Genomic DNA, 57,671 nt, shown 5'->3' on the forward strand with positions numbered 1-57,671 from the left:
TAATGCATTTTCTGTGAAGCACAATAACCTCTATTTGGTGCACTATACTGATGTTCTTTGCAAATTTTCGAGCGATTAATTCTTGCTATTTTACACACCTCCAAGGGCATACTATCAACGATAAAACAATTTTCAAATTCATTAAATTCTTTCGCTAATTTAAGTCGAATACTATTAATTTACTCTGATAATCTTCGTTTTCTACGATTGTAAATACTTCGCTGAATTTTACAACTTAGCGCTTTAGGAAGATTTCGAAATAAATGATTTTCACTATCAATACCCATAAATTCAGCTGTTAAAACAAGACTTATGAGTTCTAAATCAAAAAATTTAGGTTTTCTACGTTGATAAATTAAAAGTGTATCTGTGGATATTTTTCGTAGAACTTCCAATATTCTTTCATAATTAGCAACTAAGTTGTTCATTGTAAATGTTTTGTGGTTAAAGCAATTTACTGATTTTCAATCAAATGAACAACTATATTATTTATTAATCAAAATGCACAACGGGTGTCTTATATCTTTTCTTACTACGGAAGTTTTGTTAGGATATCCAATTCTCCTCATAGTCTTATTTTTATAAAATAGGGGAACAAATCTGAACATTATTTTTTAGAGAAAAAAGAAAAATGATATATAATTAACATTTTATCTAAATAAGACATAATTTACTTTTTTTTATCAATTATCCATTTTTAATTACTTATTAAATAACTAATAAATCTTTTTTTAACTTTTTTTAATAAAATTAAAATTGATTTTATGTTAATATTTTTTCAATAACATAAAATCAATGTTATATAAAGGATAATTTTTATTTGAATTTTATACATTTCAGAATGTGAAATCACGTTAAAAAATGAAGAATATTTAGGAGTTTGTTAACCTAATAAAAACAAAAAAAGGCAACCTATTGGTTGCCTTAATTATTATAATATTTAAACTGATTAATTAGTCAATTTTGATATTATCGATAACTAAATCATAAGCTTCATCTTTTCCTACTTTTAGTGCAAAAATATTTTCACCAGCAGTTTTTTGAATATCTACTCCTTCAATATTTAGAGTAACAAGAACCCATTCGCCTTTAGTATCAATTTTACCTGTATATTGATTTGCATCAATTGGTGATAAAGATACATTTGCATTCGATAAATCTCCTACATTATATACTACGTATTTTTTATCAGATTTATACACATTTAGTGACAATGATTTCCCAGATGTTCCTTTTACATAAAATGTAATTTTCTTTGGAGTTGCAGGAATTGTATTATTTACAATAGTTGTAAATACGTAATCATTAGCTTTTGGTGTTCCTTTTAAAAGTAATGCATTTGTGTTATCTCTACCAACACCAACTCCGCTAGTTGCATAGGTATCTTTCACTAAGCCAAAAGAGTTAATTGAAGATAAAAAGTCAGCCCAAACATTGAAATCAGAACCTTTGAACAATAAATTAGTTGCTTCTGTATTATTTCCTCCACCTGGATTTTGGCCTCCACCTACATCAAAACGAGGCTGATCGAATTTTACATCTTTTGTATCGCGGATATAAACTTGGTAAGTTGAATTGTAAATACTAACAACTACAGTAATCTCTCCACTACCTTTAGGTAATTCTTCATTGTACCATTTAGCATATCCAGAATTACGTAAGTCAACTGTTTTACCTGTTTTATCTACTAATACACGATTAACAGTTGTAGCTTCCACTCCATAAGTTTTATCTGTATCTGGAGATTGAAACTGAATATTTTTTATTGTTACCAATGTATTCAAATTCCCAGCATTTAAAGCTTCCGACAAACTATTAAATACTTTTGGAGTAATTGTTTTTACAGGGTCACATGTTTTGATCATATATTTCTTCATATTTATAGAAGGTATACGACCAACTGCATATTGTGGGTCAACAGATCCTATTTTCATAATTCCTCTATCTTTCGCTACAACTAAACCTTTCAATCTAATTTGAATTCTAGCACCTAAAGGATAGCTTGTGTATAGATTAGATCCATCAATTTCAATCTGGATACCTGATGTTGGGTTTTCTACTTTATCTTGTAATGAAATTGTTTTATAAAAATTTCCTGTTTCGTCACTTGAAATTACATAAGCGTCCATTACAAGATCCTCTGCTATTGCTCCATTTGAATCAAGTTTTATCTGCCCAGAAGTTACTTTAGTTGTTAAATCAGCTATTGTAATATTTGCTGTTAATTTATCAGCACAATCGATTGGCGGAGTTGCATAATCATCATCTTGTACACAAGATTGAGTTATAAATAAGCCTAAGCTCAAAAGACTTGCTATTGTTAATTTTGATATTGTATTCATTTTAAATTGTATTCGTTGTTAATAAATTAAAATCTGAAATAAATGTTTGCGAAATAAGTTGTTCCCATTCCATAAAACATCTTTGGACCAAATAAAGTTCTATAATTTGTATCAATCGCTTTCTCGTAGTTACCAATTCTTAATTGCTCAAAACCTCCAGTAACGTAGTTTTTATTATTCAACACGTTATTAATAGTTCCTGAAATACCTGCAGAATATTTCCCTATACGAAATGTTTTTCCCATGTTAATATTTAACATGAATTCGTTACTCAACTTTTCTTGCTTTAAAGCAGCTTTTAAATCTTGATCATTAATATCATATAATTCTCCATATTCATTCGTAAAGAAATTTACAGTTCTTCTATATGCGGCTGGATCAATATAATTATTTGCTAATAAATTTCCAGATACACCAATCCACCAGAATTTAGGATCACGGTACTCTGCACTTAAAGAGAAACCAGATTGTGGTCCGCTTCCTACTTTATAATTATGAAGATAAGCAGTTCCGAAGTTTTGGTAAGGAACTCCAATGTTTCCAGGTTTCACATAATCATCAGAATATAAATTATAACTAGGGTTGTCTTTGTAAACATATTGACCAATAGAAGCTACTGCAGAAACTGTAAGTACTGGTAATACTTGTGCTTCTACCGCTAATTCTGTTCCCAAATATTCTTTTCCAACACCTGTCATAACTTCTGAAACGAATACTTGATCATTTGCTCCGTCGATATAACCAAAAGCTTTTTCAATTTCGTCTTTTGTTCTTGTATAAAATGCCGTTGCACGAGCTTTAATACGTGGAGCTCTTAAAATATATGATAAATCACTTGAGAATATTTTTGCACTTTCTACTCCATCTACCGTTACGTTAGTTACACGAGCATTTGGAAAAATCTCATCAGAAGTTGGCGCTTCTGTTTGGTACATAACATTTGCCTGAATAAAATTACGACCATCTAATTTTACTAAGAAATTAGATTTCACTCCAAAATCTAAGAAATCGTAAGTTTTACTTTTTCCATAAGAAGTAGTCTGATAAGATTCGTGCATCCATTTACCATCACGATAAAATTTCGTCAAAGCAGCTTTCATTCCAATTGTTACATCTAAAAATTTTCCTTTTATTTTAGATTGAGCGAATAAATCTGCATAATCACGATTAATTTCATAATTATACCCTTGACGCTGCCCTTTTGTTGGCTGATAGTCAGGGTCTAAAATGTTAAATCTAGCATGAGTAAAGTTATCTTTATTCTCAACATATTGTCCACCTAATAAATCTTGTATTTCACGATATAATTGAGATTTCGTATTTTGATAAGAAGCTGCAATTGTCAAATCTATATTAGGCGCTAACTCTGTCTGAAAATTCGTATAAGCAGTTGCTGTTTTATCTTCGTTAACATCTGCAGTCAACCAATAAACAGATCTCCCAGCATTGTTAATATTAGCTTCATATAAACTTGTCCAATCTATTTGAGAAATTTGGCCACTTCTCCATAATTCAGTTTGATTGTTTATAGCACTTTGACTTGCTCCACTATATGCAAAATAAGATGGTAAATTACGATAGTAAACTGGAGAAGGATTATTTCCTGCAAACCAATCTAAACGAGAACTACTTTCTTTACCAAATTGATAAGAAACTGTTGTTGTTAATTTTGATTTATTGTTAATATTCCAATGATGCGTCAACATATTAATAGGCTCGAATGTTTTCTTTACACGCTCATTACGTTTTTCACCATCTTGCCATCCCCAATAAGAATTGTAATAAATCCCCATCATATCCACAACTTCTTGTGTATTAGGTGAACCTGTAGAACGACGAGTTGGCGCACCAAAACTTGTGAAGTTTAAAGTATGTTTTTCATTAAACTTTTTCTCAACTCCTAAGTAGTAAGCGTATGCATCATAAAAAGTACCTTCTATAATACCTTCTTCTGCCCAACGTCTACTTCCAGAAACCATAAACGCCCAACCATTATCCATCAATCCCGTATTATATGTAGCCATTACACGGTTTCTGTATGAACGATTTGTACTAGAATAAGCCAAACTTACTCCCTTACGCATTGTTGAAGGACGAGTATCAAAATTTGTGACACCTCCTAAATCTCCAAAAGCATAATTAGAAGGTTCGATTCCATATGTTAACTCATCTGGACGACGAGTTACATCATTCAAACCTCCCCAGTTATTAAAAGTTGCACGACCATTATCCATTTTGTTCATACGAACTCCATTAAATAATACGTCATTATATTTGTTATCTAAACCTCTTGGTTTAAACCAATACGAACCTAATTCGTACGCAGAAACGCGAGCAAAAACATCGCGAGAAGATTGTAAAAGTCCTGAATTTGAAGCTGTCGAACTTTCATCATCAGATAATTCATCATCTGTTAATGTAATAATTCCAACTTCTGCTGTATTTGGATTAAATGTTAATTTAATATCACCTAAGTCAAGCTCTTTTTGCCCTGCTACAGTGATTTCTTTTTCATATGGGTCATAGCCCACGCCATAAACTTGTAATTTGTATGTTCCATCCGGAATATCTACAAACTGAAAATAACCTATACGATCGGTGATAGCAGCATCGCTTACTGCTCCTCCGTCCAAACGTACAGTGAGGTTATAAACCTCTTCACCTGTAGCAGCATTTTTTGCTACCCCAGTAACCTTTGTTTGCGCCTGCGCCATAGCGACAGTTGCAGCAAAGACTGAAAGACTTAACAATAATTTGTTCATTCAAACGAATTTTTATTTATAAATTAGCTCTCTATTTCCTTCATCAGAAAAAATAGGACAACAAATTTAATAAATTCATAATTTATAACATATGTTTAAAATTAACAAATCTTTAACTTTATTAATAATTTTTAATTTATTCTTAACGTTAAATGTTAAAGCTCAAAGCAAATATTCAAGTGCAACTGTAGCCTTTTACAATGTTGAAAATCTTTTTGACACCATAAAATCAGTTGGATATGTAAATGGAACTTTACCTTTTAATGACAAAAATTATCACATTCAGATTGCAGAATCTGACATATCGAAGTACGAAACAGAAGAATTCAAACAAAGTTATACGTACGAAAATATAAAAGGAAAGAAAATTATCCGTCCATTAATTCTTCAAGAAGAATTTTTACCAAACGGAAATAAAAGATGGAATACAGAAAAGTATTTCCAGAAAGTCAATAATATTTCAAAAGTTATTAGCGAATTAGGCGCAGATGTTACAGGTTCTGCTCCAGTAATCGTTGGTATTTGCGAGATTGAGACAAGAGAAACTTTAGAAGATTTAGCAAAAAGCTCTGCTTTGAAAAAATACGATTATGGTGTTGTTCATTTCAATTCGTTTGATGCTCGTGGAGTTGATACAGGTTTATTGTATCAAAAATCTCGTTTCAAAGTAATTGATGCAAGACCTCATCCAATTTTCAATTATGATGCTGAAGGTAAACGCAAATATACGCGTGATATTCTACAAGTTACAGGTTTATTAGACGGTGAAGAAATCACTTTTTTAGTAAATCACTGGCCTTCTCGTAGTGGAGGAGAAAAAGTTTCGATGCCAGCTCGTATGGAAGCAGCAAAGGTGATGAAAGGAATTTTTGATGAGTTAAAATCTAAAAATCCAAATGCAAAAGTAATTGCAATGGGTGATTTTAATGATGATCCTATTTCTCCAAGTATTAAAAACACATTTGATCCAGCTGGAGAAATTGCTAAAGTTTCGGATAACGGATATTATGATCCTATGTTACCTTTATACAAAAAAGGTGTTGGTACTTTAGCTTATCGTGATGCTTGGAATCTATTTGATCAATTTATCTCAACTTCATCATTGGTTACAAAAAACAAAGATTATTCAACGTATAAAATCTTCAAAACTGAAATTTACAACAAAGATTATTTGAAAGCGACAGAAGGTGCGTATAAAGGATTCCCTAACCGTATGTGGAGCGGCGATACTTATCGTGCAAACGGTTATTCTGACCACTTTCCAGTCTATACAATCTTATTAAAACAAGCAAAATAAAAATGAACAAATTAGAGCAATTATTTAGTCAAAAAAATAAAAACCTCATTACAATATACACAACAGCTGGGTATCCGAATTTATCGGATACCCCTGTTATTTTAAAAGAATTAGATCAAAACAATGTTGACATTATCGAAGTCGGTATTCCATATTCTGATCCTTTAGCTGATGGTCCAACAATACAAGCTACAAGTGAAAAAGCGTTAGCAAATGGAATGACATTAGATATTTTGTTTGAGCAATTAAAATCGGTTCAAAATGAAATTTCTGCACCAATTGTTTTGATGGGTTACTACAATCAAGTGATGACATTTGGATTAGAAAAATTCTTACAAAATTGTCAAGAAAGTGGAGTTTCAGGGTTGATATTACCTGATATGCCGTACGAAATTTACTTGGCACAACACAAAGAATTATTTGAGAAATACGATCAAAAAGTTACTTTTCTAATTACACCTTTAACAACAGAAAAACGCATCAAAGAGATTAATGATGCAACTTCTGGATTTGTTTATATTGTTTCTAGTTCTGCAACTACAGGTGCAACAGAATCTAATTATAATGAAGATTTTTTGTCAAATGTTAAAAATCTAGGCTTAACAAAACCACATCAAATTGGATTTGGGATTTCGACAAAGGCTGATGTAGAAAAAGCTTGGAATTACGCAAATGGAGCAATTATCGGAAGTGCTTTTTTACGTGTTTTAGAAAATTCGAATGGAAATCTTTCTGGAGCAATTAAAGATTATCTTTCAGAATTGAGATAAAAAAATAGTTTTCAAACCAAAAAAGCAAGCTCTTCTAGCTTGCTTTTTTGGTTTGACTATTTTGTTTTTATTCAAGCGAAATTTCATCAATAAACAACCAAGCCTTATTTCCTGCACCAGCTTGTCCATCTGGAATTATTCCTAAATTTTCAATCACAATCTTAAGATATTTCGCTTGTTGTTTTTGTAAATCAATCTTCATTATTCCATTTGATTTTTCGATTTCAGGAGATGAAATAGTTTTAATTTCTTTAAAATTTTTTCCATTATCTGAAATCAACACTTTAACAGATTTTGGGAGATAAATCCAACTTCCTTTGCGATCTAGCGTAGAAAATTGAATAGTAGAAAACTCCATTTTAGTTTCGAAATCTATTGTTGCAATCACATCTTTTCCAGAAAAACCTAACCACGATTTACCATGATTTTTAAGACTTCCTTTTATTCCATCCACCAAAGTAGACGCTCCACCAACCGAATATGCCTCAGCAGGTTGATACTCTAATGTGATTTTTTTGGCTGTTGATTTCGTAATTACAAAATCCTGAGAAGTTGTTGCACTTACTTTTTTGCCATCTTCAAAATAGGCTGATTTTACCGTTTGAGATTTCGTAATTTCTAATGGTTTTTGATACACATTCGAATTAATAATTGGCTCTGAACCATCTGTTGTAAAACGAATTCGTGAAGGTTCATTCGCCGAACTCAACTCATATTTTATCTTCCCATTTTGATCAACAGAAGCCTTTCCATCAACCTCATAAATCGCCGTACTATGTTTGATTCCTTTTTCATCTAAAATCGCAAAATGACGGCAAAAGAGTTTTCTTTCAAGCGTTTCTTTGACACCTCATCATCCCTAATATGTACATTTATATATGGAAAAAGCGCAATTACCTCATCCATGACATCTTGCAAAAATTGAAACGTTTCTTCTTTTGGACAAAAAATATCTTCCGAAACTCCCCACGTTTTCCACACTTCCAACTTCTCATTCGTACAACCAAAATTAGGATATGCCGCCAACGCAGCCTGCGCATGACCTGGCATTTCGATTTCTGGAATAACATCTATATGCAATTTCGCTGCATAAGCCACTACCTCTTTTATCTGTTCTTGCGTGTAAAATCCACCATATTTTTTATCATCAAATTTCATATCCGAATACGCACCAACCTGCGATCCATTTCGCCAAGCACCAACTTCTGTTAACTTTGGATATTTCTTAATCTCGATTATACAACCTTGATCATCAGTCAAATGCCAATGAAATTTATTATATTTGTAAGCCGCCAAATAATTCAAATAATTTTAGACCACATCTAACGTAAAAAAATGACGAAAAAAGATCTAAATGCATTCCACGATACGCAAATTTTGGTTCATCTTTTATTTTGAGATAAGGTAATTTGAGATCCTTTTTATGTTCTTCAATTAATTGTAAAAGTGTTTGTATTCCAAGAAAAATTCCTCGATTTGTAGGCGCAGCAATCGAAATTCCATTTTGATTGATATCCAACTCATAATATTCTTCATTACTATTTTCTGGAGCAGCCAAGTAAATTATATTAATTGTATTATCGAAATTGTTAGAAGTAGTTTTCGTTAGATTTTTTCCCGTAATTGATTTGAATTGTTTCATCAAATAATCTATTTCAGGAAAATTTGGATCTGGATTAATCGTGATTTTATTTCCTAAAACAAAAGTTCCTTTCTTCAATTCTAATTGTTGAGGTTGAGGAATAAAACTATTTTGAGCAAAAGTAAAAGAGGAAACCACAAACGCAGCCAATAGAGAGAAAAACGGAAGTTGTTTCATGTGTTAATTTTTGATAATGACTAAGATAAACTTGTTTTATCAAATAACAACGACGCAACGAGCAAAAAACATTCAAAATAAAAAAGCAAGCTGAATTCAGCTTGCTTTCTATTTTGGAAATGTTTTATCTAAAAAATTATTCAACAATTAAGATGAAATAATTCTTTTTACCTTTTTGTAATAAAACATATTTATCAGCAATTAAATTTTCTGTTGTTAATACAAATTCTTCCGCTACTTTTTCTTTGTTTACAGAAATTGCGTTTGCTTTTAATTCACGACGCGCTTCTGAATTTGATTTTAAGAAACCTGATTTTTCAGCTAAAGCAGTTACAATATCCAAACCAGCTTCGATATCAGCTTTTGCAATAGTTGCTTGAGGCACACCTTCGAAAACTGATAAGAAAGTATCTCCATCTAATTCTTTCAAATCTTCTGAAGTTGATTTTCCGAATAAAACTTGAGATGCTTTTTCTGCTTTTCGTAATTCTTCAACACCATGAACTAAAATCGTAATTTCAGTTGCTAATTTACGTTGTAATTCGCGTAAATGTGGCTCTTGACGATGACGCTCGATTAAATCATCAATCGCTTCTTTTTCTAAGAATGTATAAATTTTGATGTAACGTTCAGCATCCGCATCCGCTTGATTTAACCAAAATTGATAGAATTTATAAGGAGATGTACGGTTTTTATCTAACCATATATTTTCTCCACCTTCTGATTTTCCAAATTTAGTTCCGTCCGCTTTAGTTGTTAATGGACATGTAAAAGCAAAAGCTTCACCTTGTACTGTACGACGAATTAATTCTGTTCCTGTTGTGATATTTCCCCATTGATCAGAACCTCCCATTTGCAATTTTGCACCTAATTCTTTGTACAAATGCAAATAATCGTATCCTTGAATCAATTGATATGTAAATTCTGTGAAAGACATTCCGACATTCGATTCAGAAGATAGTCTAGATTTTACAGAATCTTTTGCCATCATATAATTTACAGTAATGTGTTTTCCGACATTACGAGCAAAATCGATGAACGAAAAATCTTTCATCCAATCATAGTTATTCACCAATAAAGCTGAATTTCCATTATTCGTATCAAAATCTAAGAAACGAGACAATTGTGCTTTAATTCCAGCAACATATTTATTCAATGTTTCTTCGTCTAATAAACTTCTCTCTGCCGCTTTACCAGTAGGATCACCGATAAAACCAGTTGCACCACCAACCAAGGCGATTGGACGATGACCGTGACGTTGCAAATGAACCAATAAGAAAATAGGAACCAAACTTCCCACGTGAAGAGAATCTGCCGTAGGATCGAAACCTACATAACCAGAAGTCATTTCTTTATTTAGTTGTTCTTCTGTCCCTGGCATAATATTGTGAACCAGTCCTCTCCAAGTCAATTCTTCAATTAATGGATTCATAGTATTTTAATATATTTTTTATCTAATTTTTACAAGATACAAAGTTATGATTTTTCAGTAGATTATAAATGATCTGTCAAAATAAAACTTATTTGATATATTTATTTAAAATTTGAATAAAAGGAATACATGCAAACACTTTTCGAGAACGAAAAATTTAAATGGATAAACTTACAAAATCCTACAAAAATTGAGTTGAATGAAATTGCTACAAAATATTGTTTTCAGAAATTAACGATTGAAGATAGTTTGGAGCCTGGGCATTTACCTAAATATGAATCAGATGATTCAAAAGTTTCGTTTTTGTTAATTCGCTTTTTTGATAAAGAACACCGTATGTTGAAAAACACTGTTCGAGAATTTAGTCACAAAATCAGTATTTACATCGGAGTAGATTTTATTGTGACTGTTCATCAAAAGGAAACGGATATTTTTGAAAAAATTCAGAAAAAATATTTAGCGAATACTGATCCTTCTAAAATCATTATCAAAGGAATTTTGTATCGTATTATTTCCGAAACCATCAAAACTTACGAAGAGCCTGCATATCAAATGGACGAAGAAGTCAATCAACTCGAGCATTTGATTTTTACGGATGATTTTAGAAAAATTAAACTTCCTACCTTATATAAAATCAAACGAGAAGCTACAGCTTGCAAAAAAATATTAGATTATACGCTTGAAGCACTGAAAGAATATCGCGCAGATAACAAAAAGACAAGTTCATCACAGGATTTGTACGAAGAAAACGTAAAAATGTTACACTTGCATTCGCAAATTGTAGATGATGTACAAAGTTTGTTAACAATTTACCTTTCGTTAAATGGACAGAAATCGAACGAAATCATGCAAACGCTTACCGTTTTTTCTGCATTTTTCTTACCCTTAACTTTTATCGCTGGAATTTATGGAATGAATTTCGATTTCATGCCCGAGTTAAATTACAAATTAGGCTATCCAATTTGTTTACTTGTCATGTTATTAGTGGTAATTTTTATTTACTTTTGGTTCAAGAAAAAAAAATATTTATAATTCAGTATGATTTTCGTAACGGGAGGAACAGGTTTGGTTGGCGCGCATTTGTTGGTAGAATTGGCAAAAAAGCAACAACCTATTCGTGCCTTAAAACGAAAAACATCGAACACAGCAATCATCAAAAATTTCTTTGCGGAACAAAATGCTTCGCAATTTTATCAATTTATTCATTGGATTGATGGTGATTTGTTGGATGTTACTGAACTTCCAAATTTATTAGACGGGATCGAAACAATTTATCACGCTGCGGCTTTTGTTTCATTTGATGAACGTCAAGAAGAAGAAATTTTCAATACGAATATTTTAGGAACTGAGACTTTGGTAAATGAAGCGATTGATTCTGGCGTGAAAGAATTTTTCTTCATCAGTTCTATTGCTTCGATGGATGATTTGAATCCAGCAACTAAAATGATTGACGAACGTTCTGGTTGGAATAATGGCTTGACGCATTCTTCTTATTCTATCTCAAAATTTAGAGCAGAAATGGAAGTTTGGCGTGCTTCACAAGAAGGTATTAAAGTTATTATTATAAATCCTGGTGTAATCATCGGAACTTTGGATACTAAACGTGCAAGCGAAAGTTTGTTTCAACAAAATTCATCAAAAAGCGATTATGCTCCTTCGGGCGGAACAGGATTTGTTGATGTACGCGATGTGGTGAAGATTTTTTTAGAGTTAATTAATCAACAAGTTTACAATCAAAAATTTGTGGTAATTTCTGAAAATAAAAGTTACCGAGAAGTATTTGATCTTGTTTCGATCAATAGCAAACGTTCAGTCAAAAATGTTTCGAATTCAACCTTGAAAATCATTAAAAATCTATCTATTTTTAGTCGAATCTTTGGTGGAAAATATATGACAAAAGCGAATTATTATTCGTTGACAACTTATACCAAATACGACAATTCTAAAGTTAAAAATTTGCTTCAATACGAATTTATTCCAATCAAAGAAGCAATTGATTATCATTATAAACGCTTTCAAAAGCTGAATTCTACAAAATAGTTTACTTTTGTTTTATGGAACAACAATTCATTTCAACACTTTCAACAACTGCTTCGGAATTAAAATCAGGAAGCGTTTCTGCTAAAAGTCCATCAAATATTGCGTTGGTAAAATATTGGGGAAAAAAGAAAAATCAAATTCCAACCAATAGTTCAATTAGTTATACGTTAACCAATAGCTATACAGAAACTGAATTAAAATTTTCGCCAAAAACATCGGATGCTTTCGAAGTTGAAGTTTATTTAGAAGGCGAATTGAAAGAAAGTTTTGCTCCAAAAATCATTACTTTTTTCGAAAGAATTACAGTATATATTCCATTTTTGAATCAATTCAAATTTGAAGTTCACACACATAATTCGTTTCCACATAGTTCTGGAATTGCTTCTTCAGCTTCTGGAATGTCGGCAATGGCTTTGTGTTTAGTTCAAATTGAGAATATTTTGGGCGCAAATTTATCAGAAGAAGATGCCTTGAAAAAAGCTTCTTTTTTGGCGCGTTTAGGTTCTGGAAGTGCTTGTCGTTCGGTTTACAAAGGTTTGGTTGAATGGGGAGAAAATGACTTTACCGAAGGAAGCTCAGATTTATTTGGAACAAAATATCCTGATACTGAAATTGATGATGTTTTTAAAACTTTTCACGATACCATTTTATTGATTCACGAAGGTCAAAAATCAGTTTCTTCTACTGTTGGTCACAATTTGATGAACGGACATCCGTATGCAGAACGTCGTTTTGTGGAAGCAAATGAAAACTTAAAAGCTTTATTACCAATTTTAAAATCTGGCGATATCAAAGCGTTTGGAGAATTGGTAGAACATGAAGCTTTGACATTGCACGCCATGATGATGATGTCGAATCCTGCATTTATTTTGATGAAACCAAATACAGTTGCTGCTTTAGAAAAATTGTGGGAGTTCCGTCGTGAAACAGGAAATCATTTGTATTTCACATTAGATGCTGGCGCAAATGTACATTTATTATATCCAGCGCAAGATGCGGAAGCTATTGAAATTTTCATCGAAAATGAATTGAAACAATTCTGTCAAAACGGAAATTATATAAAAGATAAAGTGAGTTTTTAATCACTTCTAAAATAAAAGGTTGTCAATTATTTGATAACCTTTTATTTTTTTATTAATAGTTTCTCCATTAACCCAAAAATAACCAAACTCAAAAAACCACTCATTCCTATAACAACGATAAGATTTCCTAAAGAAATTTCGATAGGAAAAAATACAAATCGTATTGCGGAAATAATTGTTGTAAATAGAACTACTTTTAACCAAAAAATGTAATCAAGTTTAGTTTTAGGAAGGGTTTGTTTTGGTATTTTATAAATCCAAAAAGCAATAAAAACTGCACCTAAAAATGTGCTAAAATGTTGTAGAAATTTATACACTTTTACTTCGAAATTATTGAAAGGAATTTGAAACCAAGTTTCCTCTAAAGTTGTAATTAATTTCGCAAAATATCCCCATTCGTGAGTAAAAGCATCCCAAGAAAGATGTGAATATGCACCTATTATAATTGAGAGAATTACAATTATCCAATGTTTTTTGAAATAATCAATCCAATCAAAAATTAGGAATTGAGCAAATCGTTCTTTTAAAAAATAAGGTAAATGATGAATTAAAACATTTCGGACAAATAAGTGAAAAACGAAACAATAAATCAACGCAATTGGTAAGTCAAAATACAAAACACCCCAGAACAAATGACTGTGCGTCGCTACAATCTCCATTCGAGAGAAATATTCTAAATCTGGCGACATCGAACCAATGATTAATCCCGTCATCGAAAACCAATTCGATTTTAGCTTTTTTAACGGAAGAACAATTGCTGGATGACAAAAAGTTAGTGGCATTTAGAGTTTATTTTGATACAAAGTAAATCAAAATATCCATTAACTCCCAAAACGTTTGATGTTAACTTTTCGCTCCTTAATTTTCAGGATAAGCGGTTCATATTCTGTATTTTGTTCCTTTTCTACCGTTATTTTATTCAAATATGTTTTTGCATAAACATGTTCTGGCAAACTATTTTCTAAAAGGTGAAACGTATAATTTCCGACAGGTAAAAAAGCTGTATATTCACCTCTATCATTTGTTTTAACTGTAAAAATCTGTCCATTTTCGTGATTAAAAATCAACGTAAAACCGAATAAATTTGCCGAAACCTGATACTCCAAATTTGAAGATAATTCATACTCAACTTTTCCTCTCACAACACCAGTTTGTTGCATTGGAATAGAAATAGAAGTCGTTTTAGAATTAATATTAACCGCATAATCTTGTGCAAACCATTTTTGTCCAGGAAGTTTGATTAAATAATTACCATAAGGCACTTTTTTATACTTGATATTTCCTTCTAAATCTGTAATAAAGTTAGTTTCATTTATCTTTACATTACGACTATCAGCCACTTTATCACCTTCATCAAAAATACCATTTGCATTGTAATCATAAAACACAAACAAATTTAATGTTCCGTCTTTTACATCTGTCACAGTACGTTTCGCAGGCAAATTATATTGTACACCAACTTGCAAATAAGTTTGTTTGCTATTCAATGTTTTCGAATCGTAATGGCTAAAATTCGCTTGTGTACTCACAATAAAATTATCAATTGGTTGATAATCTAAAGAAGCTCCAAAAGTTAAGGTATTTCCAAAATTTTTGTCAATATTATAATAAGTAGAAACTGCTGTATTCAATTTTTTCTGAAAAAAGCTTTGACGAAAACTCGCCGAAGTTGTAAAACGTTCTAATTGATGATTTAGATTATTCGTCGAATATACTTCTGCAATCATCATACTTCCTCGTTGATAAATTGAGTTTAACTGAAAGTTTTTCACATTCCACGTTAATTGCCCATAAACAATTGGATCAACTTTACTCAATTCGTTTAGCTCAGAAAACCCTCCCAAAGCATTCAACACCAACTGATGCACACGTGAATTAGACAACCAAGTAAATGTTCCGTTTAAATAAGTCGATTTAAAATCCATCGGCATGTACGTAAACGTCTCATAATTCAGAATATTTGATTTTTCTATATTGAATTTTGGAGAAATCGAAAGATTAAAATGATTTGCTAATTTGAACGAAATTCCCGTCTCAAAACGCAACGTTTTCGACTCATTTGCTTGCATATAATTAATCAAATACGGATCGATAGATTTCGGATTGTTATTGGTAACCGTTAACGAAGACCACAACGAAAATTTAGAAAACGTGCGTTGTAAACGCTGATTTAGATACAAAGCTCCACGTCGAGTCCCAGGATAATACCCCGAACTGTAATAATTGGAACTATAGAAATCAAATTTGCCTATTGTTCCAGAAACATTTGCAGAAATCGACATCGAGTTTTCGACATCATTTGTCTCTTTAAATTTTGATAAACCATACCCAAATTTCACTGAATGATTCCACTTATTTGGTGTAACCCATTTGTAACCATTTGTCAAAATAAAGTTCGTTGTAGAATAAGTTCTATCAAACAAAGCTGTTGTTTCTAATTCGTTTTTATCTTTTATTAAAAATCGTCCATTCGCAAAAGTTGTGTTGCTATTCTTGAAAACATCGTTCGTCAAATCATCTAATAAATTATAATTTTTTTCGACCGTTCCGACTACAATTCGGTTATCATTCTTATCATAATTATTAAACAACATCACTCCTCGTCCGTTAACTGGAATATCAAAATCGTTGTTATTGATTGATCCGATTAAAATTCCTTTGTCTTTGCGTTGATATTTCACCCAAGAATCTGTCAAAACCATGTCTTGATTCTTATTCCAAGTTGTTCCATTAATATTATATGCAAATTCATTCAACCCAACCGAAAATTCTTGATGAGCCATTAAGTTATAATTCGCATTAGCAGAATTAATATCGCGAGCAGTTAATCGAACATAATTTGAAGAAAAATTGGTCCAATTCTGATTTAGCATTGTTGGATCTATATACACACGATTGGAACTTGCATTCTGTATCGTAAAAAACACATTTCCTGCAAAATCTTTGGTCGTTGTATAACCCGAAACATTTGCCTGAAAACTTTCAATTTTAATCATATCTCGGTCTACATATTTAGAAAATCGAACAATTTTTTCTTGAAAAGCTTCAACTATAAGTCGTTTGTTATTATAAGTATAACTTCCTCTGAAATCAGGAAGTACATTGGTTAACAAAATTTCTTCGGCTTGATTTCCCATATTCATTACTTTTAATTCATAATGAATAGAATCTCCTTCTTGACGGTAAAAAATATTACTCTGGACAGGAAAAATTTTGATGTTTCTCTTTTGCAAAACAACAACTGAAGTAACAGATTTTCCTATTTCTTTTTTACTTAAAAAATCAATAATATTGAATTCTAAATCTAATTTCCCAGCCATTTGCGATTTACTCACCGTAAATTGCATAGGAATAAAAGCCTTCTTGTTTGGATTGATTTTTATTTGAAGATTATCTTGCGAATACGATTTTATAGCCGAAGGGATTTTAAGTGCCAGACGAGCATTTATCGTATCATTGGTTGTATTTTCTAATTGAAGAATAACAGAAAAGTTGTTGCTATCTTCTAATTTAACTTCTTTTATTGTACTAAATTTCAATCCGTTATTTATTGTTTGAGCACGCAAATTTTGTCCGCTAACAAGCATAAGCAGAATAAAAAATACGCTTCGAAAATAACTGATTGAAAAGAACATATTGTTTTACAAAGGTGTAATCGTGTACAGCAAAGAAGTTGAATAATTCCCTGGTTTACTATTCAAAATTTTATTATCCGACGGAGTTGTAGAATAAATAATATTGTATTTTTTTGAAGCTGTTTTAGAACTATTCGTCATCAATGATTGATTGTAATTCGAAAGTTTTATAACTTTAGAAAGATTATTTGTTTCGATGTCTTTTATCTGAACATTGATTGAATTTAATTCCAAATTCTGTGCATCACTCGATTGTAAATATTGATTAAGCGACGAAACTTGAATATCGTAAGCAGTATCAGAAGAAACTATTAAGCCGTTTTGATATTCTTTCTTTACACCATTTCTATAATCTTGTATTGTATTGAAAACCAATTCTGCATTTACAGCAGAACCATCGACCGCAATAGAAAACGCCGGAGCTGATTCGTAATTTCCGTTTGGACTAATTTGCATTTCAATCGAAAAAAGACTTTTACCAATCAGGGTTCCAAATTCATTCAATAAAGAAAACTCGAATTGAATTGGATAATTGTTCCATGATTTTAGAGGATTTAGATATGCTCCTGCATCAATCACAATATCATAATTCAGTACAATTGCACCATATTTTCCTGCTGGTGTTGCAATTGTTAAAGGAGAATTTCGGATAAAATAATTTGGAGAAAAACTCATCGCGATGTTATTCTGAATAACTCCTAATTGATTTATTGTAGGATAATTCTCTGAATAATATTGAGAAGTTGTATAATTATTAAATTTTAGCTTCAGTTTTTCGACAGGAAATTCTTTTTTCTGAGAATTTACAATAGGCGAAACAACACGCGCAACTAAAGACCAATTTTTATAATTTAAAGGACCAGACATGTGCATTTCTACAGCCACAACATTAGCCGCCGTAACTCCACTACTTCCATTTACTTGCACCCAACCATTATTATGAGCATTTAACGTAAACTGAGCAGAAACTGCCATTGTCAACAATAATGTTATGGTTGAAACTATCTTCTGAAACAAATTATTATTTATCATTTGAGAACGTCAATTCAGCAATTTTCAATTGATCATCTTTCTCAAAACTTAAAGTTGAGGTAACAATATACGAGCCTTTTGGCAAATCCTTTGGCAATGGTATATATACAATTCTTTTATCATTTGGTAAACTATAAAAAACTGCATCTTGCAATTTTATTTGTTGACCATTTTCTTGATTAATGATTTCATTTCTAATCGTTCCTTCGCTCCAAACATTTCCTTCATTCGAAATATTTAACACCAAACGATTTTCAGTTTTATCGTAAACAAAATTTGTAAACTCTACATTTGTATCACGTGCAATATTTAATCGTTGATAAATTTTGATACCTGTACGAATCGAGAATATAATATTTTCTCCACTTTTATTTTGTCCAGCAATCGGATTTGTTTGCGTGATGTACATCATTGCTGTATGCACACTCTCTGCATTTATCTTTTCTGGAACTTGCATCAGAACTTCTATTTCTTTCGATTCTTTTGGCAAAAGTGTAAATGTATTACTTGGTAAAACTGTGATCCAGTTTGCATTACTTGTTGGTAAAGTATTAGGTTCAGAGACTACATTACCTCCAAACTCATCATACTTCCAATCATTAAAAGAAACAGACAACTCTAATGTATGTGCATCACTTACATTGGTTACCATAATCTTTTTACGCTCAGACTCACCAGGATTTAACGCAAAATAAGTCCTTGGTGGACTTACAGTAATACCTGATTGTGCACTAATCTTAGTTGAAATGATTAATGCTAAAAAAGAAACGATTGTTAAAAAACGAAGAACTTTCATAAGCAAAAACAGAAGTGATATTTTTCAATACCACTTCCTATTTTTTATATTATTGTGCTTCTATTGTATAAGTTACAGTAGTTGTATACACGGTAGGTTTCTCAACATTGTAATATTTGTTTACATAATCGTTGTTTCCTATTCCACTATACGCAACGTTAAATTTTAAATCTGTACCACCAACATCACTAGAAATCAAGTTTTTGTCTGATTTATCTAATGTAACTTCTTTGAAAGTTGATCCTGATTCATTCCCTGAACCTAAAGTTGCTACTAAGTTAATTGTTTTTACATCGATTTTACTATCACCTTCTTTTCTAACTAAGTTTTCATTTTCAGATTTTACTTTAACAGCAAAACCACCAGTACTATATACAATTAAGTGGTCGTTCATAGTTTTTGTAACACCGTTAGAATAATCTTCTTTTGTTTGATATTCTAAGTTAACTGTATTATCAGTACCAATAAGAATTGTTTGAATTGGGTATAATTTTACATTCAATGTTGCTGAAGCTGTTTTTTGAGCTAAAGCCATTCCAGAAACTAATGCACAGAAAATCGTTAAAATAAATGCTAATTTTTTCATCATTTTATAATTTGTTAAAAATTTATTAAAAAATATTTGTTAAATAATCTGGTAGTTTATATATTTATAATTGGTTATTCTCAAATACGATTGCAAATGTAGAAGTTGTTTTTTATTTTTAAAAGATTAAATCATACCAAAAGATGATGAAAAACGACATTTCTAACTATTTAATTCCGAGTGCCTTGTCTGAATTTAGTCGGAGAAATCCCCGTGTTTTTCTTGAAAAACGCAGTAAAATTGGTTTCTTGAAGGAAATTGAGTTCCAGCGCAATCTCTTTTATTGACATTTTTGAGTTGACTAATAAAATCTTTGCATTTTTCATCAATTCTTCAACAATCATTCCTTTTGCTGTTTTTCCAAAAACGATTTGAGTTGCTTTATCTAACCTTCTTTTTGTAATAAAAAGTTTATCACTGTAAAAAGATACTTGTTTATTTTCCTTGACATTTTCTTGCAAAAGTTTTTTGAATTTTGTCGCAAGTTCTACATCAAAATCATCTTGTATAAATTGGCTTTGCATATCAAATGTTTCCATTTGACCATTGATAATAATACGTTCCAAAAGATTATGAGCAAGCTTCATATCTAATTCATTTTCGAATGCAGTAAAGAAATATTGCAAATAATTAGCCTCAAAAATTGGAGCAGAACAAATTGTATTCTCAACAATATTTATAATATCTCGCGAAAAAAGTGTAGAATTTTCTAACTTCAAGTTCTCTTCGATTGATTTTGAATAAAATTCTTGTTTAAAAACAATATAATAAGCATCAGTACGAGTAGTTTGTTTCACAAATTCTTGAGAGATATTGGGAGCTATAAAAAGAAAATGGTTTTTAGGAATCGAATATTCTTTTCCATTTATTTTATGAACAAATTTTTTAGAACCAGACCAGATTATTCCAAAATACTCATCAACAGATAACTCTTTTCTCAATTTTTCTGTATGTAGGATATCATTCAATTCAAATGCAGTTATACCTACATCAAAAACCAAATTATTATAAACTTTACGATTATTCAACAACATACGTCTATACTATTTTATCAATGTTATCTATGCAAAATTACGACCATTTTTAACCAAATTACTTGATATAAATCAAGTTATAATTTTAGGGATCCAAAAATAATAAAATACAATATGCTATTTAAGTATTTTAAAAAATTAACTAAAAAAGAAAGCTTATTTTTAATGAATAAAAAAGTCTCAATAAATATTGAGACTTTTAAAACGTATTTTAATGTAGAAACTTTCTAATATCCTTCTGCTCCTTGCTCTCCTTTTACAATCGCTAAAGCAGATGATGTTCCAATTCTTTTCACGCCTAAAGCGATCATTTTTTCAGCTTCTTCTGTTGTGCGAACTCCACCAGAAGCTTTCACTGGAAGTGAACCTGAATTTTCAAGCATCAATTTAATAACATGCTCGTTTGCTCCATTTGGTTCTCCATTTTCAGTTTTATAAAAACCTGTAGAAGATTTTACAAAAACTTTTGATGCTTTTTCTTCACCTGCTTTTTCTAAAACAGTATCACGAATTAATTGTGTTATAGCAACAATCTGTTCATCTGTTAAAGCAGCAGTTTCGATAATCCATTTTACAACTTTACCTTCACGCAATGCGACTAATGTTGCAGCTTCTACTTCTTCTTTTACTTTATCGCTATCACCTTTTTTGAACGCTTCGTAGTTTACTACAAAATCTAATTCATCGGCTCCATCAGCAATTGCTTTTTGCGCTTCTCTCAACTTTTCATTCAAATCGTAAGTCCCTTCAGGAAAGCCAATTACAGTTCCCAAAACAACATTCGATTTTTTCTCATCCAATAATTCACGAACTGATCTTACATAATCAGGACGAATCATTACCGCATAGATATCATTATCAATAGCTTCTTGTGCTAACTTATGCACCATCTCTAATGTATCAGAATTCGAAATACCTGCTTGTTCAGGTGTTTTAAGATACGTCGAGTCTAAATATTGATTAATATTCATCTTTGTATATTAAAGTTTTATTTGTCTATCTATTGGTTGCTCCAACGAAATTATAGTTTCTGTACGTGTAACGCCATCAATTTGCTGAATTTTTTTGTTCAACACATTCATTAAATGTAGATTATCACGACTCAAAATTTTAAGGAAAATCCCATAATTTCCTGTTGTAAAATGAGCTTCCACTACTTCTGGAATTTCTTCCAAAGCTTTCACAACTAATTTATAAGAAGAAGGTTTGTCCATAAAAACACCAACAAATGACATCGTTGAATAACCTAAAATTGAAGGATTTACAATTACTTTTGTCGAATCAATCACTCCAGAAGCTTCTAATTTCTTGATACGTTGATGAACAGCCGTATTTGATATACCTAATTCTTTTGCTAATTGAGAAACAGGTATGTTAGCATTGTCCATAAAGGCATTCAGAATCAACTTATCGATTCCGTCAATCTCAACCTGACCATTTTCGTGGATTCTCACCTATTCTTAAAATTATGCCGCTACAAATTTAATATTTTAAAATGGTATAAACGGGAAAATGGTCGCTATATCCACCGAAATATTTTCCACCAACAAAAGTTCTAAATGGTAAACCTGTTGATTTTCCGCCTGTATTCTTCAAAAAATCAGCATCAAAAATATCTGTTTTTATATATTCTAAATTTGTGTGAGAAGTAAAAAATCCTTTCGAAAAAAGCTGTTGATCAAACAACATCCATTGTTTTTTAAAAATCATCGAACCTCTTTTATAGGATTGTAGACTAACCATTGGATTGAATAATTCGTTTCTGTTTATTTCTTCTTGTTTAGAACGAGTATCCAATTCATCAATTAAGTCAGAATTTGTTGGAGCATCATTAAAATCTCCCATCACAACAATTTTTGCCGAATAATTTTCGGTTAACAAATCGTTAATTCTTTTTCGAATCGTTTTAAAAATATGTTGACGTTTTAATTGATTGATTTCTTTATCAATTTTAGAAGGCAAATGAACAATAAAAATATGAATAATTTCGCCAACTAAATTTCCTTTCACATATAAAATATCTCGTGTATAAGATTTTGTATCATACTGATCTTTAAAGATAAATCTAATTGGTTCGCTTTCTATAACTTCAAAAAATTGTTGACGATAAATTAATCCAACATTTATTTTTCTTTCGTCTAATGATTCATATAAAAGTGTTTTATAATCGCCATCTTTCAAAAAATCATTTTGAATCAAATCTTCTAAAACTTCTTCATTTTCAACCTCAGCCAAACCAACCAAATATGGCAATTCATTTGTTTCTAATTTACCAATTTTAGAGATGCAAAATGCAATCTTATTCACCTTTGTATCATAACGATTATCTTTCCATTTGATAAAATTACTGGGCAAAAAAGATTCGTCTGAAGATTTAGAATAAAAATTTTCGACATTATAAAATGCGATTGTCGCTAAATTTTGTTTCAAAAGAATTGTTTTTATGCAAAATTAAGAAAGAAACTAAGTTTATAAAAATTGGTTTCTTAAGAAGCATTAAAAAGACGACTTTCTCAAAAGTGAACTTATACATAAAGTTGAAAAAAAAATCAGTCAAAAATTATCAACTTGAACAATTTTCTTTCAATAAATTATCAACTTGACTACCTATCAAAAATCATGTTAAAAATTATACTAAAATTAGTGTAAATGATTGATTTATGGTCAATTTAATCTGCTAAATATTGTATATTTGCAAAGTTTGCAGTTTCTGCATTCAAAATTGAAAAATGTATTTTTAATTGACTATTATTAAAATAGTCTCAAAAAAATTTAAAACATAATGTCAAAAATTCATTACACACTTACGGATGAAGCTCCGATGTTGGCAACTCACTCATTTTTGCCAATCGTACAAGGATTCACGAAAACAGCTGATATTACAATCGAAGTTCCAGATATTTCTTTAGCTGGACGTATTTTAGCTAACTTCCCTGAATTCTTAAAAGAAGAACAAAGAATTCCTGATGCTTTAGCAGAATTAGGAGCTTTGGCGACTACTCCGGAAGCAAATATCATTAAGTTACCTAATATTTCGGCTTCTGTTCCTCAGTTAGACGAAGCAATTGCAGAATTGCAAGCGAAAGGTTTTGCTGTACCAAATTATCCAGCTGAACCAAAAAATGAAGATGAAAAAGCAATCAAAGCTAGATACGGAAAAGTTTTAGGTTCTGCTGTAAATCCAGTTTTACGTGAAGGAAACTCTGACCGTCGTGCACCGAAAGCTGTTAAAAACTATGCAAAAGCTAATCCTCACAAAATGGGAGCTTGGGCTACAGACAGCAAAACAGAAGTTGCTTACATGAAATCCGGTGATTTCTATGGTACTGAAAATTCAACTACGTTAGAAAACGCAACTGAATATACAATCAAATTTTACGGAGAAGATGGTTCTGTACAAGAATTAAAATCAGCAGCGCCTCTAAAAGCTGGAGAAGTAATTGATTCTTCTGTAATGAACTTAAACTCTTTAAGATCATTTGTTCAAGAAGCGATTCAAGAAGCAAAAGATAAAAACGTATTATTGTCTGCTCACTTAAAAGCAACAATGATGAAAGTTTCTGATCCTGTTATTTTTGGAGCTATCGTTGAAACTTTCTTTAAAGATGTTTTCGTAAAATATGCTGATACTTTCAAAGCATTAGATATTAATCCGAACAATGGTTTAGCTGATTTATTCGAAAAAATCAAAGGTCATGCACAAGAAGCAGAAATCAAAGCTGCAATTGAAGCTGATTTAGCAAACGGACCACGTGTAGCAATGGTGAATTCTGATAAAGGAATTACTAACTTCCACGTTCCTTCTGATATTATTGTTGATGCTTCTATGGCTGCATTGGTAAGAAACGGAGGTAAAATGTGGAACAAAGATGGCGCTGAAGAAGATACTGTAGCGATCATCCCAGACCGTTCTTATGCTGGTTTCTACGAAGCTGTTGTAGACGATATGAAAGCAAATGGAGCTTTAGATCCAACTAAAATTGGTACAGTTCCTAATGTTGGGTTAATGGCTCAAAAAGCGGAAGAATATGGTTCTCACGACAAAACTTTCCAAGCTCCTGCAAACGGAACAATCAAAGTTGAAGACGCAAACGGAAACACATTATTAGAGCAAAAAGTTGAAACTTCTGATATTTTCAGAATGTCTCAAACTAAAGATGCTCCTATTCAAGACTGGGTTAAATTAGCGGTTAACAGATCTCGTTTATCTGATACTCCAGCAATTTTCTGGTTAGATAAAGGAAGAGCTCACGATCAACAAATCATCAAAAAAGTTGAAAAATACTTAGCTGATCACGATACAACAGGTTTAGATATTCGTATCATGGACGTTAAAGATGCTATGAAAGAAACTTTAAGCCGTGCAAGAGAAGGAAAAGATACTATTTCTGTTTCTGGTAACGTTTTACGTGACTACTTAACAGATTTATTCCCAATTTTAGAATTAGGAACTTCTGCTAAAATGCTATCTATCGTTCCATTAATGAACGGAGGTGGATTATTCGAAACTGGTGCGGGAGGATCTGCTCCAAAACACATCGAACAATTCGTAGAAGAAGGTTACTTACGTTGGGATTCTTTAGGTGAATTCTTAGCATTACAAGCTTCTTTAGAGCACGTTTCTCAAACACAAGGAAATGCAAAAGCTCAAACTTTAGCTGATGCTTTAGATGAAGCAAATGCTAAATTCTTAGCTACAGATAAATCTCCAGGTCGTAAATTAGGAACTATCGATAACCGTGGTTCTCACTTCTATTTAGCAATGTACTGGGCAGAAGCGTTAGCAAATCAAACAAAAGATGCTGATTTAGCTGCTAAATTTGCTCCAGTTGCAAAAGCTATGGAAGAAAACGAAGCAAAAATTAACGAAGAGTTAATTGGTGCGCAAGGTAAACCTCAAGATATTGGTGGTTACTACAAAGCAGATTTTGCTAAAACAACTGCTGCAATGCGTCCATCTGCAACATTAAATGCAATTGTTGACGGAATTTAATCTAACAACATTTCTTTATAAATTAAAACCTCGAGAAATTCTCGAGGTTTTTTTTTGTTTAAAGTCTTTTAATTAAATTCATTAACAAAAATTAACATTATTCGAGAAGAAAAATCGTCATTCAATCAAAAGTTATGATAAACTTTAATAAAAAGTATGAATGAAAATCGTCTAAATAATGATAATTTTAAGAATTCAAATTCATTCTATTAGATTAATCATTCTCGCATGAAATATATTTATTTACTCGCATTATACTTTTGCTCGATTACAACTTTTGCGCAATCAAAATTGGAAACGGCTATAAAAAGTCTGGATACAAATTACGCTCAAGAAAAAGTTTATTTATTATTTGATAAGGAAAATTACATTGCTGGCGACAATATTTGGTTCAAAGCTTATACATTAAATGGCTACAAACCGAGCTTAATTTCTACAAATCTTATTGTAGAATTATACAATAAAGACAAAAAATTAATCGACCGAAAACTGGTTCCGATTGTGAACGGTGAAAGTGACGGAACGCTAAATACCAAAAACGAAAACGAGGAAGGAATTTACTTTGTAAGAGCCTACACAACGTACATGACTTTCTTCTCAGAAGAATTTCAATACATCAATCAAGTTAAAATATTTAATCCAAATTCTAAGTTAAAACTTGTTCCAAATCCAAATTTAAAATGGAATGCGAAAGCTTTTGCGGAAGGTGGGAATTTTATTCAAAATCAAACAACTAAATTTGCTGTAAGATTAAAATCGGACGGAGATTTACCAAAAAAATGGAATGGTTTTGTATTTGAGAAAAATAATCCTGCCAATAAAATTACAACATTTGATAATTTAGATGAGAATGTTGCGACTTTTGCGTTGAGAGCTGAAGAAGGCAAATCTTATCAAGTGCAATTGAACGACGAAAAAGGAAATCAACAAATTATTGATTTACCCGAAGCTAAAAAAGATGGAATTCTGTTAAAAGTTGTTAGAAATAGCAAAGATATTGTGATTCAATTAAAAAGTATCAATCAAGAAAATCCTTTATTGAATTATAAAATTATTGGAACAATTAACAACGAACTTGTGATGAGTTCTCAAATTGTAAAAAGTGTGGAATCGGTTTCAACTTATGTTCCAAAAGAGGTTTTAGACAATGATAAAGGTATTTTGAACATTGCCATTTTTGATGCAAATGATATTGAAGTTGCCAATCGTTTGATATTTATCAATCCAAAAGAATCATACAAAAAACCAGAAATTTCTTTCGAAACAACAACAAATCCTCGAGAATTAAATACAATTAAGGTAAAATATCCTGAAGAAATTAATTTTTCGGCTGTTATCAAAGATCAAAAAAATAATGATGAAGACAATTTAATTTCTGCGATGTTGTTGACAAGAGATTTTAGTTCGAAAATTAATCATCCAACTCAATATTTTAAAAATAATGAATTCTCAGAAAATCTTGATGCGCTTTTAATAACAGAAAAATGGAAAAGATTTAATTGGGAAGATTTAGTGGTTGGAAACATCGTAAAACCTACTATTGACAATGATCGTAGATATCTTTCGTACAAAGTAAAAGCGTACAATAACGGAAGAGAATTGAGCAATGCTTCGTTGAGTATTATCTATAAAATGCAAAATAATGGAAAAGAATTTGCTTCGCTTGATACGGATTATGAAGGAAACTTCGAGATGAATAATTTGTTCTATTATGGGCCAATGGCGATGAATTATTTCTTGAATTCAGAAAATGGAAAACCTGCCAATAGCGGAACTTTAACTTTATCTGTTGTACCAAATTATAAAAGCACAAGTTATAAATCTAAATTGCCAGCAACGCCTTATTTATTAGAAGAAATCACAAATAAAGAGGAAATCGAGAAACAAAATACGTATAAACAGAACATCAAAATCATCAATGATAAAAGTATTCGCTTGAAAGAAGTTGTTGTAAAAGCGGACAAAAAAACGAAAACAGAGAAGCTGAACAATGAATTAAGTAGCGGAATGTTTAATAATATAAACGAAACTGTGATAGATTTTGTGAACGAATCTCAGCCAATAGAAGGTTATACAAATATTATGGACTTTTTAGCGGGACGAGTTGCAGGATTAACGGTTTCTAATGGAGTTCCTAAAATTAGAAATTCTGAGGTTGCAATTTATTGGAACGAAATGAAAATGACTGCGGATAATATAACCAGCATTAATCCTAGAGATATTGCAATGGTAAAAATTTTCAAAGGTGCTGGTTTACTTGGAAATGCAATTGCGATTTACTCGAAACGAGGAAGTGATGCGCCAGTTGATAACACGCCGATGTTACCAAATAATTTAATTCAGATTGGTGGCTACAATCAATCTCTGCCATATTTTAGCAATGATGATTACGAGTCGCTTTACAACGATGTTCCGAATGACATAAGAAGTACTTTATTTTGGAATCCTAATTTGTATACAGCTCCAGGAGAAGACACAGAAATAGAATATTTCAACAACGATAAACCAAAAGATTATCAATTAACTATAATTGGTTTCGATGAAAAAGGAAATCCTGTTTATTATGAAGGAAAAATAAATTAAATCAAAAACCTCAAGAGATTCTCGAGGTTTTTGGTTTTAATCAAATTCGTCGATAATATAGTAGGGTTTGTCGATTTTAAAGTTCAAAAAGAATCGATTTGGAGAATATTTGTTTAAAATTAATTCAACATGAAAACATTTATTCAACTTATCATTTTATTTAGCTCAAGTTTTCTATTTGCTCAAAATTATACTCTAACAGGCGAAGTTACGGAGCAAAACAAAGCGCTTCCTTATGTTGATATTACCATATCTAATCAAGATACAATTATCAATTTAACAACAGATGAACTTGGAAAATTCACTATTGAAGCAAAGAAAAATACGTACAAATTTGAAATCAGCTATTTTGAGGAAATTGTTTTTGAGAAAGATATTCAATTGAATAATTCTATCGATTTAGGAAAGATTGAAATTAAAACATCTACAAACTTGAAAGAAGTTGTCGTTGGAGCAGAAAAGAAAATCATGGAACGAAAAATCGATCGTTTTATTTTCAATGTAGAAAACTCTACTTCAGCTGCTGGCGGAACTGCAATGGATGTTTTGCGCATCACTCCTGGTTTGAATGTAACAAATGATAATATTGCGGTTTCTGGAAAAAATTCTGTAATGGTTTTGATTGATGACAAACCAACTTATATGTCACAAACGGATTTGATTAATTATTTGGAAAGTATTAGCGCTTCTGATATTTCAAAAATTGAAGTCATCACGACTCCGCCTGCAAAATATGAAGCAGAAGGAAATAGTGGAATTATAAATATTGTAACAAAAAAAATAAAAAATAATAGCTGGAATTCCACTATTGGAGCATCATATACGCGAAGTAAAAGAAACACAGAGCGCTACAATGCAGCTTACAATTTACAAAAAGATAAATGGACAGTTCAGACTTCGTTGAATGCTGGAGATAGAAGATTTCTGAGAACATGGAACAACGAATTATTTTTCTCTGATGCGTGCAGACACAACATTTCTTACACAGATTATATCAACAAATATCTAGGAGGACGATTCTCTGTTGATTATAAATTAACCGATAAATGGACAATTGGTTCTAAATTTTCATTCAACAATTCGAAATATAATTCAGAAAATCCACAAGAAATGTTTTTCAAGAATTTAGCGAACGAAGTTTATCAAACAAATAAAGGAAATTCATTCGAAAATGGTAAGACGAATCAATCTTTGGTCAATCTTTATTCTGAATTTGCACTTGATTCATTAGGTAAAAAGATTTCATTTGATGCCGATTACGCCAATTATTCATCTCCTATGAATAGAACTTATGCAACCAATTCTTACAAAAATAATCAGTTAATAGAAGATTCTTTTTTTGGTGGAAAAAGTAATTTAAACAATCGTATTGAGAATTTTTCATCTAAAATTGATGTAGAACTTCCTTTAACAAATTTCAATTGGAGTTTTGGGGCTAAATTTTCGCAATCAAAATCAAATAATTTGGTTGAAGCATATAAAGCAGACGAAAATTACAACTATACATTTGATGAAAATTTGTCGAATCTTTTCAAATACAAAGAAAATAACGAAGCAATTTATTTGAACGGAAGTAAAAAGTTTGGAGAAAAATGGCAGATGCAAGCTGGTTTGAGATTAGAAGCAACACAAACAGAAGGTTTTTCGAGAGAAAATAATCAAACGAATAAAACAGATTATATCAAACTGTTTCCGTCATTTTATTTGTTGCATACTTTTGATAAAAGTAAAAGTTTAGGAATTAATTATTCGCGTCGTATCAATCGTCCAAATTACGAAAGTTTAAATCCTTTTCGAATGATACAAAACGAATATGTTTACAACGAAGGAAATCCTTTTTTGAAACCAGCTTTTACACACAATTTAGAACTTACTTTTACTTACAAAAAATTTGATACTCGACTTTATTATTCAAGTTTGAGAGATGGTGTCAATCAAGCTTCAATCATTGATGAGAACACAAAACATAATACTTTTGTTTGGATGAATTTTGTAGATTCGGATAGCTTTGGTTTGAGCCAAAATATGACGATAAATCCTACAAAATGGTGGTCAAGCGTTACTACTTTTGAAGTTTCTTATTCGAGCGCAAATGTTGCAATTTCTTCTAAGCGATTCAAAGGTTGGTCGAGTTCATTATTTTCGACAAATGATTTTACGCTTAATCAACAAAAAACGATGTTTATTAACTTGATTTATTTTCAAAATTTTGGAGAAACTTTCCAAAATTATAAACTAAAACCTTATGCTCGTTTCAATCTTTCGTTCAAATATTTGATGTTAGATAAAAAATTAGAATTGAGTTTGAATGCAACAGATATTTTCAAAGCGCAAGAATATTTATCACAAAATAACAATGGAATCGTACAAACTTTTGCGAATGTATGGGATACTCAAAGCATAAGAATTGGATTGAATTATAAATTCGGAAGTAATAAATTATCAGTAAAAAATCGCGAAACTGGAAATCAAGATGAAGTAAATAGAATGTAAAAATAATAAAAAAAGACGATTTTATAAAATCGTCTTTTTTTATTTAAAACCTCGCTTGCACTTGCACACTTCCCGTATGTATTGGCTTATTTTCTTCGGTTTTTCGTCCATCATACGAAATATTCAATTGCAAAAAACTTGTGATTTGCCGTTGGATTTGCAACTGCCAAACAAAATTATTTCCAGCGCGCAAACCTTCCATCATTTGATTTCCAACAACAGATTCTTGGTTTCCGATAAATTTATTGTTGATAAAACTAAAACTTCCCAACAAACTCATTTTATCCGAACCGTTCCATTGAATTTCTGTTCCCAAATCCGACTGATTTAATTGCTCTTCACCCGAAACATTCTTCTTATTTTGATAATTATAAAACAACGACGCAACAAGATTTTTTTCTGTTTGATACGTAATTTTTGGTGATAAACGAAGATTATTTAACTTATATCGTCTACTCAAAAATAATTCAGAATCGCTGTTAATCACCATATATTCAGTATCGAAACTTGCGATTAGATCTTGCAAAATCTTATAACGCGCTTGCAACAAATAACTGTCTGAATCACGGTATTCAGAACCTGTGTAAACATACGTTTGGGATTGTTGTTGATTGTAAATAAAATTTGACGACCATTTATATTGTGTTCCTTGATTAAAGAAAATCGACGAACGAATACTTCTTGTTTTACCTAAAATTTGAGCCGAATTCGTAAAAGGATTCCATTCTAACGTCGTTCCTTCTTTGCGCAACGAGTTACTTGCCGAGATATTTTGTTGAAACATCCAACGATTCCAGAATTCATTTTCGGTATTAAAAACTTGTTTTGGACGAAAACGCAACGTAAAATTGAATTGATTTTTATTCGTTTTCAAATACTCGATTGTATTCGTATACACGCGAATATAATTTGCTTGGTCGATAAATTCTGCCACTTCAAACTCGTCAATTTGCTCAATTCCATCGCCGTTATAATCCGTCCATTTGTAAATTCCCATTCCATCCGAAACTTTTACATACTGAAATTCACGCTGCGGTTCCACACCGCTTCCCACTTCATAATCTACATTTAATTGTAAACCTTGATTGAAAAAAGCTTTGTACCATTTTACGCTTCCTGTCATAAAATCTTCGTTCGGCGCATCTAAAAATTGATAATTAACTCGTCGATAATGGAAATTTAAATTTAATTGATGATTTTGTTTTTGTATTAATGTTGAATTAAAAATAGCTCCTTTACTTTGTTGAATATTTTGCCAAGTCCCTAAACGAACCGAATCGTCTTGACGTTGATAAACCGTCAAATCGATTTTATGACCAAGCGAATCTGCAAAACCTCCTTTCAACTGAAATTCATTCCATTTAAAACTTAAATCTGATTTTTGATTTTTTGTCAAATCATCCATGTCATTATTCTCGCCCCAAACTCTCGCTCCAACCCAAAATTTATTTCCAATTTTTCGTTTTCCATCTACCATATAACGCGCAAAATTGGTATTTTGAAGCGTTGCTTTTGTTGATAAAATATTTGCTTGCGCAACGATTTCGTCTTTTTCAGTTTTATAATTTGCATCAAGTTGATTTCTCAAACCTTTGTACAAACCAGTATTTTCAAGATAATCGAATTTATATTGTGCATTAAATTTTTCTTTCCAAGATGAATTGATTTTTGCTGTGATAAAATTCTGATTTACGCCACTTAATTCTTGTTCCAAATTAAAATCTCGTGCAAATTCAACAGCTCGTAAACGCTCTGCACTTTTATAATTTTTATTAATAAAATTCCATTCCGCATAAGGTGTAATTTTCCAATTTTTGAAAGAAAATGTTTTTTCACCATAAACACGAGTTGCTAAACCAGAATTGTTTTGATCATCAATCGATGAAAATAAATTTTGATCATAATTACTCAAACCTAAATTAAAACCAACATTTCCATTATTTCTCAATTGATATTGTCCATTCAACGTATAAATCTGCAACTTTTTAGGCGAAATTAATTGCTTTATTGGTTCATAATCACCTTGTAAAACTCCAGCAATTGCTTCGTTATATTGAAAGACTTTCCCATTTTGATTCGCATTTATTTGTCGATAATTTCCTTGATTAGCGCCAACATACGTGAAAGCCACTTGATACAATTCATCGTTTGGATCCGTCGAATATTCAAAAATATCTAATCCATTTTGATTTACTTTTCGATACAAGATTTTATTCGAATCATACGTCGTTTTCTCTGCAGAAATGGTGTACATTTTATCTGGATCATTCCCTGCATTTGCCAAAATTTGCTTTTCAGCATCTGTCAAATCATTTCCAAGTGAATTATTCTTCGAATCTCCTTGAGAAAAGAAAAAACCTGACAATTTCAATCGTTCCGATTCGTATTCAGCTCCACCATAAAGTAAAACTTGTGAATAATTTCGAGAATTGTACAAATACTCCACATTAATACGCGTATTTGCGGTAATCAATCGGTTTGAAGTGAAAGAAATTTCTCCTGTATTGTAATTAATTACATAATCATTTTGCTCGCCACGCTCCAACAAAACACCATCAATATATACTTTTTCACTTCCCGAAATAATAATCACATACAATTCATTATTCTTTCCAGAAAGCCTGTAAGGACCTTGATTTCCGTCTTGTCCAACAAAATTAACACGCATAAATTCACCTCGTGTAATGCTTCCAGAAGCAAAAATATTGGTCGACGATTTTTCGCTTTTTAACTGAGTTGACAATTGTAAACCTGTTACTTTTTGATTAAATGGATTGAAAAAATCTCGTTCTTGATTGGTATTAATATCAATATGTCCAGCTCTAATTTTCGAATTTTTACTGGCTAATTCGATGTAAACTTTATCAAATTCTTGCAGATTTTGCGTGTATCCATCCGATTCTATTGGCACATTATTATCCGCAATCGCCGCATTTACTGTAATATCATCCGATAATTTTCCTGACAATTCCAAATCCAACGAAGATTGCACAGACGCACTTTGATTATTCCCAAAACGAATACCACGAACCATCGAACCTTTACTATTCAAACCATCAAAAACATCTTTGTTCGCTTGTTTTGAATTCGGTTCTATTTGATGAAAAATATCAACTGGTTTTGCATCATTAACAATGATATTCGGATTTTTGGCATAAAAAACAGATTCGGCTAATTTTGGATTAACAAAATACTGAATTTTCACCATTTGTTTGGCGATTGAAGAATTGAAATAAACCTCGTTTCGTTCAAAATTTATCGTATAAAATTCTTTTGAAATTGGATTTCCTGTTGAATCTAAAATTTGAAATTTTTCGGATAAAATTCCTTTATTTTGAAGCTTTATCGTATCAGAAAGTTGAACAGAATCTTGTCTAAAATTAGGATTTTTCCACCCAAAATGTTGAGCAAAAACAAAACTGTTCACTAACCAAAAACATAGAAAAAATAGAATCCGAAACTGCAAAAGATTTTATTAGAATAACGAAAATTTAAGCTAAAAATTTTACTCGAAATTTAATCACTTTTTTTGAATCAAATAATAGTTTCTTTGGATACGATCGTTATAATTTTTTTGATTTTTTGAAGAATGATTCAAATCGACCACACCAATTTTTTTGATTGAATAATTATTGAAATGATCCGCAAAAAAAGTAGAATCTGACGGACTTGCTAACATTCCAAATTTCTCTTCTTTCGGAAAGATAGTTTTCTTTCCATCGTTAATTGCAGGAATTGAAGTCCCATAATCCAACACTATTTCAGGAACAAAACTTTGCCATTCGTATGTTTTGATTTGATTTTGTTGTTCTAATTTTTTCAGATTTTTAGCAGAAGAATACAATTCTTCGGAAAAAGTTAATTTAGAAAGTGGAAATCCAAATGCTACAACCGAGCACATCAATAAAATAGTTGAGTAAAATATCTGTTCAAATGATTTTATCTTCAATCCTTTAAAAATTGAGATTCCTAAAATTAATCCAACAACAGCAAAAGGAATCGACCAAATTAAAAATTCTGACAAACGATCTTTTGTATAAATAAAAACACCAACTGAAATCGCAATTCCTATTATTCCGTATAAACCAAACGTAAAATTGGTAAAATATCGTTCGGTTTTATTTGATAAATTTTTGAATTCTAATCGTAAATATTCGATGTAAAAGCCAATATTCATCGCTAATGGAATTAAAACTGGTAATAAATATCTTGATTTTTTTTCTGGAATTACAGATAATAAAACCACCGATAAAATTGTCCATAACCAAGCAAATTGATAAGCTTTTTTGTTTGCAACTTTATTTTTTAGATAAGGATAAATCAAGCTAACCAAAGCTGGAATTGTCCATAAACCCGATTGCGTAAAGAAACTCCAATAATAATAAATTGGGCGAGTGTTGTAACTGTGCCAATTGTTTACTTCTTTTTGAGAAGCTGCTAAAAAATGTTCTGCATCAAAGTATTTGACATACATCATCCATGCAAATCCTACAACGCAACCTAATATTATCGTTAAAATTGTGATTCCTAAATTTCTTCCTAATTTGTATCTATAAACAATAAAATAAGCAATTAAAAACGGTAAAAATAACGCATACAACGAAACTGGACCTTTGCTCATTATCGAACATCCTAACAAGAAAAATGCAGCAATAAAGTTGAAAAAATTAAATTTTGATGATTGAAATTCTTTCACTAAAAACAATATCGCTCCCATCACAAAACTATGCGTGTACATGTCCCAATTGTTGTCTCTTCCAGAGAAAAACACGTAAAATGAAGTAATTAAAACCAATGAAGAATTAACAACTTGTTGTTTTGTTAAATCGAAATGCGTTAATGTTTTATAGAACCAAACGACCAATAAAATGGTAATTAGAACAACTGGAATGCGTAACCAAAAAAAGTTTTCGAAACCAAAAACACTTCCAAAAGCAGCGGTAATCCAAGTTGGTAAAGGTGGCTTTTCATAGCGAGGCAAGCCGTTAAGCGTAGTAAAAATCCAGTTTCCATCGTGTACCATTTCTCGCGCCGAAATAATGTTTCGAGCTTCCATAATGTTCGTTTGTAAAACGCCAAGATTGACAAACAACATCAAAATTGTTACGATGATTAAAAATAAAACTGAATTTTGCTTAATCCACTGAACCATTTTTTTCTTTTCGTTTGATTAATATATTTCGAGCATAAACGATAAATCCCATAAAATGACCAACAAATAAGACGGGATCTTTTCGAATAATCGCGTAAGTTAAAATCAACAATGATCCTGTTAAACTAATGGCCCAAAATCCCATTGGTAATTGCGATTCGTGTTTTCGTTCGGAATAAATCCATTGATAGACGAAACGAAATGTGAAAAGTACCTGAGATACGACTCCTAAAGATAAAAGCCACATCGGAATTTTTTCGTTTTTGAATAATAAATCTACATCAAAAATTCCGTTATTGAAACCATATAAAACAATTAATGCAGGAAAAATATACAAGAAAATGCGTACTATTTTCGGAAATTCTTTCCAATGATTTTGAAGTTGAATATTTCTTATATAGATATAATACGTCAATGTTTGTCCCAACATAATCGAAAAATCATGACGTAAATAACCATATAAAAATAGCAAAACAGAGGCAAACAAGCTAACTTCCCAAAATAATTTTGGTGTAAGAACTTTCTTATTCTTTTCGGAAACAATCCATTGTAAAATAAGACGACTCGAAAAAAGTACTTGTGCAAGAAAACCAATACTGATGATAACCCAATTTGGCATTACGCTCTTTCTTGAATTTTATAATTGATGTATTTTTTCTTCATCCAAACAAATGCAAAACAATCCATTAACGGTCCTAATAAACGGTTCCATAAATTGAATTTTGATTCGCCTGCAATACGAGGAAAATGCTTGACAGGAACTTGAGTAACCGTTCCATTTTGTAATAAAATCATAGCTGGTAAAAAACGGTGCAATCCTTTGAACATCGGAATTTTTTTCGCTTTTTCAGCATCTATAACTTTTAATGGACAACCCGTATCATCCATTCCATCATTGGTAAATGCTCTACGAATAGAATTGGCAATTTTAGATGACATGTTTTTCACGAAAGAATCTTTGCGATCTGCACGAACTCCAGTCACCAAATCATATTGATCTGCTAACGCTAATAATTTATTGAAATCTTCTGGATCAGTCTGTAAATCAGCATCGATATAACCAACCCATTTTGATTCCACTGTATCAAAACCAGCTTTTATAGCAGCAGATAAACCATAGTTTTTGTCAAAAGAAATATAATGAAAAGCTTGATTTCTATTACAAATCTCTTTGATAAGAGCCAAACTTTTGTCTTTAGAACCATCATTAATCAATAAAATTTCAGTCTGTTTTATTGACTTTGACAGATATTGATTCATTGTTTCTTCCAATCTTATCAAGTTATCTTCCTCATTATAAATTGGGATGATAATTGTAAACTCTGTTGACATTTTTAAATTATTTCAGAGGACAAAGCTATGAAATAATCAAACGAAATTAAAATATTTTTGTTGAAGCTAATTTATTTCATATCAAACCAATACAAACTTTATTTAATGATAAAAAACAGCTTTTTTAAACCAATAATTTATCCATTTCTTGAATAAGAATACCCTTATCTTCATTATTAATCAAGACTACAGCATTCCCGTTTCCATAAGGTTTATAACGCTCTAAGAAGCTTTGATCTTTAAACAAACCAATTGTTTTTGTAGGCGCTGCACAACTCAAATGCATCATACCAGAATCGGCTGCAATCACAAATTCACAACTTTTCATCACGGCTGCAATTTCTCTCACATCTTTACTGTAATAAGTAGGCAATCTATGATTTAGCATCGAAATATTTTCGACAGGTAAAATTTCAATTAGATTATATTCTTGCGAATATTTTGGATAAAATAAATTATAAAATTCTATCCACCATTCCTCATCATAACATTTTACACCTGTTGCATACGTAAAAAACGCCAACGTTCTCTTTGAAGGATCTTGAATCAATTCATTTAACATTTCTATTCCTTTTGTAGACTCTTGCTCTGTTAACTGAATATTTAGAGTTGGAATATTTAGAGTTTCTTCTTGATTTTTAAATAATTCTAAATATTTTCTGAATTGATGAACTGGATATTGTGCTTGATGAATATGAATTTCTTGATTCGAATTCATTTCAAATTCATTCCCAAAAATTTTATACTTAGAATTCGCAAAAGAAGTTGAAAGTCGTCCTGAAGATGAATTTTTATCAACATTAATCACTAAATCGTAATCCTTTTTCTTGATTTTTAGCCAAACTTTAGCGTATTGAATCAATTCTTTGAAAGGTTTTTTAGGTAATTCAATAATTTGATCAACTTGAGGATAGTTCTCAAAAATAATCGGAGCGACCTTTCCTTTTACAAATAAGTCAATTTTAACATCAGGATTATATCGGATAATTTCCTGAATCAAAGGTGTAATCAATAGAATATTCCCCAGACGCTGATTGGGTCTGTTTATCAGCACTCTATTAAGTTCAAGAGGTTTTTCTTTGTCTACTTTTGGTAAATTACCATCACCTATTCCTCCTGTTAATCGACGCATAATTGTACGACGAAAATGATTGACTGATTTTTTAAAACTCATTAAAAAGGATTCATTAAAAAAATACCTTTATTGTATTTCTTATTTTTCCACGAAACTATGTAAACTATTGGTAATTACGAAATATTTTCTTCATAAAAAAAGATCTCTTATCGAGATCTTTAAATTATTTTGTTTTCGTAGGACGAACTTCTATTTTACTTGGCAAAACATTTGGATTCATTTTCAATAAATCAACGACCATTTGTCCTAAATCTTCGGGCTGAATTTTCCATCCATCCTCAGAATTTGGCACATGATCATTAAAATTTGAAGTCACAGAACCAGGCATAATCGTTGTACATTTGATATCATAATTTCTCAAATCTAACATCGCAGCCTGCGTAAAACCAACAACGCCAAATTTCGAAGCATTGTAACCAGCTCCATTCGCAAAGAAATTTGTTCCCGCCAAAGAAGCAATCGAAATATAATATCCTTTCGAAACTTTTAATGCTTCAACTGAAGCTTTTATCGTATGAAAAACTCCCGTCAAATTTGTATCAATCATCGCATTCCAATCTTCTAAAGAAAGTTCATCAACTGGCGCAAATTTTCCTAAACCAGCATTTGCAATCACAATATCCAAACGTCCAAACGCAGAAATAATTTGCTCAATTGCATTTTGTTCATCTTCGAAATGTCTCACATCCGACTGAATAGCCAATACATTTTGATTTCCTAAATAATGACGAGCTTTTTCAACATCATCAATGTTTCGTCCAGAAATTGCCACTTTCAAACCATTTTCTACCAATGATTTTGCAATTCCTAATCCAATTCCTTTTGTTCCCCCCGTTATATAAGCTACTTTACCTTCTATATTTTGCATAATTATTTTAGTTTTATTTTTGGTTCAGCCAATTCCATTTACCATCTTTTCGGTAAATAAATCCGCCTTCTTTCGCATTATCTTGATGCACATAAATCGCATCATAATCTAAAGTTACGATTTCATTTTTAGAAACTCCATTTAAATTTCGTTTCACTCCATCTTTATAATTCGAATAAAGTGGCGTTCCTTTCGGAATCATCATCAACGTTCCGAAATCATAATTTGTAATTTTGAACGGATCTTTTGCTCCTCCCAAACCATAAATTTGACTTCCAGTTTTCATGTTATTCACAATAAATAAACGGATATTTCCTTTTGTATCAATCATTCTATACAAATAATCAACCACGCCATCTCCAAAAAAATCGCCTTTTATTGCGAAACATTTATAAGCTGTAGCCAAATAAAATTCACTAAAAGCTGGATGTGTAGAAATTTCGGTTTCGAATTGATTGACAAAATTTTGTTGTGTAATTAAATAACCACTAAACGCATACAAATCGCCTTGAGCAGAAGAATCGTTGACTCCTTCATCCAAAATTAATTTCGAGGCACTAACATCTAATTTTACCCAATTTCCACTTTTTGCTTTCCCATTATCTTTGATAGCAAACGCTTCACCTTTTTCTGAAATTTTAACAGGATAACCATACGGAATTTTACCTATTCGTTTTCCATTAGGACTTGTTCTAACAGTCAATCCTTCTTGTGCTATAACTTGATAAATTTCTTGTGAAAACACAACAGAACTCATCATCAAAATGAATCCAACAACTATTTTTTTCATGATGTAAAATTAAAAAGCTTCAAGTAATCTTGAAGCTTTTATATGAACTATTTTAAATTAAAATTTATCAAGAATTCTTAGTCTTTTTATTTTCTTTTACAATTCGATAAGCGATGTAAAGGAAGATCAACCAAACTGGAATTAATTCTACTGAAATTTTAAGTCCTGTAAACCACATAATCACTAAAATTCCAAATAAGAAAATTAGACAAATATAATTACTGATAGGATACAAGAAAGATGGAAATAATGTTTTTGTATTCTCTAAATTCTTTTGTTTTCGGTATTTAAGATGTGTTATCGAAATCATAATCCAGTTAATTACCAACGAAGAAACCACTAAAGACATCAATACATGAAATGCATCTTCTGGAATTATTTTATTAATTAAAATACAAATTGCTGCGAAAAAAGATGAAACTAAAATCGCCATAACAGGGACGTGATTTTTGTTTAATTTTTTTAAGAATTTAGGCGCATTTCCTTGTTCTGCCAAACCATATAACATTCTACTATTACTGTAAACAGAGCTATTGTAAACTGATAAAGCAGCCGTCAAAACAATAATGTTTAGTGCATTGGCAATTAATCTTGAAAAATCAATTGTGTTACCAAAAATATTTAGTTTCAAATGATTCAAATTCTCAAAAACCATTACAAAAGGACTACTTTTATCCGTAATCGTTTCCCAAGGAGCTAACGAAAATAAGATAATTAATGCTCCAACATAGAAGATTAAAATTCTATAAATTACTTGATTGGTTGCTTTTGGAATTGTTTTTTCTGGATTTTTAGCTTCAGCAGCTGTGATGCCAATCAATTCTAAACCTCCAAAAGAAAACATAATAAGAGCCATTGCGGCGAATAATCCACTAAAACCGCCTTCGCTATTACCAGATAACCAACCTTTTGGAAAAAAACCTCCGTTGTTCCAAAGATTTTGTATTGTTGCTTGTTCACCTCCAGTTCCGCTTATTAATAAGTAAGCTCCGAAGATTATCATAGCAATAATGGCAATTACTTTGATGATAGAAAACCAAAATTCAGCTTCACCAAACATTTTTACAGAGCCTAAATTCAATGCATTAATTACAATAAAAAAAAACAAACTTGACGCCCATAATGGGATTTCTGGCCACCAAAATTGTACATAAATTCCGATTGCAGTCAACTCGGACATACTCACCAAAACATAAAGAATCCAATAATTCCAACCAGAAGCAAATCCAGCAAAAGATCCCCAATATTTATATGCAAAATGACTAAAGCTTCCTGAAACAGGCTCGTTAACAACCATTTCTCCTAATTGGCGCATAATAAAAAAGGCTATAATTCCTGCAATTGCATATCCCAAAATAACAGATGGTCCAGCTAAAACAGCAGCAGGTCCAATTCCTAAAAACAAACCAGTTCCAATCGCGCCACCTAAAGCAATCAATTGAATATGTCGGTTAGTAAGGCCTCTTTGTAATTCTTTTTCTTCAGTATTATTTATTTGACTCACGTGTGATGTATTAATTTGTTAAATATATGTAAAAACTATTTTCTAAAAGAACAATTTGAAGAATTGTCTTGTTTGAATTAATATAAAGAAAATGCTTTAATAATAAATTTTATTCATGTTAAATCGTATAAAATAAAAGAAAGTATTCAACTAAATTCCTAATTTTATAAAAATCAATCTTATGAAAAAATTATTTTTCACTTTTTTACTGACATTATTTACCTCTGTTCAGCTTTTTGCAGATGGACCTTTTTTATATTCTTTACCTTTTGGTTCGAGAGTTTATCCTGATGAAACGATCTTAGAAAAAACGAAAGAAAAAGGAATTGATTATTCTACTTTCGAAAAATATATGTTGGATAATAATATAGAATTAGGCAAAAAAGTTGGGCTTCTTTCTGAACTCGAAGTTTATTTTGTGGTGAATGATAATCAAAAATCATATTTTGTTGATTATAAAGAGAAATTTAAAAAGTCAGTTGGAAAGAAATTTGGAACTAAAACTCCAATCAATGAACGATTTTTAATTGCGTTGATGGATGATTACGATATAGAATCTCCTAAAGTAGAAGTATATCAAAAATTTGTTGATGAAAATCCTCAAAGTAAAACGATGCAATTTGTGAATATTTTTGCTTATAATTTTAATCTTATTTGGGATGATGATAAAAAAGATTATTCTTCTATGAATGATTTTATAGAAAAATATCAAGATAATTGTTTGCAAAATTTTGAGAGTTTTAACAACGATACTTCTGCCGATATTTTTTCTGAATTTGAAGAGATTATTGCGTTAGGATACAATTGCGATTATGCTTTGAATGTCTTGCTCCTGCAAATAATCGATTGAATATTCTGAATCAAAAAACAGGATTTACTTTAAATAAAATTGCAAATGCAGAACCAATTCCAAGAATGGTTGTGACGTCAAATGCTTCTCAAATTGGATTGTCGGCTTATGAATGGTTAGGTGAGGAAATGATGTTAATTTCAAGCTTGAAAATTTCGGATGAAGAGAAAACTCTTCTGAATTATTTTGCCGTAAATGAAACATACAATTATATCAATCATGTCAACAATCTATATGTTTTATTTGAAGCGATTCAGAAAATGCCCTCACAATTAGCGAAATCTGCGAATAATAAATCTGTTGAAAAAATTGCTGCAAAAGATAATTGGAAGAAAATAAATCAATTGTATGATGTATTGAAAAAGAATTTTCAAAAAGAGAATGAAATAGCTGTAGATTCTAGCTCAAACCTTGATGATTTGCGTAATTTGATTTATTATTTGTATCTCAATCCAAAAGAATTGTCAAAAGTTTATCAAAACTAATTATAACCGAAATATTAAATTTTTTCAAAGACTTTAATTCGTAAATGTTGTAGATTTTATTTTAAATTTATCTTCTAAATAACAAAAAAATGAAATCAATTTATTTTCTTGGATTGGGAGCTTTAGGAGCAAAATATGCAGCGAGTTTTTATGAATATAATCCAGAAATTGTAAGTGTAATTGTAGATGAGGAGCGAAAAAATCGATACGAAAAATCGCAAATTTTTGTGAATGATAAAGCGTATGATTTTAATTATGTCACAAAAATCGAGGAGAATAATTATCCAGATTATATATTTTTAGTCGTTAAAAGTTCACATTTACAGCAAGCGATAGAAGATATGAAGCCTTTTGTTGGTGAAAACACAATGATTGTAAGTTTGATGAACGGAATTTCTTCTGAACGTGTTTTGGCAGATCATTTTGGATGGGATCGTGTGGTGAATGCAGTTGCATATATGGATGCTGTAAAAGTTGATAATCGCGTGACGTTTTCGAGTATAGGAAAAATTATTTTTGGGAAAATGGATTCAATTAATCATGATAAATTAGTCGATTTACATGAATTGATGAATGTTGCTGAAATTCCAAATCAATTATCGGATGATATTCAGAAAGCGCAGTGGGCGAAATATTTGGTAAATGTTGTCGGAAATCAATTGACGTTTTTGTTGGAGTTTCCATATGGACAATTTCGTACCAATCAACATCTCGAGGTTTTAATGGATATGATTTCTAATGAAGTTCTTGCAGTTGGGAATGCACATGGAGTTGCAATTGGTCAAGAAGAAGTGGATCGAATGAAATCTACGATGAAAATTGTGGATGAATTTGGTAAAACTTCGATGTTACAAGATCGCGAAGCAAAACGATATTCGGAAGTGGATGAATTTGCAGGCGAAATTATCAGTTTAGGAAAACAATATAATATTCCGACACCTTACAACGAGTTCATTTATAATATGGTAAAATCAATCGAAGAAACATATTAAAATAGTCATAAAGTCATTCAATTTTGGATGACTTTTTTATTTGAAATCAATCGCTTTTGGATAAGCAACTTTCTGAATAATATAAATCGATAGCATAAAAAATATACTCATGATTAATGTTGCAACAGGTAAATATTTTATCGAGTCAGAAGGTAAAATCATTGGTAAAATAACCATTGCAAAAGCAGGAGGTAAGCGTAAATCTGTTAATTTCAAAATAAACATTACGATAATCAAATCGATCAAGCCAATGATTAACCAATTATCAAGATAATGCATTGTTAAACAACCAGCCATTGTAGCCATGAACATTACAAGAATACGTTTTAGACGTACGGTTAATTTTAATGTTGGATTATTTAAAGATTCAAAAGAAATTACGATAATAGGTGGAATAGCAGAGAAATGTGCAAAACCGCTAAAATAACAAGCTGTAAACCAAACTACACATAATCCGATTAACCATCTGTTATGGCTTGTATAAATCATTGGAACCGCATTTTCAGTTGGTTTTAGTTTGAATATTTTTATTGATAGAAAAAGTAAAAAGACAAATAGAAATATCGCATATAGAAATACAAAAGATTCTGTATTTGTAACAATTGGTAATAATCCCGTAGCTAATGCTGGCGCAAGTTGACTTTTAAAAATTTTCAAGACAATTAACATTGCAACCAATACCAATGCTAATTTGAATGATAATATAATCGGTAAAAAATTAATCCCAAATCCTAAAATAGCAGTTATGGATGGAAGTAAAAAAATATGAAATGGTCGTTGTAGCCATTTATTTTCTCGAAACGTTAAAATTCCGACAGATAATGCAGCAACTTCTGGTAAAATAATTTCTTTATCATCATAAATCATTGCTGTTCCAATCATGATTAAAATAAATAGAAAAGCGACAGAGTATGAGACAAAAGATTCTTTATTACCTAAGATAGATTTCATGAAATAAATGTATAAAAAAAACCTTTGCAAATATACAAAGGTTTTTGTCGGGGTGGCAGGATTCGAACCTGCGACCTCCTGCTCCCAAAGCAGGCGCGATGACCGGGCTACGCTACACCCCGATTCGGTCATTCAAAAAAAATGCGGAGAGACAGGGACTCGAACCCTGGCATCGGTTTCCCGATGACAGATTAGCAATCTGCTCCATTACCGCTCTGGCACCTCTCCTGGTTTTTAATAAAACGTGTGATCCAGTCAGGATTCGAACCTGAGACCTACTGCTTAGAAGGCAGTTGCTCTATCCAGCTGAGCTACTGGACCGATCCAAAAATTCATTGAATTTTGTCGGGGTGGCAGGATTCGAACCTGCGACCTCCTGCTCCCAAAGCAGGCGCGATGACCGGGCTACGCTACACCCCGATTCGGTCATTCTTTTACCATAAATCTTTCTATTTTCGGATGAAAATTTTGTCGGGGTGGCAGGATTCGAACCTGCGACCTCCTGCTCCCAAAGCAGGCGCGATGACCGGGCTACGCTACACCCCGATAGATTTCATTATCGTGGGTGCAAATGTAAGGTGATTTTTGAAAATTAACCAAATATTTTTAAGAATATTTTTCGGAAACTTTCATATATGTTTCTAAATCTTTATCTCCTCTTCCTGAAAGATTCAGAATCACAATGTCTTGCGGTTTAAAATTAATTTTTTCTAAAGCAGCTAAAGCGTGAGAAGATTCTAATGCAGGAATGATTCCTTCCTCTTTTGTCAACATAAAAGCAGCTTCCAAGGCTTCATCATCTGTTGCATTTAAGAATTCAGCACGTCCAGTTTTGAACAAATGCGCATGTAAAGGACCAACGCCAGGATAATCTAATCCAGCCGAAATTGAATAAGGTTCAACAATTTGTCCATCTTTATCTTGCATCAATAATGTTCGACTTCCGTGAATAATTCCTTCTGTTCCTTTGATAGTTGTAGCAGCAGTTTCTCCAGATTCTACGCCCAAACCTGCCGCTTCAACCGCGATTAATTTGACAGAATCATCATTTAAAAAATGATAAAAAGCTCCCGCAGCATTACTTCCGCCACCAACACAAGCAATCACGTAATCAGGATTTTCTTTCCCATATTTCTCTTTCATTTGTGCTTTAATTTCTTCTGAAATAATCGCTTGGAATTTCGTTACCATTGCTGGATAAGGATGAGGACCAACTACAGAACCAATGATGTAAAAAGTTTCAGGATTATTGATCCAATAACGAATCGCTTCATTTGTTGCATCTTTCAAGGTTTTACTTCCTGAGGTTGCTGGAATAACTTCTGCACCTAACATTTTCATTCGTGCAACATTTGGTGCTTGACGAGCAATGTCAATTTCTCCCATAAAAACGATACATTCTAATCCCATCAACGCACAAACAGTAGCAGTTGCAACACCATGTTGTCCAGCACCAGTTTCGGCAATAATTTTGGTTTTACCCATTCGTTTTGCTAAAAGAGCTTGACCAATCGCATTATTGATTTTATGTGCACCTGTATGATTCAAATCTTCACGCTTTAATAAAATATTGGTGTTATATCTTTTTGAAAGATTTGGTGCAAAATACAATGGACTTGGTCGACCAACGTAATCTTTTAATAACAAATTAAATTCATTTTTGAATTCGTCTGTATCGATATATTGTGCTAAAGCTTCAGATAATTCTTCACAATTATGATGTAATAACTCTGGGATAAATGCTCCTCCAAATTCACCATAAAAACCTCTTTCGTCAACTTCGTATTTCATTTTGTTTCTTTTTTAATTTTGTTCAATTCGTCCATCAATTGTATCGATAAACTGTTTTACTTCGTCAGTTTTTTTTATTCCTGGTGCTGACTCAAAACCACTATTGATATCAAATCCAATACATTTCGGATGCTGAAAATTTTTCAAGATAAATGCATCTTCAAGTGTTATTCCGCCACTTAATAAAAAGGGTATTGATAACTGATAATTTGTTAACAATTGCCAATCAAATTTCTTTCCAGTTCCTCCGTAATTATTTGATTTTGTATCGAAAACAAAACTATCAATAACTTGTTGATAAGTGGTTAATTGTTGAAAATCTTCAATCGATTTTATGCCAACGGCTTTCCAAATTTTAAAGTCTAAAAAGTTTTCATCAGTTAATAATCGTTGATGTTTTTGATTGATTAATTCTTCACAAAAGTCAGCTGTTTCATCACCATGTAATTGGACAACATCTAATTTATATTCTTCAACTTTTTCGAGAATTTTCTCGACTGATTCATTCACGAAAACGCCAACTTTTTCTGCATTCGGAAAAACTTCAAAAATAGATTCGTCTTCTACAAATCTTTTTGATTTTGGATAGAAAATAAAGCCTACATAATCGGGTTCGATTGCTGCAATTTCTTTAAAATTTTCGATGTTATTATTTCCGCAAACCTTTACTTGAAAACGTTTCATTTTGATTCTTTTACAAATTGCTCAAATGCTTGAGATGGATTATCTGCTTTCATAAAATTTTCACCAATTAAAAATGCCTGAAATCCAGCTTGTCTTAATTCTTTTACTGTTTTAGGATCAGAAATTCCACTTTCCGCAACTTTAATTAAATCGGTTGGTAATTGTTTCAAGATTTGTTTTGATTTTTCAATATCAACTTCGAAATTTTTCAAATTACGATTGTTAATTCCAATCAAATCAATGAATTCATTTACCTTTTCTAATTGATCTTCTGAATGTAATTCCAATAAAACTTCTAATCCAATTCCCTTAGCAGTTTTAGCTAAATTATAGACTTCGTCTTTTGTTAAACATTCTGCAATTAATAACATCAAATCTGCACCAATCGCTTTTGTTTCGTACACTTGAAATTCATCAACAATAAAATCTTTACGCAAAACAGGAATATTCAACACTTCTTTTGCTTGTTTTAAATCATCAAAACTTCCGCCAAAAAATTGCTCATCTGTTAAAACAGAAACGACAGAAGCACCAAACTTTTCGTAACCGGAAACAACTTCTTTTACATTTGCGTCTTTGTTAATAAAACCTTTCGATGGTGATTTTCGCTTAAATTCTGCAATAATTCCAGATTTTAATTTATCTAAAATTGAAGCTTTTGTAGATTTAACAGGAAGCAAAAAATTTTCTGAATTTCTAAAACTTTCTATTGATTGAGTTTTCTGTTTTTCTAAAATTTCAATACGTTTTTGCGCGACAATTTCGTCTAATATCGTTTTCATGGTTTCATTAATTTTTGGAATACATTCAATGCTTTTTTACTGTCTAAACTTTCGTTCGCAATTGCTACACATTCGATTAAATCTTTGGTTGGATAAATTGTTTTAAGCGCTAAAGCAGCATTTGCTAAAACAACTTCTTTTTGTGCTTTAGTTGAATTTCCTTCTAAAACGCTCAAAAATATTTTTGAATTTTCTTCGATTGATTTTCCTCCTTTTATCTCATCAGGTTGAAGAATATTTAAACCAAAATCTTTACTTTCTAAAACAAATTCCCCCGAATTATTGAACACTTTTGTAGGCGATGTCAACGAAACTTCATCATAACCAGCCAACGCAGTCGAAATCGAATATTTCACGCCCGAATTTTGCATCACATAATGATATAATCGAGCAGTTTTGACATCATATGTTCCTAAATTTTGAAATTCTGGTTGAACAGGATTCACCAAAGGCCCCATTAAATTGAAAAATGTTTTTATCGCCAAACCTTTTCTAATCGGAGCAACTTTCGCTAAAGCCGGATGAAAGAGTGGCGCATGTAAAAATGTAATTCCAACTTCTTCGAACTCACGTTTTAATTTATCTTGATTAACAGAAAATTCGTAACCAAAATTATCCAACATATTCGAAGAACCGCTTACAGACGACGTTCCGTAATTTCCTTGTTTAATAATTTTCTCTCCAGCTCCAGCCAAGACAAAACAACTCAATGTCGAAATATTAAAAGTGTCTTTTCCGTCACCGCCCGTTCCTACAACATCAATCGCTTGCTTTGGTAAATTAACTTTGATGCATAAATCTAACAACGCTCGACGATATCCTTTTAATTCTTCCAACGTAATGTTACGCATATTAAAAATGGTCATAAATGAAGCTAATTCGACAGCCGAATATTTTTCTTCCGAAATTTCCACCATAATTTGATAGGCTTCATTTTCGCTCAAAGTATAATTTTCGAATAATAAATTTAATAATTTTTTCATCGTTTTAAGCTTCTAACCAATTCTTAATCATCTCATCTCCAAGTGGTGTTAAAATAGATTCTGGATGAAACTGAACACCGCGAACATCATACGTTTTGTGACGTAAAGCCATCACTTCTCCTTTTGGACCAACTGCTGTAATTTCTAATTCTTCAGGAAAATCTTCATTTGAAACTACCCAAGAATGGTAACGTCCAACTTCTAATTTTTTTGGTAAATTTTGGAATAACACTTCGTCTTTTATTACTTCAATTTTAGATTCAACTCCGTGAAAAACTTCTTGTGTATTTAATAATTTCCCTCCAAAAACTTCTCCAATTGCTTGTTGTCCTAAACAAACGCCAAAAATAGATTTTGTTGAAGCATATTTCTCGATGATTGGTTTCAATAAATTGGCTTCATCAGGAACTCCTGGACCTGGAGAAAGTAATATTTTATCATAATTATTCACATCTTCCAAAGTAATTCCATCATTGCGAACAACGGTAATATCATCGGCGAATTTCTTTAATGAATGCACTAAATTATAGGTGAACGAATCGTAATTATCGATAACTAAAATTTTCATAGTTTATAGGTTTTGAGCGATTTCTATTGAGCGACGAAGCGCTCCTAATTTATGATTGACTTCTTGTAATTCATTTTCTTCGACCGATTTGGAAACAACTCCAGCACCAGCCTGAAAATATAAGGTATTTTGTTTGCTGACGAACGTACGAATCGCAATCGCCATGTTGATGTCACCGTTGAATCCTAAATATCCAATTCCGCCACCATAAACGCCACGATTTTGATTTTCGTAACCGTCTAATAATTCCATTGCTTTGAATTTTGGTGCGCCAGAAAGTGTTCCAGCCGGAAAAGAGTCTGCAAAAACTTTCATCGTATTTACGCTTGGATCCAATTGAGCAGTTACTTTTGAAACCATGTGAATCACATGCGAGAAATACTGAATTTCTTTGTATTGTGCGACTTTTACATCAGCAGAATTTCGACTTAAATCATTGCGAGCCAAATCGACCAACATCACATGCTCTTCATTTTCTTTTGGGTCAGCAATTAATTTTTCGGTCAATTCTTTGTCCAAAGTTGGACTTCCAGTTCTGCGAACTGTTCCTGCAATAGGATGAATTTCTGCATGATTATTATTAATGATAATTTGCGCTTCTGGTGAAGATCCGAAGATTTTATAATTTCCGTAATCGAAATAAAACAAATAGGGCGAAGGATTTACAGAGCGTAAAATGCGGTAAACATTAAATTCGTCACCCGAAAATTTTTGTTTGAATTGACGAGAAGGAACAATTTGGAAAACATCTCCACGGAAACAAGATTGTTTACATTTTGTCACCATTTCTTTGAATTCATCATCTGTTAAATTCGATTGAATTTCACTTTCTACATTAAATGGATATTCAACAATTGATTTGTTATGAACAACACTTTTAATTTCAGAAAATTTAGAATCTATTTCATCATTTTGAAATTCGATGAATTGAATTTCATTGTGAAAATGATTGAACACCACAATATTTTGATAGAACGAATACGAAAATTCTGGAATCGTTGCTTCGTTTCCTTTTGCTGAAAATTTTACTGTTTCAAAATGTGGAATCGCATCCCACGCAATGTATCCAAATAAACCATTTACAAGTAAATCTTCTCCATTTTGAATCATAAACTGACTTGTAAATTTTTTGAATTTCTCTGTCAATTCTTGACCATTCAACGCATATTCTTTTGTTTCTCCATTCGCATACGTTTCATTCACAATTCCGTTTGTAACCTTAAAAGTTGCGATCGGATTTAGACAAATAAAAGAGTTAGCATCTGTCTTAGAATGATAGTCAGAACTCTCTAATAATAAGGCATTCGGATAAATATCTCGCAATTTCAAATAAAGCTGAACAGGAGTTGTTAAATCGGCTAAAACAGTTTCTTTCTGTATGTTAAAAGTTAAATTCATTTGTTAAATATTTAGGTTTAGAGCACAAAAAAAGGCTTGTCGGTTACGACAAGCCTTTTCTACATATAACTGCATAGAGGTCTCACGAACCAACGTTTTGTTGTTCGATATTCCACCACCAGTTATTTGTAAATAATGTTTTCATTGGGACAAATTTAGAAAGGATTTTGAATTGTACAAATTATTTTTTGATAAATTTTTTAGTTGAGTGAACAATTGATATTTTTGAGTGAATAATAAAAACACAAACAAAATGGAATATAATTATAACAATCTGATTGTTGAAGTAGAAAATAAAATTGCATTAGTTACCTTAAATCGTCCACAAGCATTAAATGCATTGAACAAAGATTTATTAGATGATATTTCAAACTTTTTTACAGACGCAGATTCTGATCCCGCTATTCGAGTAATTATTTTAACAGGTTCTGGTGAAAAATCTTTCGTTGCTGGTGCTGATATCAAAGAATTTGCAAGTTTTGATGGTCGTCAAGGTGAACAATTAGCTGCAAAAGGACAAGAAAATGTTTTTGATAAAATTGAAAATTCTAAAAAACCTGTAATCGCCGCAGTGAATGGTTTTGCTTTAGGAGGTGGTTTAGAATTAGCGATGGCGTCTCATTTTCGTATAGCATCAACCAATGCAAAATTAGGATTACCAGAGGTTACATTAGGTTTGATTCCGGGTTATGGAGGAACGCAACGTTTGCCAAAATTAATTGGAAAAGGTCGTGCAATGCAGGCAATTATGACAGCAGATATGTTTACAGCTGAACGCGCGTATGAAATTGGTTTAGTGAATGAAGTTGTTGAGCAAGCTGAATTAATTGATCGAGCAAAAGAAATTGCGACTAAAATTTCAAAAAATTCTTCTGTAGCGATTCGTCACGCGATTCGAGCAATTAATGCGTCAGATAAAGACAATGGTTTTGAAGTTGAAATTGAAAGTTTCGGAAATTTATTTGACGAAGAAGATTTCAAAGAAGGAACAACTGCTTTTGTTGAGAAAAGAAAACCTAATTTTAAGTAATTTACATAAGCAAAAAAATCCGCTCAATGAGCGGATTTTTTAATCGACTTTGGTTGCAAAGCAAACCTATTTTTAAATATATTTTTTGATTTCTACCACCAATTGTTCTTTTGGTCGTGCTCCACTTTGTTTCCATAATAATTCACCATTTTTGAAAATGGCAAAAGTCGGAACTCCTTGCACTTGATATCGTGCAGCTAAATCTTGATATTTATCAACATCCACTTTTAGGATTTTGACATCATCTCCCAATTCTTCTTTCACTTGTTGCAATACTGGCCCCATCATTTGACAAGGACCACACCAAGTTGCAAAAAAATCTAACAAAACTGGTTTATCTGAATTAATAATTTCTTCGAAAGTCATCGTTTTTGATTCTTCTTGGTTATTTGATTGATTTTTATTTCGGTTGAATAAATTTTTAAACATCTTTATTTTTTCTTCTTAAATATACTAAAAAAAGCACTTCCGAAGAAGTGCTTCATAATTAGCTTTACTAATTATTAACCTAACCTATGAAAAATTTATTCTACTGTTAGTGCTACTAACATTTAGATATAATCAAAACAAATACCAAGTTTAAAATACTGACAATCTGTTTTTTACATTTAACATAATTTAAGAAATAGGTTAACGTAAATATGTTTTATTTTAGAAATTCTACTATAATTCACACACAAATTTTGGATTAACTGACTTTATTTCAGCTATCACTGACATTATTTCTTCTTTGGTTGAATTATCTTCCAACCTTTTCAATTGTTCCGAATTCAAACCAATCATTTGTATAAATGTAACTTTTCCATGCGGCGTATCAATTTCATCTAAATCATCATCCTTGATAAAAGCCAAACCAACAATGTCCGTTTCCGAATCTGTACGAATTGGACCTCCTAATGGTAAAAATTGGTATTCATCAAACCAAACTTTTGTTTCGTTCACGAATCGTCCCAAATTATTCATTAATTGAACCACCCAAAAAGGATCTTCACCATTATCATCTTTAACAGGTTTCACACGGAAAGAAAACTCAAATCCCCACTTACTAAAATCCGCTCCTACACTTTCCTCAGAATAGTATAAATGTGACATTCCGTAACTCACCAAATGATAATAACCATTGACATCAAAAACCGCAACTCCATCAATTGGATCATCTCCACCTTGAAACGACATTACTTGTGGCGAATAAAATCTTGGTTCTAAAGTTCCATAGACTTCTTTTAAACGATTTTCGATTGCAATCGCACCAACAGCTTGATCTGATTTATATTGTTTTTTATATTCTTCTACATTCATCATACAAAAATAGTTTATCCAAATTAATTCGAGAAGTTAAGACATAAAAAAAGAGAGTTTCTTGTTAGAAACTCTCTTTGTAGTCGTTTTGAAGAGCACAAAATGTTCTACCAAATACTTATAACTTCTTTATACTCTTCTTTGATCTTTTACGATTTTAGAAAAATATTTTTTGATCATAAACTATTATTGAATAGGTAATTTTTCCTATTTTTACTGAGTTACGTTTTGGTTACTTTTGTAATATTTCGTAATATTCAAGAAAAGAAAAAAACTCATTATAGAAGGTGATAATATAAATGAGGATTCTTGATGACAAAAAATAATATCTATCATAAAGATATTGTAGATTATAATTCAGATAATGGAAATTTGACCTTGCATTCGAGAAATCCTAAATCGAAGATTTTACGATTAATCTAAATGATGTGTACCGGATCTTCTATATTATAAAACGAACTTTTTAAAAAAAATATTATAAAACGCTAATTATGAATAAGATTTTACTATTTATTACATTAATATTAAGTTCTCAAGTGTTTTGTCAAACATCAAAAGAGAAAGCTATAAACTTAATTGAAGATATATTGTATAATGAATACTTTCTTTTAGAAAAAGGTTTTGATAAGGTAGAAATAAATATTGATAAATCTTTGGATAAATTGATTTATAAAGAAACATATCATATTGATAATAAAAATATTATAGAACGCAAGTATACTGTTTTTCTTGATGATTTATATAATCATTCCATTTATTATGATACTTTTATGACTGATGATAATTTGTATAATGTTAATGTGAGAATAAATGCTAAAAATGGTAGTGTAAAATTTGAAAGTATTGAAGTATCAGAAAAATTTCCTGTTCCAATTTATGACACAAATTATGTAGATTACATTACGTTTTTTTCAAATAAACCATTGTCAAAAAGTTATGTTGATAAACTATTAGAATCATGCAAAATATTATTTAACGCTGAAGAAGTAGTTAAAGCTAAAATATTTAAAACAAATTAATATTTGTGTATTTTAAAAACTAAATAAATATGAAGAAAATTTTACTTATTGTTACTTGCTTTTTTATTTTAATAGCTTGTGGAGATTCAAGCAATAATAATGAAATAGAAATTGAATTAATTCAATTAAATGATATTAATAATTGGTATAGTGATAATTATTCTATCAATGAAAAATTTATTAGTAAAAAAGATGGTTTTGAAAACCGAGATGAAAAATCAAAAAAAATATATATAAATGGTTTTAGAAAACAGTTTAATCTAAACACTGATTGGGATTTTATTAATCAATCGTTAGAAGTAAAAGGAACAAATGATTATAATAAATTAATTGTTATTTCTACTCATTTTGAGAATTTAAAAAACAATCAATTTTTTATTTACAATCAAGTCTTTTACTACTCGAATAATATTGATGATTATGGTTATCAAAATAATTATAAATATCCAGTTCCTTTAGAAATGACTGCTAAAATTTTTGATAAAAATGGAAAAGAAGTAGATGAATTAGAATACCTTACTATTTGGGATGGTGATTTTAGTTCTTATGGAGATATCTGTAATAATATAACTGAATTTGATGATGAAAAATAAAGAAATAATATATTCTGCAACTGCAATAATAATTGCTTTAATGTTTTGTTTTACTTATTATTTAATAAAAAATAACAGTAATGAAAGATATGTTTTTAATAATAAATATCCTTTGGTATTAGATAAAAAGACAGGCGAAGTTTTTAATTTTAGAAATGGGAAAAAAATAAAAATGCAGGAAGGTGAAAACTATTAAATTCTTGTCAAAAATCCATCGTAAAAAACGATATAAAAATAGGTGTAAAAATGCATGCTTTTAACTATTGTTTACAAATAATAAAAACGCTATTCAGTTTTTGCTGTTTAGCGTTATATTGTTTTTTATATTCTTCTACATTCATCATACAAAAATAGTTTATCCAAATTAATTCGAGAAGTTAAGATATAAAAAAGAGAGTTTCTTGTTAGAAACTCTCTTTGTAGTAGCGAGGACCGGACTCGAACCGATGACCTTCGGGTTATGAGCCCGACGAGCTACCTACTGCTCCACCTCGCGATTTAGTAGCGAGAACAGGACTCGAACCTGTGACCTTCGGGTTATGAGCCCGACGAGCTACCTACTGCTCCATCTCGCGTTATTGGACTGCAAATATACGTTCATTATTTAAAATACCAAACATTTTTCGAAATTATTTTATTTTATTCGGACATAAAACAAATAAAAACCACATAAACCACTTTATTAAAGAGGTTTATGTAGTTTTAAATAATTAAATTTATTTTTAATAATCTTCTAAAATAATTTTAAATCGCTTTGATTGGTGGATGATTTTCGATAAAATCAATTGCTAAATCAGCACTATCTGTTAAAAATAATAACTCTTTATATGGTCTTCCTGTTGCTAATTGATGCAAAACCGAATAAATCGCTGTATCTTCTACATATCTTTTCTTACTCAAAAAAATCATTGGACTGTAATATCCGGAAGTTCCATAATGATTTTGAGCTGCTTCCTGAAAAATTTCTTGTGTCGTTCCTGCACTTCCAGGCGCATAAACTAAACCAAATAAGCTAATTGTTAACAACATATCTTCACGAATACTATTAGAAAAATATTTCGCAATATTCGTGGCAAATAAATTACTTGGCTCGTGACCATAAAACCAAGTAGGAATAGCCAAACTTTCTGCACCATTTGGGTAAATCTCTAAAACCTTCTGTGCATTAGTCATATAATTTTTTGCCAAGTATTCGGTTCTTTGATCATCAATAAAATCTAAATCTGCTAAAATATTAATCGCATTCATCAAATCTTCATTTGCATAGTTTGCCATATAAGCTCCTAAATTTGCAGCTTCCATAATCCCTGGCCCTCCCCCAGAAACTACAAAATATCCTTTCGATGTTGCTAATTTTGCGGCTTTCGCCGTTTCATTATAAAACTCAGAATTGCGCGCAGTAGAATGTCCACCCATAAAACCAATCACTTTTTTCTTCGTCATTCCGTTTTCATCATATTCTAAAATTCGACGCAAACAATCATCAATAGACAAATCGTGTAAACGTTGCGCCAAAGCTTCTGAAACAGATGGATTATATTTATGTTTTTTGAAATGTTTGTAGATTTTAAGATCTATACTTTCATCATTGTCCTGATTATAACCTTCCATCAACTCTTGCCAAGTATACAATTTTCCACGATATGGATTATAGGGAATTGATGCAAATTTTGGATAAACGAATGCTCCTTTTTCGATTAAATAGATTGCTTCATATTGTTTAAACTTACAACCCAAAAACGATGTATTACATAAATTATATTCTTCCCAATTGATTTCTTGACGCAAAAAATTAACATCTTGAACTACTTTATCGGTTAAATCTTTGGTTTGAGAAACTAATTCATTCCATTCTGATAGATTATGAACTAAATCTTTGATTGGTTTTATTTTCATTCTTTTTTCTTACTTCATTAAAAATTCGTAAAATGAATTTACACGAATTATTCCAAACCAACGAATTCGGCACAATAAATCTGCTAATTTTCATTTTTCTAATTTATATTTGCATCAAATTCGTGCTCAACTTAATGGGGAATCGTGTGCAAATCACGAACTGTCGCGCAATTGTAAATCAATATTTTTGAAAAGTCAGAATGCCACTAAATTGAGTTAATAATTAACCAAAAACTTTCGCGAAAAAAGTAAAATTATGTTCTATGAAATCATCAAACCACCACAAAAAAACATTATCAACTCAAAAATTAATGAAGAAAAGTAACGTGTAAATATATGATAATGGAAGTGGAAAAAACACCAAGAGAAGAGTTGATTGAACAACGTATCATCAATTCTGAAACTCGCATTTTCAAAGCTGTTTTTCCAGGAGATACAAACCACCACAACACAATGTTTGGAGGGTCAGTAATGTATTTGATGGATGAAATTGCTTTTATGACAGCAACTCGTTTTTGTCGCAAACCTATTGTTACGGTAAGTAGTGACAAAATTGATTTTAAACACTCAATTCCAGCAGGAACTATCGTAGAAATGGTAGGAAAAGTGGTACGTGTAGGACGTTCAAGTTTGGATGTACAAATTGACGTTTTTATCGAAAGTATGTATCGTGACGGACGTGATAAAGCGATTTCTGGAACGTTTACATTAGTTGCAATTAACGAAAACAAACGACCAGTTCCTGTTATTGACTAACACGAGCTATAGAAAATTTTTAATCCTTTATCTTTTTGATAGAGGATTTTTTTATGAATTCCAATTAATAATTGATAATATTCTAAAGGTTTCTTAGTTTTACATTAAACACAAAAA

General features: G+C 31.2%; 49 protein-coding genes, 7 tRNA genes, 1 pseudogene and 1 riboswitch. Of the genes and pseudogenes, 16 read left to right on the forward strand and 41 right to left on the reverse strand.

Features of this window, described 5'->3' with window-relative positions:
* From N5D03_RS00005 to N5D03_RS00015, 3 genes and pseudogenes are all read right to left on the reverse strand, one after another.
* Positions 1-428, reverse strand: a pseudogene (locus tag N5D03_RS00005) (IS982 family transposase); the annotation flags it as partial.
* Between the two features lie 525 nt (positions 429-953).
* The gene (locus tag N5D03_RS00010) at positions 954-2,342 is read right to left on the reverse strand and encodes a DUF5689 domain-containing protein (protein WP_038337143.1); all 1,389 of its coding nucleotides are present in this window, start codon (positions 2,340-2,342) and stop codon (positions 954-956) included.
* A gap of 26 nt (positions 2,343-2,368) precedes the next feature.
* Positions 2,369-5,104 carry a carboxypeptidase regulatory-like domain-containing protein gene (locus tag N5D03_RS00015; protein WP_280050608.1) on the reverse strand — a complete coding sequence of 912 codons (2,736 nt, stop codon included), beginning with the start codon at positions 5,102-5,104 and terminating at the stop codon, positions 2,369-2,371.
* Between the two features lie 91 nt (positions 5,105-5,195).
* On the opposite strand from N5D03_RS00015, the gene N5D03_RS00020 reads away from it, so the two are divergent.
* Entirely contained in the window at positions 5,196-6,401 is a 1,206-nt protein-coding gene (locus tag N5D03_RS00020) for an endonuclease (protein ID WP_280050609.1), read from the forward strand.
* Between the two features lie 2 nt (positions 6,402-6,403).
* Positions 6,404-7,171: a tryptophan synthase subunit alpha gene (trpA, locus tag N5D03_RS00025; protein WP_280050610.1), complete on the forward strand. Its 768-nt coding sequence runs from the start codon at positions 6,404-6,406 to the stop codon at positions 7,169-7,171.
* Positions 7,172-7,238: 67 nt separating this feature from the next.
* On the opposite strand, the gene N5D03_RS00030 is transcribed toward trpA, so the two are convergent.
* From N5D03_RS00030 to tyrS, 4 genes are all read right to left on the reverse strand, one after another.
* Positions 7,239-7,973: an FN3 associated domain-containing protein gene (locus N5D03_RS00030; RefSeq protein ID WP_347880909.1), complete on the reverse strand. Its 735-nt coding sequence runs from the start codon at positions 7,971-7,973 to the stop codon at positions 7,239-7,241.
* Entirely contained in the window at positions 7,967-8,476 is a 510-nt protein-coding gene (locus N5D03_RS00035) for a family 20 glycosylhydrolase (RefSeq protein WP_280050611.1), read from the reverse strand. The genes N5D03_RS00030 and N5D03_RS00035 overlap by 7 nt, the downstream gene beginning before the upstream one ends.
* Entirely contained in the window at positions 8,448-8,990 is a 543-nt protein-coding gene (locus tag N5D03_RS00040) for a glycoside hydrolase family 20 zincin-like fold domain-containing protein (protein ID WP_280050612.1), read from the reverse strand. Before N5D03_RS00040 ends, N5D03_RS00035 begins: the two co-directional genes overlap by 29 nt.
* A gap of 136 nt (positions 8,991-9,126) precedes the next feature.
* Positions 9,127-10,422, reverse strand: coding sequence for a tyrosine--tRNA ligase (tyrS, locus tag N5D03_RS00045; RefSeq protein ID WP_125350013.1), 1,296 nt, complete (start codon positions 10,420-10,422; stop codon positions 9,127-9,129).
* A gap of 129 nt (positions 10,423-10,551) precedes the next feature.
* Here tyrS and N5D03_RS00050 point away from each other — a divergent pair, with 129 nt between their 5' ends.
* Genes N5D03_RS00050 through N5D03_RS00060 form a run of 3 tightly spaced genes read left to right on the forward strand, consistent with a single transcriptional unit; the run spans position 10,552 to position 13,544 of the window.
* Positions 10,552-11,454: a CorA family divalent cation transporter gene (locus N5D03_RS00050; RefSeq protein WP_280050613.1), complete on the forward strand. Its 903-nt coding sequence runs from the start codon at positions 10,552-10,554 to the stop codon at positions 11,452-11,454.
* 6 nt (positions 11,455-11,460) lie between these two features.
* Positions 11,461-12,462: an NAD-dependent epimerase/dehydratase family protein gene (locus N5D03_RS00055; protein ID WP_280050614.1), complete on the forward strand. Its 1,002-nt coding sequence runs from the start codon at positions 11,461-11,463 to the stop codon at positions 12,460-12,462.
* A gap of 14 nt (positions 12,463-12,476) precedes the next feature.
* A complete protein-coding gene (locus N5D03_RS00060) occupies positions 12,477-13,544 on the forward strand; it encodes a diphosphomevalonate decarboxylase (RefSeq protein WP_280050615.1) in 1,068 nt (355 codons plus the stop codon).
* 41 nt (positions 13,545-13,585) lie between these two features.
* Here the strand turns inward: N5D03_RS00060 and N5D03_RS00065 are convergent, their stop codons facing one another.
* The 9 genes from N5D03_RS00065 to N5D03_RS00105 form a co-directional block, all read right to left on the reverse strand.
* Positions 13,586-14,326, reverse strand: a complete 741-nt coding sequence (locus N5D03_RS00065; protein ID WP_280050616.1) for a DUF4184 family protein — start codon at positions 14,324-14,326, stop codon at positions 13,586-13,588.
* 39 nt (positions 14,327-14,365) lie between these two features.
* Entirely contained in the window at positions 14,366-17,083 is a 2,718-nt protein-coding gene (locus N5D03_RS00070; protein ID WP_280050617.1) for a hypothetical protein, read from the reverse strand.
* A gap of 102 nt (positions 17,084-17,185) precedes the next feature.
* A complete protein-coding gene (locus N5D03_RS00075; protein ID WP_280050618.1) occupies positions 17,186-18,211 on the reverse strand; it encodes a hypothetical protein in 1,026 nt (341 codons plus the stop codon).
* A complete protein-coding gene (locus tag N5D03_RS00080; protein ID WP_280050619.1) occupies positions 18,201-19,007 on the reverse strand; it encodes a molecular chaperone in 807 nt (268 codons plus the stop codon). The genes N5D03_RS00075 and N5D03_RS00080 overlap by 11 nt, the downstream gene beginning before the upstream one ends.
* Before the next feature lie 49 nt (positions 19,008-19,056).
* Positions 19,057-19,593, reverse strand: coding sequence for a hypothetical protein (locus N5D03_RS00085; RefSeq protein ID WP_280050620.1), 537 nt, complete (start codon positions 19,591-19,593; stop codon positions 19,057-19,059).
* 170 nt (positions 19,594-19,763) lie between these two features.
* Positions 19,764-20,627 carry an AraC family transcriptional regulator gene (locus N5D03_RS00090; RefSeq protein ID WP_280050621.1) on the reverse strand — a complete coding sequence of 288 codons (864 nt, stop codon included), beginning with the start codon at positions 20,625-20,627 and terminating at the stop codon, positions 19,764-19,766.
* Positions 20,628-20,854: 227 nt separating this feature from the next.
* On the reverse strand, positions 20,855-21,598 hold the full coding sequence (gene deoC / locus N5D03_RS00095; RefSeq protein WP_125350003.1) for a deoxyribose-phosphate aldolase: 744 nt from the start codon (positions 21,596-21,598) through the stop codon (positions 20,855-20,857).
* Between the two features lie 9 nt (positions 21,599-21,607).
* Positions 21,608-22,081: an Lrp/AsnC ligand binding domain-containing protein gene (locus tag N5D03_RS00100; RefSeq protein ID WP_114998761.1), complete on the reverse strand. Its 474-nt coding sequence runs from the start codon at positions 22,079-22,081 to the stop codon at positions 21,608-21,610.
* A gap of 28 nt (positions 22,082-22,109) precedes the next feature.
* Entirely contained in the window at positions 22,110-23,057 is a 948-nt protein-coding gene (locus N5D03_RS00105) for an endonuclease (RefSeq protein WP_280050622.1), read from the reverse strand.
* Between the two features lie 352 nt (positions 23,058-23,409).
* Between N5D03_RS00105 and N5D03_RS00110 the strand changes: the two genes are divergently transcribed.
* The 3 genes from N5D03_RS00110 to N5D03_RS00120 all read left to right on the forward strand — a co-directional run bounded on the left by N5D03_RS00110 (position 23,410) and on the right by N5D03_RS00120 (position 30,696).
* On the forward strand, positions 23,410-25,620 hold the full coding sequence (locus tag N5D03_RS00110) for an NADP-dependent isocitrate dehydrogenase (protein WP_280050623.1): 2,211 nt from the start codon (positions 23,410-23,412) through the stop codon (positions 25,618-25,620).
* A 228-nt stretch (positions 25,621-25,848) separates the two neighbouring features.
* Positions 25,849-28,203 carry a hypothetical protein gene (locus N5D03_RS00115; RefSeq protein ID WP_280050624.1) on the forward strand — a complete coding sequence of 785 codons (2,355 nt, stop codon included), beginning with the start codon at positions 25,849-25,851 and terminating at the stop codon, positions 28,201-28,203.
* Positions 28,204-28,332: 129 nt separating this feature from the next.
* Positions 28,333-30,696 carry a TonB-dependent receptor gene (locus N5D03_RS00120; protein WP_280050625.1) on the forward strand — a complete coding sequence of 788 codons (2,364 nt, stop codon included), beginning with the start codon at positions 28,333-28,335 and terminating at the stop codon, positions 30,694-30,696.
* A gap of 43 nt (positions 30,697-30,739) precedes the next feature.
* Here N5D03_RS00120 and N5D03_RS00125 read toward each other — a convergent pair whose 3' ends face one another.
* The 8 genes from N5D03_RS00125 to N5D03_RS00160 form a co-directional block, all read right to left on the reverse strand.
* The gene (locus tag N5D03_RS00125) at positions 30,740-34,123 is read right to left on the reverse strand and encodes a hypothetical protein (RefSeq protein WP_280050626.1); all 3,384 of its coding nucleotides are present in this window, start codon (positions 34,121-34,123) and stop codon (positions 30,740-30,742) included.
* Between the two features lie 93 nt (positions 34,124-34,216).
* Positions 34,217-35,848: a glycosyltransferase family 39 protein gene (locus N5D03_RS00130; protein WP_280050627.1), complete on the reverse strand. Its 1,632-nt coding sequence runs from the start codon at positions 35,846-35,848 to the stop codon at positions 34,217-34,219.
* A complete protein-coding gene (locus tag N5D03_RS00135) occupies positions 35,832-36,467 on the reverse strand; it encodes a lipid-A-disaccharide synthase N-terminal domain-containing protein (protein WP_280050628.1) in 636 nt (211 codons plus the stop codon). Before N5D03_RS00135 ends, N5D03_RS00130 begins: the two co-directional genes overlap by 17 nt.
* Positions 36,467-37,180: a glycosyltransferase family 2 protein gene (locus tag N5D03_RS00140; protein ID WP_280050629.1), complete on the reverse strand. Its 714-nt coding sequence runs from the start codon at positions 37,178-37,180 to the stop codon at positions 36,467-36,469. Before N5D03_RS00140 ends, N5D03_RS00135 begins: the two co-directional genes overlap by 1 nt.
* 124 nt (positions 37,181-37,304) lie before the next feature.
* Positions 37,305-38,354, reverse strand: coding sequence for a glycosyltransferase family 9 protein (locus N5D03_RS00145; RefSeq protein WP_280050630.1), 1,050 nt, complete (start codon positions 38,352-38,354; stop codon positions 37,305-37,307).
* 124 nt (positions 38,355-38,478) lie between these two features.
* On the reverse strand, positions 38,479-39,183 hold the full coding sequence (locus N5D03_RS00150) for an SDR family oxidoreductase (protein WP_038330800.1): 705 nt from the start codon (positions 39,181-39,183) through the stop codon (positions 38,479-38,481).
* Between the two features lie 13 nt (positions 39,184-39,196).
* On the reverse strand, positions 39,197-39,973 hold the full coding sequence (locus N5D03_RS00155) for a hypothetical protein (RefSeq protein ID WP_038330802.1): 777 nt from the start codon (positions 39,971-39,973) through the stop codon (positions 39,197-39,199).
* 67 nt (positions 39,974-40,040) lie between these two features.
* Entirely contained in the window at positions 40,041-41,468 is a 1,428-nt protein-coding gene (locus N5D03_RS00160) for an amino acid permease (protein WP_125350020.1), read from the reverse strand.
* Between the two features lie 190 nt (positions 41,469-41,658).
* Between N5D03_RS00160 and N5D03_RS00165 the strand changes: the two genes are divergently transcribed.
* From N5D03_RS00165 to N5D03_RS00175, 3 genes are all read left to right on the forward strand, one after another.
* On the forward strand, positions 41,659-42,327 hold the full coding sequence (locus N5D03_RS00165; protein WP_221855474.1) for a hypothetical protein: 669 nt from the start codon (positions 41,659-41,661) through the stop codon (positions 42,325-42,327).
* A complete protein-coding gene (locus N5D03_RS00170; protein ID WP_280050631.1) occupies positions 42,282-42,812 on the forward strand; it encodes a hypothetical protein in 531 nt (176 codons plus the stop codon). The genes N5D03_RS00165 and N5D03_RS00170 overlap by 46 nt, the downstream gene beginning before the upstream one ends.
* Before the next feature lie 89 nt (positions 42,813-42,901).
* Positions 42,902-43,804, forward strand: coding sequence for a ketopantoate reductase family protein (locus tag N5D03_RS00175; RefSeq protein WP_125349990.1), 903 nt, complete (start codon positions 42,902-42,904; stop codon positions 43,802-43,804).
* Positions 43,805-43,840: 36 nt separating this feature from the next.
* Here N5D03_RS00175 and N5D03_RS00180 read toward each other — a convergent pair whose 3' ends face one another.
* From N5D03_RS00180 to N5D03_RS00235, 12 genes are all read right to left on the reverse strand, one after another.
* Positions 43,841-44,755, reverse strand: coding sequence for a hypothetical protein (locus N5D03_RS00180; protein ID WP_125349989.1), 915 nt, complete (start codon positions 44,753-44,755; stop codon positions 43,841-43,843).
* Positions 44,756-44,802: 47 nt separating this feature from the next.
* A tRNA-Pro gene (locus N5D03_RS00185) sits at positions 44,803-44,877 on the reverse strand.
* A 22-nt stretch (positions 44,878-44,899) separates the two neighbouring features.
* Positions 44,900-44,983 (reverse strand) — tRNA-Ser (locus tag N5D03_RS00190).
* Positions 44,984-45,002: 19 nt separating this feature from the next.
* Positions 45,003-45,076: transfer RNA gene (locus N5D03_RS00195), tRNA-Arg, on the reverse strand.
* A gap of 24 nt (positions 45,077-45,100) precedes the next feature.
* A tRNA-Pro gene (locus tag N5D03_RS00200) sits at positions 45,101-45,175 on the reverse strand.
* A gap of 51 nt (positions 45,176-45,226) precedes the next feature.
* Positions 45,227-45,301: transfer RNA gene (locus N5D03_RS00205), tRNA-Pro, on the reverse strand.
* Between the two features lie 60 nt (positions 45,302-45,361).
* Positions 45,362-46,546, reverse strand: coding sequence for a tryptophan synthase subunit beta (trpB, locus tag N5D03_RS00210; RefSeq protein WP_125349944.1), 1,185 nt, complete (start codon positions 46,544-46,546; stop codon positions 45,362-45,364).
* A gap of 12 nt (positions 46,547-46,558) precedes the next feature.
* Positions 46,559-47,230, reverse strand: a complete 672-nt coding sequence (locus N5D03_RS00215) for a phosphoribosylanthranilate isomerase (protein ID WP_125349945.1) — start codon at positions 47,228-47,230, stop codon at positions 46,559-46,561.
* Positions 47,227-48,012: an indole-3-glycerol phosphate synthase TrpC gene (gene trpC, locus N5D03_RS00220; RefSeq protein ID WP_125349946.1), complete on the reverse strand. Its 786-nt coding sequence runs from the start codon at positions 48,010-48,012 to the stop codon at positions 47,227-47,229. Before trpC ends, N5D03_RS00215 begins: the two co-directional genes overlap by 4 nt.
* Positions 48,009-48,995: an anthranilate phosphoribosyltransferase gene (gene trpD, locus N5D03_RS00225; protein ID WP_125349947.1), complete on the reverse strand. Its 987-nt coding sequence runs from the start codon at positions 48,993-48,995 to the stop codon at positions 48,009-48,011. The genes trpC and trpD overlap by 4 nt, the downstream gene beginning before the upstream one ends.
* Before the next feature lie 4 nt (positions 48,996-48,999).
* Complete coding sequence (locus N5D03_RS00230; protein ID WP_125349948.1) at positions 49,000-49,563, reverse strand: aminodeoxychorismate/anthranilate synthase component II; 564 nt, start codon at positions 49,561-49,563, stop codon at positions 49,000-49,002.
* A 3-nt stretch (positions 49,564-49,566) separates the two neighbouring features.
* Positions 49,567-50,961 (reverse strand): chorismate-binding protein, encoded by a 1,395-nt coding sequence (locus N5D03_RS00235; protein WP_125349949.1) that lies wholly within the window; start codon positions 50,959-50,961, stop codon positions 49,567-49,569.
* A 253-nt stretch (positions 50,962-51,214) separates the two neighbouring features.
* Between N5D03_RS00235 and N5D03_RS00240 the strand changes: the two genes are divergently transcribed.
* Complete coding sequence (locus N5D03_RS00240; protein WP_125349950.1) at positions 51,215-51,991, forward strand: enoyl-CoA hydratase-related protein; 777 nt, start codon at positions 51,215-51,217, stop codon at positions 51,989-51,991.
* A 72-nt stretch (positions 51,992-52,063) separates the two neighbouring features.
* Here N5D03_RS00240 and trxA read toward each other — a convergent pair whose 3' ends face one another.
* Together trxA and N5D03_RS00250 are read right to left on the reverse strand one after the other, a co-directional pair.
* Positions 52,064-52,420, reverse strand: coding sequence for a thioredoxin (gene trxA, locus N5D03_RS00245; RefSeq protein ID WP_280050632.1), 357 nt, complete (start codon positions 52,418-52,420; stop codon positions 52,064-52,066).
* A 234-nt stretch (positions 52,421-52,654) separates the two neighbouring features.
* On the reverse strand, positions 52,655-53,293 hold the full coding sequence (locus N5D03_RS00250; RefSeq protein WP_280050633.1) for a suppressor of fused domain protein: 639 nt from the start codon (positions 53,291-53,293) through the stop codon (positions 52,655-52,657).
* A gap of 488 nt (positions 53,294-53,781) precedes the next feature.
* On the opposite strand from N5D03_RS00250, the gene N5D03_RS00255 reads away from it, so the two are divergent.
* From N5D03_RS00255 to N5D03_RS00265, 3 genes are read left to right on the forward strand one after another with little or no spacing between them, the layout of a single operon-like run.
* A complete protein-coding gene (locus N5D03_RS00255) occupies positions 53,782-54,309 on the forward strand; it encodes a hypothetical protein (protein WP_125349953.1) in 528 nt (175 codons plus the stop codon).
* Positions 54,310-54,338: 29 nt separating this feature from the next.
* Complete coding sequence (locus tag N5D03_RS00260) at positions 54,339-54,902, forward strand: hypothetical protein (RefSeq protein WP_280050634.1); 564 nt, start codon at positions 54,339-54,341, stop codon at positions 54,900-54,902.
* Positions 54,892-55,098: a hypothetical protein gene (locus N5D03_RS00265; RefSeq protein ID WP_280050635.1), complete on the forward strand. Its 207-nt coding sequence runs from the start codon at positions 54,892-54,894 to the stop codon at positions 55,096-55,098. The genes N5D03_RS00260 and N5D03_RS00265 overlap by 11 nt, the downstream gene beginning before the upstream one ends.
* Positions 55,099-55,325: 227 nt before the next feature.
* On the opposite strand, the gene N5D03_RS00270 is transcribed toward N5D03_RS00265, so the two are convergent.
* The 3 genes from N5D03_RS00270 to N5D03_RS00280 all read right to left on the reverse strand — a co-directional run bounded on the left by N5D03_RS00270 (position 55,326) and on the right by N5D03_RS00280 (position 56,798).
* Positions 55,326-55,398, reverse strand: a tRNA-Met gene (locus tag N5D03_RS00270).
* A 6-nt stretch (positions 55,399-55,404) separates the two neighbouring features.
* A tRNA-Met gene (locus tag N5D03_RS00275) sits at positions 55,405-55,477 on the reverse strand.
* A 169-nt stretch (positions 55,478-55,646) separates the two neighbouring features.
* Positions 55,647-56,798: a hypothetical protein gene (locus N5D03_RS00280; RefSeq protein WP_280050636.1), complete on the reverse strand. Its 1,152-nt coding sequence runs from the start codon at positions 56,796-56,798 to the stop codon at positions 55,647-55,649.
* Between the two features lie 86 nt (positions 56,799-56,884).
* A riboswitch (cobalamin riboswitch) is annotated at positions 56,885-57,025 on the forward strand.
* A 115-nt stretch (positions 57,026-57,140) separates the two neighbouring features.
* On the opposite strand from N5D03_RS00280, the gene N5D03_RS00285 reads away from it, so the two are divergent.
* A complete protein-coding gene (locus tag N5D03_RS00285; RefSeq protein ID WP_114998110.1) occupies positions 57,141-57,554 on the forward strand; it encodes an acyl-CoA thioesterase in 414 nt (137 codons plus the stop codon).
* Positions 57,555-57,671 lie beyond the last annotated feature (117 nt).

This window comes from Empedobacter sp. GD03861 (genome assembly GCF_029840885.1).
Classification (GTDB): Bacteria; Bacteroidota; Bacteroidia; order Flavobacteriales; family Weeksellaceae; genus Empedobacter; species Empedobacter falsenii_B.

Bases quoted from the DNA above. Each gene is read 5' to 3' on its own strand.
- N5D03_RS00010 (WP_038337143.1), bottom strand. From the start codon at position 2,342: ATGAATACAATATCAAAATTAACAATAGCAAGTCTTTTGAGCTTAGGC.
- N5D03_RS00015 (WP_280050608.1), bottom strand. From the start codon at position 5,104: ATGAACAAATTATTGTTAAGTCTTTCAGTCTTTGCTGCAACTGTCGCT.
- N5D03_RS00020 (WP_280050609.1), top strand. From the start codon at position 5,196: ATGTTTAAAATTAACAAATCTTTAACTTTATTAATAATTTTTAATTTA.
- trpA (WP_280050610.1), top strand. From the start codon at position 6,404: ATGAACAAATTAGAGCAATTATTTAGTCAAAAAAATAAAAACCTCATT.
- N5D03_RS00040 (WP_280050612.1), bottom strand. From the start codon at position 8,990: ATGAAACAACTTCCGTTTTTCTCTCTATTGGCTGCGTTTGTGGTTTCC.
- tyrS (WP_125350013.1), bottom strand. From the start codon at position 10,422: ATGAATCCATTAATTGAAGAATTGACTTGGAGAGGACTGGTTCACAAT.
- N5D03_RS00050 (WP_280050613.1), top strand. From the start codon at position 10,552: ATGCAAACACTTTTCGAGAACGAAAAATTTAAATGGATAAACTTACAA.
- N5D03_RS00055 (WP_280050614.1), top strand. From the start codon at position 11,461: ATGATTTTCGTAACGGGAGGAACAGGTTTGGTTGGCGCGCATTTGTTG.
- N5D03_RS00060 (WP_280050615.1), top strand. From the start codon at position 12,477: ATGGAACAACAATTCATTTCAACACTTTCAACAACTGCTTCGGAATTA.
- N5D03_RS00065 (WP_280050616.1), bottom strand. From the start codon at position 14,326: ATGCCACTAACTTTTTGTCATCCAGCAATTGTTCTTCCGTTAAAAAAG.
- N5D03_RS00075 (WP_280050618.1), bottom strand. From the start codon at position 18,211: ATGATAAATAATAATTTGTTTCAGAAGATAGTTTCAACCATAACATTA.
- N5D03_RS00080 (WP_280050619.1), bottom strand. From the start codon at position 19,007: ATGAAAGTTCTTCGTTTTTTAACAATCGTTTCTTTTTTAGCATTAATC.
- N5D03_RS00085 (WP_280050620.1), bottom strand. From the start codon at position 19,593: ATGAAAAAATTAGCATTTATTTTAACGATTTTCTGTGCATTAGTTTCT.
- N5D03_RS00090 (WP_280050621.1), bottom strand. From the start codon at position 20,627: ATGTTGTTGAATAATCGTAAAGTTTATAATAATTTGGTTTTTGATGTA.
- deoC (WP_125350003.1), bottom strand. From the start codon at position 21,598: ATGAATATTAATCAATATTTAGACTCGACGTATCTTAAAACACCTGAA.
- N5D03_RS00110 (WP_280050623.1), top strand. From the start codon at position 23,410: ATGTCAAAAATTCATTACACACTTACGGATGAAGCTCCGATGTTGGCA.
- N5D03_RS00115 (WP_280050624.1), top strand. From the start codon at position 25,849: ATGAAATATATTTATTTACTCGCATTATACTTTTGCTCGATTACAACT.
- N5D03_RS00120 (WP_280050625.1), top strand. From the start codon at position 28,333: ATGAAAACATTTATTCAACTTATCATTTTATTTAGCTCAAGTTTTCTA.
- N5D03_RS00130 (WP_280050627.1), bottom strand. From the start codon at position 35,848: ATGGTTCAGTGGATTAAGCAAAATTCAGTTTTATTTTTAATCATCGTA.
- N5D03_RS00135 (WP_280050628.1), bottom strand. From the start codon at position 36,467: ATGCCAAATTGGGTTATCATCAGTATTGGTTTTCTTGCACAAGTACTT.
- N5D03_RS00140 (WP_280050629.1), bottom strand. From the start codon at position 37,180: ATGTCAACAGAGTTTACAATTATCATCCCAATTTATAATGAGGAAGAT.
- N5D03_RS00145 (WP_280050630.1), bottom strand. From the start codon at position 38,354: ATGAGTTTTAAAAAATCAGTCAATCATTTTCGTCGTACAATTATGCGT.
- N5D03_RS00150 (WP_038330800.1), bottom strand. From the start codon at position 39,183: ATGCAAAATATAGAAGGTAAAGTAGCTTATATAACGGGGGGAACAAAA.
- N5D03_RS00155 (WP_038330802.1), bottom strand. From the start codon at position 39,973: ATGAAAAAAATAGTTGTTGGATTCATTTTGATGATGAGTTCTGTTGTG.
- N5D03_RS00165 (WP_221855474.1), top strand. From the start codon at position 41,659: ATGAAAAAATTATTTTTCACTTTTTTACTGACATTATTTACCTCTGTT.
- N5D03_RS00175 (WP_125349990.1), top strand. From the start codon at position 42,902: ATGAAATCAATTTATTTTCTTGGATTGGGAGCTTTAGGAGCAAAATAT.
- N5D03_RS00180 (WP_125349989.1), bottom strand. From the start codon at position 44,755: ATGAAATCTATCTTAGGTAATAAAGAATCTTTTGTCTCATACTCTGTC.
- trpB (WP_125349944.1), bottom strand. From the start codon at position 46,546: ATGAAATACGAAGTTGACGAAAGAGGTTTTTATGGTGAATTTGGAGGA.
- N5D03_RS00215 (WP_125349945.1), bottom strand. From the start codon at position 47,230: ATGAAACGTTTTCAAGTAAAGGTTTGCGGAAATAATAACATCGAAAAT.
- trpC (WP_125349946.1), bottom strand. From the start codon at position 48,012: ATGAAAACGATATTAGACGAAATTGTCGCGCAAAAACGTATTGAAATT.
- trpD (WP_125349947.1), bottom strand. From the start codon at position 48,995: ATGAAAAAATTATTAAATTTATTATTCGAAAATTATACTTTGAGCGAA.
- N5D03_RS00230 (WP_125349948.1), bottom strand. From the start codon at position 49,563: ATGAAAATTTTAGTTATCGATAATTACGATTCGTTCACCTATAATTTA.
- N5D03_RS00235 (WP_125349949.1), bottom strand. From the start codon at position 50,961: ATGAATTTAACTTTTAACATACAGAAAGAAACTGTTTTAGCCGATTTA.
- N5D03_RS00240 (WP_125349950.1), top strand. From the start codon at position 51,215: ATGGAATATAATTATAACAATCTGATTGTTGAAGTAGAAAATAAAATT.
- trxA (WP_280050632.1), bottom strand. From the start codon at position 52,420: ATGTTTAAAAATTTATTCAACCGAAATAAAAATCAATCAAATAACCAA.
- N5D03_RS00250 (WP_280050633.1), bottom strand. From the start codon at position 53,293: ATGATGAATGTAGAAGAATATAAAAAACAATATAAATCAGATCAAGCT.
- N5D03_RS00255 (WP_125349953.1), top strand. From the start codon at position 53,782: ATGAATAAGATTTTACTATTTATTACATTAATATTAAGTTCTCAAGTG.
- N5D03_RS00260 (WP_280050634.1), top strand. From the start codon at position 54,339: ATGAAGAAAATTTTACTTATTGTTACTTGCTTTTTTATTTTAATAGCT.
- N5D03_RS00265 (WP_280050635.1), top strand. From the start codon at position 54,892: ATGAAAAATAAAGAAATAATATATTCTGCAACTGCAATAATAATTGCT.
- N5D03_RS00280 (WP_280050636.1), bottom strand. From the start codon at position 56,798: ATGAAAATAAAACCAATCAAAGATTTAGTTCATAATCTATCAGAATGG.
- N5D03_RS00285 (WP_114998110.1), top strand. From the start codon at position 57,141: ATGGAAGTGGAAAAAACACCAAGAGAAGAGTTGATTGAACAACGTATC.